General features: G+C 73.2%; 55 protein-coding genes (2 of these 55 only partly in view). 18 read left to right on the forward strand and 37 right to left on the reverse strand.

Annotated features, from left to right (window positions below; translation table 11 throughout):
* From ACI1MP_RS11055 to ACI1MP_RS11070, 4 genes are all read right to left on the reverse strand, one after another.
* On the reverse strand, positions 1-557 hold the 5' portion of the coding sequence (locus tag ACI1MP_RS11055; protein ID WP_043910212.1) for a sulfite exporter TauE/SafE family protein. It extends 208 nt beyond the left edge of the window; the window shows 557 of its 765 coding nt (coding positions 1-557); the start codon lies at positions 555-557; its stop codon lies beyond the left edge, outside the window.
* A 151-nt stretch (positions 558-708) separates the two neighbouring features.
* Positions 709-1,713, reverse strand: a complete 1,005-nt coding sequence (locus ACI1MP_RS11060) for an SPFH domain-containing protein (RefSeq protein ID WP_373295483.1) — start codon at positions 1,711-1,713, stop codon at positions 709-711.
* A 25-nt stretch (positions 1,714-1,738) separates the two neighbouring features.
* Positions 1,739-2,152, reverse strand: a complete 414-nt coding sequence (locus ACI1MP_RS11065) for an NfeD family protein (protein WP_380342548.1) — start codon at positions 2,150-2,152, stop codon at positions 1,739-1,741.
* Between the two features lie 121 nt (positions 2,153-2,273).
* Complete coding sequence (locus ACI1MP_RS11070; protein ID WP_100589506.1) at positions 2,274-3,065, reverse strand: ABC transporter ATP-binding protein; 792 nt, start codon at positions 3,063-3,065, stop codon at positions 2,274-2,276.
* A 132-nt stretch (positions 3,066-3,197) separates the two neighbouring features.
* On the opposite strand from ACI1MP_RS11070, the gene ACI1MP_RS11075 reads away from it, so the two are divergent.
* Positions 3,198-3,995, forward strand: coding sequence for a hypothetical protein (locus ACI1MP_RS11075; protein WP_404868564.1), 798 nt, complete (start codon positions 3,198-3,200; stop codon positions 3,993-3,995).
* Positions 3,996-4,002: 7 nt separating this feature from the next.
* Here the strand turns inward: ACI1MP_RS11075 and ACI1MP_RS11080 are convergent, their stop codons facing one another.
* From ACI1MP_RS11080 to ACI1MP_RS11090, 3 genes are all read right to left on the reverse strand, one after another.
* A complete protein-coding gene (locus ACI1MP_RS11080; RefSeq protein ID WP_043910205.1) occupies positions 4,003-4,647 on the reverse strand; it encodes a response regulator transcription factor in 645 nt (214 codons plus the stop codon).
* Entirely contained in the window at positions 4,640-5,779 is a 1,140-nt protein-coding gene (locus tag ACI1MP_RS11085; protein WP_100589504.1) for a GAF domain-containing sensor histidine kinase, read from the reverse strand. Before ACI1MP_RS11085 ends, ACI1MP_RS11080 begins: the two co-directional genes overlap by 8 nt.
* A 107-nt stretch (positions 5,780-5,886) precedes the next feature.
* On the reverse strand, positions 5,887-8,664 hold the full coding sequence (locus ACI1MP_RS11090) for an FHA domain-containing protein (RefSeq protein WP_404868565.1): 2,778 nt from the start codon (positions 8,662-8,664) through the stop codon (positions 5,887-5,889).
* Positions 8,665-8,831: 167 nt separating this feature from the next.
* Between ACI1MP_RS11090 and serB the strand changes: the two genes are divergently transcribed.
* Positions 8,832-10,094, forward strand: a complete 1,263-nt coding sequence (serB, locus tag ACI1MP_RS11095; protein WP_043910202.1) for a phosphoserine phosphatase SerB — start codon at positions 8,832-8,834, stop codon at positions 10,092-10,094.
* Between the two features lie 72 nt (positions 10,095-10,166).
* Here serB and ACI1MP_RS11100 read toward each other — a convergent pair whose 3' ends face one another.
* The 3 genes from ACI1MP_RS11100 to ACI1MP_RS11110 all read right to left on the reverse strand — a co-directional run bounded on the left by ACI1MP_RS11100 (position 10,167) and on the right by ACI1MP_RS11110 (position 12,227).
* Positions 10,167-10,694 carry a histidine phosphatase family protein gene (locus ACI1MP_RS11100; RefSeq protein ID WP_100589501.1) on the reverse strand — a complete coding sequence of 176 codons (528 nt, stop codon included), beginning with the start codon at positions 10,692-10,694 and terminating at the stop codon, positions 10,167-10,169.
* A gap of 110 nt (positions 10,695-10,804) precedes the next feature.
* Entirely contained in the window at positions 10,805-10,927 is a 123-nt protein-coding gene (locus ACI1MP_RS11105; protein WP_255419049.1) for an SGM_5486 family transporter-associated protein, read from the reverse strand.
* 10 nt (positions 10,928-10,937) lie between these two features.
* Positions 10,938-12,227 (reverse strand): MFS transporter, encoded by a 1,290-nt coding sequence (locus ACI1MP_RS11110; RefSeq protein WP_404868566.1) that lies wholly within the window; start codon positions 12,225-12,227, stop codon positions 10,938-10,940.
* Between the two features lie 77 nt (positions 12,228-12,304).
* On the opposite strand from ACI1MP_RS11110, the gene ACI1MP_RS11115 reads away from it, so the two are divergent.
* The gene (locus ACI1MP_RS11115; RefSeq protein ID WP_380342526.1) at positions 12,305-13,003 is read left to right on the forward strand and encodes a FadR/GntR family transcriptional regulator; all 699 of its coding nucleotides are present in this window, start codon (positions 12,305-12,307) and stop codon (positions 13,001-13,003) included.
* A gap of 127 nt (positions 13,004-13,130) precedes the next feature.
* Here ACI1MP_RS11115 and fabI read toward each other — a convergent pair whose 3' ends face one another.
* On the reverse strand, positions 13,131-13,898 hold the full coding sequence (gene fabI, locus ACI1MP_RS11120) for an enoyl-ACP reductase FabI (RefSeq protein WP_100589498.1): 768 nt from the start codon (positions 13,896-13,898) through the stop codon (positions 13,131-13,133).
* Positions 13,899-13,900: 2 nt separating this feature from the next.
* Entirely contained in the window at positions 13,901-14,620 is a 720-nt protein-coding gene (gene fabG / locus ACI1MP_RS11125; protein WP_043910190.1) for a 3-oxoacyl-[acyl-carrier-protein] reductase, read from the reverse strand.
* A gap of 303 nt (positions 14,621-14,923) precedes the next feature.
* On the opposite strand from fabG, the gene ACI1MP_RS11130 reads away from it, so the two are divergent.
* From ACI1MP_RS11130 to ACI1MP_RS11160, 7 genes are all read left to right on the forward strand, one after another.
* Positions 14,924-16,054, forward strand: a complete 1,131-nt coding sequence (locus ACI1MP_RS11130) for an MBL fold metallo-hydrolase (RefSeq protein WP_404868567.1) — start codon at positions 14,924-14,926, stop codon at positions 16,052-16,054.
* A gap of 137 nt (positions 16,055-16,191) precedes the next feature.
* Positions 16,192-17,718, forward strand: a complete 1,527-nt coding sequence (locus ACI1MP_RS11135) for a TldD/PmbA family protein (RefSeq protein ID WP_404868568.1) — start codon at positions 16,192-16,194, stop codon at positions 17,716-17,718.
* Positions 17,718-19,112: a metallopeptidase TldD-related protein gene (locus tag ACI1MP_RS11140; protein WP_198520671.1), complete on the forward strand. Its 1,395-nt coding sequence runs from the start codon at positions 17,718-17,720 to the stop codon at positions 19,110-19,112. The genes ACI1MP_RS11135 and ACI1MP_RS11140 overlap by 1 nt, the downstream gene beginning before the upstream one ends.
* Positions 19,113-19,141: 29 nt before the next feature.
* Entirely contained in the window at positions 19,142-19,690 is a 549-nt protein-coding gene (locus ACI1MP_RS11145) for an RNA 2'-phosphotransferase (RefSeq protein WP_189272612.1), read from the forward strand.
* Between the two features lie 96 nt (positions 19,691-19,786).
* Positions 19,787-20,152: a DUF3099 domain-containing protein gene (locus ACI1MP_RS11150; protein ID WP_043910181.1), complete on the forward strand. Its 366-nt coding sequence runs from the start codon at positions 19,787-19,789 to the stop codon at positions 20,150-20,152.
* Between the two features lie 225 nt (positions 20,153-20,377).
* The gene (locus tag ACI1MP_RS11155; RefSeq protein ID WP_100589492.1) at positions 20,378-20,620 is read left to right on the forward strand and encodes a hypothetical protein; all 243 of its coding nucleotides are present in this window, start codon (positions 20,378-20,380) and stop codon (positions 20,618-20,620) included.
* Positions 20,621-20,757: 137 nt separating this feature from the next.
* On the forward strand, positions 20,758-21,573 hold the full coding sequence (locus ACI1MP_RS11160) for a hypothetical protein (RefSeq protein WP_404868569.1): 816 nt from the start codon (positions 20,758-20,760) through the stop codon (positions 21,571-21,573).
* A 26-nt stretch (positions 21,574-21,599) separates the two neighbouring features.
* Here the strand turns inward: ACI1MP_RS11160 and ACI1MP_RS11165 are convergent, their stop codons facing one another.
* Positions 21,600-22,406 carry an aminotransferase class IV gene (locus tag ACI1MP_RS11165; protein WP_404868570.1) on the reverse strand — a complete coding sequence of 269 codons (807 nt, stop codon included), beginning with the start codon at positions 22,404-22,406 and terminating at the stop codon, positions 21,600-21,602.
* A gap of 131 nt (positions 22,407-22,537) precedes the next feature.
* Between ACI1MP_RS11165 and ACI1MP_RS11170 the strand changes: the two genes are divergently transcribed.
* Together ACI1MP_RS11170 and ACI1MP_RS11175 are read left to right on the forward strand one after the other, a co-directional pair.
* The gene (locus ACI1MP_RS11170) at positions 22,538-22,984 is read left to right on the forward strand and encodes a nuclear transport factor 2 family protein (protein ID WP_404868571.1); all 447 of its coding nucleotides are present in this window, start codon (positions 22,538-22,540) and stop codon (positions 22,982-22,984) included.
* Between the two features lie 63 nt (positions 22,985-23,047).
* Positions 23,048-23,962 carry an IS982 family transposase gene (locus ACI1MP_RS11175; RefSeq protein ID WP_404867869.1) on the forward strand — a complete coding sequence of 305 codons (915 nt, stop codon included), beginning with the start codon at positions 23,048-23,050 and terminating at the stop codon, positions 23,960-23,962.
* 17 nt (positions 23,963-23,979) lie between these two features.
* Here the strand turns inward: ACI1MP_RS11175 and moaA are convergent, their stop codons facing one another.
* The 4 genes from moaA to ACI1MP_RS11195 all read right to left on the reverse strand — a co-directional run bounded on the left by moaA (position 23,980) and on the right by ACI1MP_RS11195 (position 28,256).
* Positions 23,980-24,969, reverse strand: a complete 990-nt coding sequence (moaA, locus tag ACI1MP_RS11180) for a GTP 3',8-cyclase MoaA (protein ID WP_380342505.1) — start codon at positions 24,967-24,969, stop codon at positions 23,980-23,982.
* Between the two features lie 83 nt (positions 24,970-25,052).
* Entirely contained in the window at positions 25,053-26,666 is a 1,614-nt protein-coding gene (locus tag ACI1MP_RS11185; RefSeq protein WP_404868572.1) for a cation acetate symporter, read from the reverse strand.
* Complete coding sequence (locus ACI1MP_RS11190; protein WP_380342500.1) at positions 26,663-27,013, reverse strand: DUF485 domain-containing protein; 351 nt, start codon at positions 27,011-27,013, stop codon at positions 26,663-26,665. Before ACI1MP_RS11190 ends, ACI1MP_RS11185 begins: the two co-directional genes overlap by 4 nt.
* Before the next feature lie 199 nt (positions 27,014-27,212).
* Positions 27,213-28,256, reverse strand: coding sequence for a zinc-dependent alcohol dehydrogenase family protein (locus ACI1MP_RS11195; protein ID WP_043910158.1), 1,044 nt, complete (start codon positions 28,254-28,256; stop codon positions 27,213-27,215).
* Positions 28,257-28,379: 123 nt separating this feature from the next.
* On the opposite strand from ACI1MP_RS11195, the gene ACI1MP_RS11200 reads away from it, so the two are divergent.
* Both ACI1MP_RS11200 and ACI1MP_RS11205 read left to right on the forward strand, forming a co-directional pair.
* On the forward strand, positions 28,380-29,360 hold the full coding sequence (locus ACI1MP_RS11200; RefSeq protein WP_380342496.1) for a DEDDh family exonuclease: 981 nt from the start codon (positions 28,380-28,382) through the stop codon (positions 29,358-29,360).
* Between the two features lie 22 nt (positions 29,361-29,382).
* Positions 29,383-30,189: an SURF1 family protein gene (locus ACI1MP_RS11205; protein WP_404868573.1), complete on the forward strand. Its 807-nt coding sequence runs from the start codon at positions 29,383-29,385 to the stop codon at positions 30,187-30,189.
* Here ACI1MP_RS11205 and ACI1MP_RS11210 read toward each other — a convergent pair.
* A complete protein-coding gene (locus ACI1MP_RS11210; RefSeq protein ID WP_380342490.1) occupies positions 30,179-32,467 on the reverse strand; it encodes a SpoIIE family protein phosphatase in 2,289 nt (762 codons plus the stop codon). The genes ACI1MP_RS11205 and ACI1MP_RS11210 overlap by 11 nt on opposite strands.
* Before the next feature lie 167 nt (positions 32,468-32,634).
* Between ACI1MP_RS11210 and ACI1MP_RS11215 the strand changes: the two genes are divergently transcribed.
* On the forward strand, positions 32,635-33,390 hold the full coding sequence (locus ACI1MP_RS11215) for an SDR family oxidoreductase (protein WP_100589522.1): 756 nt from the start codon (positions 32,635-32,637) through the stop codon (positions 33,388-33,390).
* Positions 33,391-33,469: 79 nt separating this feature from the next.
* On the opposite strand, the gene ACI1MP_RS11220 is transcribed toward ACI1MP_RS11215, so the two are convergent.
* The 9 genes from ACI1MP_RS11220 to ACI1MP_RS11260 form a co-directional block, all read right to left on the reverse strand.
* Positions 33,470-34,099, reverse strand: a complete 630-nt coding sequence (locus tag ACI1MP_RS11220) for an alkaline shock response membrane anchor protein AmaP (protein WP_380342484.1) — start codon at positions 34,097-34,099, stop codon at positions 33,470-33,472.
* Positions 34,096-34,683: a DUF6286 domain-containing protein gene (locus ACI1MP_RS11225; RefSeq protein WP_380342481.1), complete on the reverse strand. Its 588-nt coding sequence runs from the start codon at positions 34,681-34,683 to the stop codon at positions 34,096-34,098. The genes ACI1MP_RS11220 and ACI1MP_RS11225 overlap by 4 nt, the downstream gene beginning before the upstream one ends.
* Positions 34,680-35,024, reverse strand: coding sequence for a hypothetical protein (locus ACI1MP_RS11230; RefSeq protein ID WP_380342478.1), 345 nt, complete (start codon positions 35,022-35,024; stop codon positions 34,680-34,682). The genes ACI1MP_RS11225 and ACI1MP_RS11230 overlap by 4 nt, the downstream gene beginning before the upstream one ends.
* Positions 35,024-35,215 (reverse strand): hypothetical protein, encoded by a 192-nt coding sequence (locus ACI1MP_RS11235; RefSeq protein ID WP_100589480.1) that lies wholly within the window; start codon positions 35,213-35,215, stop codon positions 35,024-35,026. The genes ACI1MP_RS11230 and ACI1MP_RS11235 overlap by 1 nt, the downstream gene beginning before the upstream one ends.
* Before the next feature lie 53 nt (positions 35,216-35,268).
* Positions 35,269-35,745: an Asp23/Gls24 family envelope stress response protein gene (locus ACI1MP_RS11240; RefSeq protein ID WP_380342475.1), complete on the reverse strand. Its 477-nt coding sequence runs from the start codon at positions 35,743-35,745 to the stop codon at positions 35,269-35,271.
* A gap of 282 nt (positions 35,746-36,027) precedes the next feature.
* Positions 36,028-36,828 carry an enoyl-CoA hydratase/isomerase family protein gene (locus tag ACI1MP_RS11245; protein ID WP_380342473.1) on the reverse strand — a complete coding sequence of 267 codons (801 nt, stop codon included), beginning with the start codon at positions 36,826-36,828 and terminating at the stop codon, positions 36,028-36,030.
* Between the two features lie 264 nt (positions 36,829-37,092).
* Positions 37,093-37,326, reverse strand: coding sequence for a helix-turn-helix domain-containing protein (locus tag ACI1MP_RS11250; RefSeq protein WP_043912348.1), 234 nt, complete (start codon positions 37,324-37,326; stop codon positions 37,093-37,095).
* A 320-nt stretch (positions 37,327-37,646) separates the two neighbouring features.
* Complete coding sequence (abc-f, locus tag ACI1MP_RS11255; RefSeq protein ID WP_043910143.1) at positions 37,647-39,245, reverse strand: ribosomal protection-like ABC-F family protein; 1,599 nt, start codon at positions 39,243-39,245, stop codon at positions 37,647-37,649.
* A 164-nt stretch (positions 39,246-39,409) separates the two neighbouring features.
* Positions 39,410-40,321: a hypothetical protein gene (locus ACI1MP_RS11260; RefSeq protein ID WP_380342469.1), complete on the reverse strand. Its 912-nt coding sequence runs from the start codon at positions 40,319-40,321 to the stop codon at positions 39,410-39,412.
* Between the two features lie 188 nt (positions 40,322-40,509).
* Here ACI1MP_RS11260 and ACI1MP_RS11265 point away from each other — a divergent pair, with 188 nt between their 5' ends.
* Together ACI1MP_RS11265 and ACI1MP_RS11270 are read left to right on the forward strand one after the other, a co-directional pair.
* Complete coding sequence (locus ACI1MP_RS11265) at positions 40,510-41,406, forward strand: neutral zinc metallopeptidase (protein ID WP_380342466.1); 897 nt, start codon at positions 40,510-40,512, stop codon at positions 41,404-41,406.
* 98 nt (positions 41,407-41,504) lie between these two features.
* Positions 41,505-42,554 carry a glycoside hydrolase family 26 protein gene (locus ACI1MP_RS11270; protein ID WP_380342464.1) on the forward strand — a complete coding sequence of 350 codons (1,050 nt, stop codon included), beginning with the start codon at positions 41,505-41,507 and terminating at the stop codon, positions 42,552-42,554.
* Positions 42,555-42,563: 9 nt separating this feature from the next.
* On the opposite strand, the gene ACI1MP_RS11275 is transcribed toward ACI1MP_RS11270, so the two are convergent.
* The 9 genes from ACI1MP_RS11275 to ACI1MP_RS11315 form a co-directional block, all read right to left on the reverse strand.
* A complete protein-coding gene (locus ACI1MP_RS11275) occupies positions 42,564-43,745 on the reverse strand; it encodes a GNAT family N-acetyltransferase (protein ID WP_404868574.1) in 1,182 nt (393 codons plus the stop codon).
* A complete protein-coding gene (locus ACI1MP_RS11280) occupies positions 43,742-44,365 on the reverse strand; it encodes a Wzz/FepE/Etk N-terminal domain-containing protein (protein ID WP_404868575.1) in 624 nt (207 codons plus the stop codon). Before ACI1MP_RS11280 ends, ACI1MP_RS11275 begins: the two co-directional genes overlap by 4 nt.
* A gap of 396 nt (positions 44,366-44,761) precedes the next feature.
* Positions 44,762-45,913 carry a glycosyltransferase gene (locus ACI1MP_RS11285; protein WP_404868576.1) on the reverse strand — a complete coding sequence of 384 codons (1,152 nt, stop codon included), beginning with the start codon at positions 45,911-45,913 and terminating at the stop codon, positions 44,762-44,764.
* On the reverse strand, positions 45,910-46,698 hold the full coding sequence (locus ACI1MP_RS11290; RefSeq protein WP_404868577.1) for a polysaccharide deacetylase family protein: 789 nt from the start codon (positions 46,696-46,698) through the stop codon (positions 45,910-45,912). Before ACI1MP_RS11290 ends, ACI1MP_RS11285 begins: the two co-directional genes overlap by 4 nt.
* A complete protein-coding gene (locus tag ACI1MP_RS11295; RefSeq protein WP_404868578.1) occupies positions 46,688-48,406 on the reverse strand; it encodes a lipid II flippase MurJ in 1,719 nt (572 codons plus the stop codon). The genes ACI1MP_RS11290 and ACI1MP_RS11295 overlap by 11 nt, the downstream gene beginning before the upstream one ends.
* Positions 48,403-49,749, reverse strand: coding sequence for an O-antigen ligase family protein (locus ACI1MP_RS11300; RefSeq protein WP_404868579.1), 1,347 nt, complete (start codon positions 49,747-49,749; stop codon positions 48,403-48,405). The genes ACI1MP_RS11295 and ACI1MP_RS11300 overlap by 4 nt, the downstream gene beginning before the upstream one ends.
* An 8-nt stretch (positions 49,750-49,757) precedes the next feature.
* Positions 49,758-51,269, reverse strand: coding sequence for a sugar transferase (locus ACI1MP_RS11305; protein ID WP_404868580.1), 1,512 nt, complete (start codon positions 51,267-51,269; stop codon positions 49,758-49,760).
* 235 nt (positions 51,270-51,504) lie between these two features.
* Complete coding sequence (locus ACI1MP_RS11310; protein WP_404870796.1) at positions 51,505-52,668, reverse strand: glycosyltransferase; 1,164 nt, start codon at positions 52,666-52,668, stop codon at positions 51,505-51,507.
* A 120-nt stretch (positions 52,669-52,788) separates the two neighbouring features.
* The gene (locus ACI1MP_RS11315; RefSeq protein ID WP_363480862.1) at positions 52,789-53,229 is read right to left on the reverse strand and encodes an SRPBCC family protein; all 441 of its coding nucleotides are present in this window, start codon (positions 53,227-53,229) and stop codon (positions 52,789-52,791) included.
* A gap of 129 nt (positions 53,230-53,358) precedes the next feature.
* On the opposite strand from ACI1MP_RS11315, the gene ACI1MP_RS11320 reads away from it, so the two are divergent.
* A complete protein-coding gene (locus ACI1MP_RS11320; RefSeq protein WP_404868581.1) occupies positions 53,359-54,261 on the forward strand; it encodes a HipA family kinase in 903 nt (300 codons plus the stop codon).
* Between the two features lie 797 nt (positions 54,262-55,058).
* Here ACI1MP_RS11320 and ACI1MP_RS11325 read toward each other — a convergent pair.
* Positions 55,059-55,691, reverse strand: partial view of a S8 family serine peptidase gene (locus ACI1MP_RS11325; RefSeq protein WP_380342438.1) — the end only. The gene runs 855 nt beyond the window's last position; 633 of the gene's 1,488 nt are visible here — the last part of the coding sequence; its start codon lies off the right edge, out of view — the gene reads right to left on this strand; the stop codon is at positions 55,059-55,061.

Consider the following 55,691-nt stretch of genomic DNA (forward strand, 5'->3'; position numbering starts at 1 on the left):
ACGTTCTTGATGCCGTTGATCGTCTGCAGGCTGTCGGGGAGCAGCATGCCCATCAGGGCGAGCAGCAGGACGCCCTGGGCGGCGCCGAAGTAGCCGCCGTAGACGCCGGTGAGGGCGATCAGCAGGAGCAGCAGCGGGCCGCCGTCGGTGGCGGGCGGCAGGGTGCCGGCGGCGCGGCGGGCGGCCATCGCGCGGGCGACCCGGGGTTGCAGGACGACCAGGACCAGCGCGGTGAGGATGAGGACGGGGACCACAGCGTCGAACGCGCCGGGGAGCACGATCAGCAGGGCGGCGCCGACGAGTCCGCCGGTCAGTGAGGCGGCGCCGTAGCGGAGCAGTCGGCGGCTCTGGCCGGCGAGTTCGGCGCGGTAGCCGATCGCGCCGGCGAGTGAGCCGGGGGCCAGGCCGAGGGTGTTGGAGACGTTGGCGGTGACGGGGGGCAGGCCGATGGCGAGCAGCACGGGGAAGGTGATCAGGGTGCCGGAGCCGACGATGGCGTTGATGGTGCCGGCGGCGGTTCCGGCGAGCAGGACGGCGAGTGCCTCCCACATCGTCATCTGCGTTCCCCTCGTTGGCTGCTGTCGGGCCGATCGATCATGCCGGAGGGCGCGGCGTTTGGCCAGGGGCGGTCCGCGATGCGATCGGGCCCTCAACATGCCCGCAGGCCCCGTCCGTTGGTTCGGGCGGGGCCTGCGGGGGTGGGGCCGGCTACTCGTCGATCTTCGGGTACTCGCGGGTGGGCTCGACCCGGGGGCGGAGGGTCTTGTCGGTGTCCACCGGGCGCGGGGCGTTGGCGGGGTCGACCGGGACGCGGGCGGCGGTCGGCGGGACGACCGGGGCCGCGCCGTTGCCGCCGCCGGTCGCGCCCTGGAACGCGCCGCCGAGGCCCTTGAGCGCGTCGCCGACCTCGCTGGGGATGATCCACAGCTTGTTGGCGTCGCCCTTGGCGAGCTCCGGCAGGGTCTGCAGGTACTGGTAGGCGAGCAGCTTCTGGTCGGCGTCGCCCTCGTGGATGGCCTCGAAGACGGTGCGGATCGCGGCGGCCTCACCGTCGGCCTTCAGCACCGCGGCCTGGGCCTCACCCTCGGCCTGGAGGACGGCGGCCTGCTTCTCACCCTCGGCGCGCAGGATCTGGGCCTGCCGGGCGCCTTCGGCGGTGAGGATGGCGGCGCGCTTGTCACGGTCGGCGCGCATCTGCTTCTCCATCGAGTCCTGGATGGAGGTCGGCGGCTCGATCGCCTTGAGCTCGACCCGGTTGACCCGGATGCCCCAGCGGCCGGTGGCCTCGTCGAGGACGCCGCGCAGGCCGGCGTTGATGACCTCGCGGGAGGTCAGGGTGGACTCCAGGTCCATGGAGCCGATGATGTTGCGCAGCGTGGTGACGGTGAGCTGCTCGATGGCCTGGATGTAGCTGGCCACCTCGTAGGTCGCGGCCCGCGGGTCGGTCACCTGGTAGTAGATGACGGTGTCGATGTTGACGACCAGGTTGTCCGAGGTGATGACCGGCTGCGGCGGGAACGGGACGACCTGCTCGCGCAGGTCGATCCGGTTGCGGATGGTGTCGATGAACGGCACCACGATGTTCAGGCCGGCGCTGAGAGTGCGGGTGTAGCGGCCGAAGCGCTCCACGATCGCGGCGCTGGCCTGCGGAATCACCTGGATCGTCTTGATCAGGGCGATGAAGGCCACCACGACCAGGACGATCAGCACGATGAGGACGGGTTCCAACGCTTCTCCCCTAGACGACCAGGGCGGTCGCGCCCTGGATTTCGACGACGTCGACCTGCTGGCCGGGCTCGAAGACCGAGCCCGGGTGGAGCGCCCGGGCGGACCAGATCTCGCCGTTGAGCTTGATCCGGCCGCCCTCCCCTCCGTCGACGGTTTCCTGTACCACTGCGGTGGCGCCGGTCAGCGCCTCCACGCCCGTGCGGTACCCCGGGCCCTGCTTCAACTGGCGGTAGGCGATCGGCCGGACGAACACCAGGAGTGCCGCCGACACTCCGACGAACACCAGGAACTGCGGAACCACGCCGCCGCCCAGGCCCGCCGTCAGGGCGGCCGCGCCGGCGCCGACCGCGAACATCGCGAATTCGGGCATCGCGGTCGCCACCAGCGGAATGCCCAGGCCGACTGCGAGCAGCAGCCACCAGATCCAGCCGTCCACGCGTCCATCCTAGGGAAGTCTGAGCTCTTCAGGCGTAGCTTCCCGCAGCTGGGGGTGCGGAAACCGGCCAGGTGTGCGACCGGTCCCGTCTGCGTATCGGATCCGGCCGTCAGCCGAGCGGCAGGCCGTGCGCGGTCCAGCGGTCGCCGCGCTGTTCGAGGGTCAGCGGCAGGCCGAAGCAGTGCGAGAGGTTGCGGGCGGTGAGGGTGCTCTCGATCGGCCCGGCGGTCATGACCTTGCCCTGGCGGATCATCAGGACGTGGGTCATGCCGGGGACGATCTCCTCCACGTGGTGGGTGACCATCACCATGGACGGCGCGTACTCGTCCTGGGCGAGCGCGGCGAGGCGGCGCACCAGGTCCTCGCGGCCGCCGAGGTCGAGGCCGGCGGCGGGCTCGTCCAGCAGCAGCAGTTCGGGGTCGGTCATCAGGGCGCGGGCGATCAGGGTGCGCTTGCGCTCGCCCTCGGAGAGGGTGCCGAACTTGCGCGTGGTGAAGGCGGCCATGCCGAGCCGGTCGAGCAGCGCCAGGGCGCGGGCCTCGTCGGGCTTCTCGTAGGTCTCCTTGCCGTGCACGGTCAGGCCCCAGGCGGCGGTCAGCACCGTCTCCAGCACGGTCTGGTTGCCCGGCAGCTTGTCGAACATGGCGGCGCTGGCGAGGCCGATCCGGGCCCGCTGCTCGAACACGTCGATCTCGTCGAGCTTCTCGCCGAGCACGACGGCCTGGCCCGAGCTCGGGAACAGGTACGCGCCGGCGATCTGGAGCAGCGTCGTCTTGCCCGCGCCGTTCGGTCCGAGCACCACCCAGCGCTCGCCCTCCTTGACCGTCCAGGACACGTGATCGACGAGCGCGCGTCCCTCCCGGACCACGGAAACGTCCACCAGCTCCAGAACGTCGCTCATGCCTACGCCTTCCCCAAATGCAAGAATCCGGCCGTCCGTGGAACCTGCGCGAAGGTCCTCGGGGTGCGGTCCAACCTGTGTCAGGCCAAACCTACGCCACCCGCCCCGCCCGGTTGTCCGTAGGCTGGTCCGATGCTCGCGACTCCTGCCGACAATCCGTACCAAGAGCCCCGTTCGGGGCGGCTCACCGCGTGGGGCAACGCGCTGCTGGCCGGCGCCTGCTCCCCCGACGACGCGGCGACGGCCGTCCAGGGCACGGACGACGCCCACCGGGTGACCGAGCTGCCCGGCGACGAGCCGGACGCGCTGCACGGCCTCACCTGGGCGCTGGGCAGGCTCCGCGTGCTGGGCGCGAAGGGCCTGCGGCTGGCGCTGCCGGTGGCCGGGCACCCGCTGGGGCTGACCGGGCCGCCGGCCTTCAACGCGCTGGCGCTGGGCGCCGGGGAGGCGGTCCTCGCGGTGGGCGTCCCGTACGGGCTGGTGCCGGAGGTCGAGGTGTACGGCCCGGAGGGCGACCAGGGCGTGCGGGTGCTGTGGCAGTGCCTGCCGGTCAACGACGCGCTGCCCGCGGACGTGCCCTCGCTGTACGAGGCGGAGCGCGAACTCGCGGACGGGCTGCGGCAGGCCACCGTCCTGCTGACCCGGCTGGACGTGGCCGGCGCCGGGCCGGAGACGCTGCGCGCCCTGGAGGGCTTCCGCCGCCGCGGCCACCGCGAGCTGCTCGCCCCGGGCTACCCGCCGCGCGCGGTGCGGGTGCTGGAGTCGGCCCGGCAGGTGTCGGCGCTGCTCGGGATCGCGGCGGGCGGCCACGGCGCGGCGGTCTCCGCGTCCGAGATGGCGACCCGGCGGGAGATCCTCGCCCCGCTGGACCGCACTGCCCGCCGGGCCCAGGTGGCGGCGTACAACGCGATCGTGGACGAGCGCGACTGAAGGACCGTCAGGACTGGTTGCGGACCGCCCACAGCGCTGCCTGGGTGCGGTCCGCGACGTCCAGCTTCATCAGGATGTTCGACACGTGAGTTTTGACTGTCTTCTCACTCAGGTGCAGCGCACGGGCGATCTCCCGGTTGGAGCGGCCGTCGGCGAGGTGCGAGAGGACCTCGCGCTCGCGGTCGGTGAGGCTGCCGCCGCGGCCCTGCGAGGGGGCGGGGACGTCCTCGGCGAGGAGTGCGGCGGCCAGTTCGGGCTGCAGCAGGACGTGACCGGCGTGCACCGAGCGGATCGCCCCGGCCAGCGCCTCCGGGTCGACGTCCTTGTACACGTAGCCGGCCGCGCCGGCCCGCAGGGCGGGGACCATGGTGCGGTGCTCGGTGAAGCTGGTGACGATCAGCACCTTGGCCGGATTGGCCTGTTCGCGCAGCAGGCGCAGGGCCTCGATGCCGTCCACCCGGGGCATCTTGAGGTCCATCAGCACCACGTCGGGGGCGAGCTCGCCGGCCCGTTCGACGGCTTCCGCGCCGTCGGCGGCCTCGCCGACCACCTCGATGTCGTCCTGCACCTCCAGGAAGGTGCGCAGGCCGCGCCGGACCACCTGGTGGTCGTCCACCAGCAGCACGCGGATCGGTGACGCGGTGTCAGGCACCGGGGACCTCCAGTTCGACCAGGGTGCCCCGGCCCGGGGCGGACTCCAGGGACAGTCGGCCGCCGACCGCGGCGGCCCGGTCGCGCATCGACACCAGGCCCAGGTGGCGGCCGGCCCGGCGGACCGATTCGGGGTCGAAGCCGCGGCCGTCGTCGGCGACGGTCAGCCGGACGCCGCGGCCGGGCGTGCCGGTGAGGGTGACGGTGACGGACGTCGCCCCGGCGTGCCGCAGCGCGTTGTGCAGGGCCTCCTGGGCGACCCGCAGCACCGCCGCCTCCTGGCCGGCGGGCAGCGCGCGCACGCCGGTCGCGGTGAACCGCACGGCGGCGCTGTGCGCCCGGTCGAGGACCTGGGTCTGCGAGGCGAGGGTGGCGACCAGACCGTCCTCCTCCAGCGCGGCGGGGCGCAGCTCGACCACCACGGCGCGCAGCTCGTCGGCGGCCTCGGCGGCCAGCCGGGCGACCTCGGCGAGGTTGTCGCGGGCCCGTGCGGGGTCGCGTTCGACCAGGGTGGCGGCGGCCCGGGCGGTGAGGCGCAGCGAGAAGAGCTTCTGCGAGACCGCGTCGTGCAGGTCGTGGGCGATCCGGGCGCGTTCGCCGGACAGCGTGAGTTCGCGGCTGCGTTCGTAGAGCCGGGCGTTGCCGAGGGCGAGCGCCGCGTGGGCGACCAGGATCCGCAGCAGGGCCTCGTCGTGCTCGGTGAAGCCGCCGGGCTTGTTGGCCAGGAACAGGGCGCCGGCGATCTCGTCCTCGTCCATGATCGGCATGCCGAGGAAGTCGGTCATGTCGGGGTGGGCCTCCGGCCAGCCGCCGAAGTCGGGCGCGGTGTGGACGTCCTTGAGCCGGGTGGGTTCGCGGTCGTGCAGCATCGAGGCGAGCACGCCGTGCTGGCGGGGCAGCGGGCCGATCGCCCGCCACTGCTCGTCGCTGACGCCGTCCACCACGAACTGCGCGAACCCGCCGTGGTCGTCGGGCAGGCCGAGGGCGGCGTACTCGGCGCCGAGCAGCGTGCGTGCGGAGGCGGTGATCCGGCGCAGCACCTCGCGCACTTCGAGCGGTCTGCTCATCGCCAGTACGGCCGCGCTGACCGCCTCGATCCCCTTCAGTGAGGGATCGCACCCGGGACTGTCCATGCGGCCACGCTACCGCCGCGATCATGGCGGGCGCCTCGGGCGGCAGACCTACGTCGAAGGGCCGGGGAAGCGTGTGCTCCCCCGGCCCCGTCCGACCCTCGCGGGCGTCAGCCCTTCTGCATGACCTCGGGCTCGTGGCGCTTCTGGAAGCGCTGGATGGCGAACGCCAGGCCGACCGAGATGGCGATCATCATGGTCCAGTTGAGGAACATGATCCCGGCGGAGTGGTTCCACAGGGTGTCGTACGGGCCGGTCTCCGGGGGCTTGACCACCACGACCGGGGAGATGTGCGCCAGGTCGAGGGTGTTGCCGCTGGCGGCGACGCCCCAGCGGGCGGGCATCAGCCAGGCGAACTGCTCCAGGCCGGGCTTGTCGAAGAGCTGGAAGATCGCGCCGGTGAACACCATCTGCACGATGGCGAACATCACCAGCAGCGGCATGGTCTTCTCGGCGGTCTTCACCAGCGAGGAGATCGCCAGGCCGACCATCATCGAGGTGAAGCTGAGCAGGATCACGCCGATCGCCATCTCCGCGGCCGGCAGGTGCTTGAGCAGCAGGCCCTCGGCGGGCAGCGTGCGGACCTTGAACGCGATGGCGGAGATGATGCCGCCCTGCAGGAAGCTGATCGCGCCCAGCACGATGATCTTCGACATCAGGTACGCCGTCCGGGACAGGCCGGTGGCGCGTTCCCGTTCGTAGATCGCCCGTTCCTTGATCAGCTCGCGGACGGAGTTCGCCGAGCCGGACAGGCACGCGGAGAACGCGACCACCATCAGGATCAGCCGGGCCACGTCGTTGCGGCCGTTGCTGGCGCAGGGCGCCAGGCCGCACTTGTCGGGGATCACCGCGGAGACCGCGCCGAGCACCAGTGGCAGCAGCAGGGACAGCAGGATGAAGCCCCGGTCGGAGGCGATCACCGCCAGGTAGCGGCGGATCAGCGTCCACAGCTGGGAGCCCCAGCTCTGCGGCTTCGGCGGGCGCAGCTGGGTGAGCGCGTTGGGCTGGACGTGAGTGACGGCGGCGTCCACGTTCGCCGAGTACTGCTGGTGGTGCACCGAGTTGCGGTAGCGGCCGGCCCAGTCGTGGTCGGGGTAGTTCTCGAAGGCCTGGAAGACGTCCGCCCAGGTCTCGTAGCCGAAGAAGTGCAGGGCCTCCGCGGGCGGGCCGAAGTAGGCCACCGAGCCGCCCGGGGCCATCACCAACAGCCGGTCGCAGAGCGCGAGTTCGGCCACCGAGTGGGTGACCACCAGGACGGTGCGGCCGTCGTCGGCGAGTCCGCGCAGGGTCTGCATGACCTCGCGGTCCATGCCCGGGTCGAGGCCCGAGGTCGGCTCGTCCAGGAAGATCAGCGACGGCTTGGTGAGCAGCTCCAGCGCCACCGAGACGCGCTTCTGCTGACCGCCGGAGAGCGCGGTGATCCGGTTGTCGGCGCGCTTGTCCAGGCGCAGCTCGTACAGCACCTCGTCGATCCGGCGCTGGCGCTCGGCGGCCTCGGTGTCGCCGGGGAAGCGCAGCCGGGCGGCGTACTTGAGGGCGGTGCGGACGGTGAGTTCCTTGTGCAGGATCTCGGACTGCGGCACCAGGCCGATCCGGGAGCGCAGTTCGGCGAACTGCCGGTACAGGTTGCGGCCGTCGTACAGCACGTCGCCGCGGTCGGCGGGCCGGTAGCCGGTGAGGGCGCGCAGCAGGGTGGACTTGCCGGAGCCGGACGGGCCGATCACGGCGACCAGCGACTTCTCCGGGACGGCGAACGAGACGTCGTCGAGCAGCGTCTTCTTGCCGCCCTTGAAGTCGACCTCGACGGTCAGGTGGTGGGCGGAGAAGGTGACGGCGCCGTTGTCGACGAACTCCTGCAGCTGGTCGCCGACCAGCACGAAGGAGGAGTGGCCGACGGTCAGCCGGTCCTGCGGGCCCATCAGCTGGCGGCGCGTCGGCTGGCCGTTCAGGAAGATCCCGTTGTGGCTGCCGAGGTCGACAATCTCCCACTGGTTGCCCGGCAGTTGGCGCAGTTCGGCGTGGTGCCGGGAGACCTGGAGGTCGGACACCACGATGTCGTTGTCCAGCGCGCGGCCGATCCGGATGGTCCGCCCGCCGCTCAGGCTGCGGATCATGGTCGGGCTGCCGAGCCCGCCGGCCGGCCCGGGCTGCTGCGGCGGCGCCGGGTGGTGCTGCTGCACGGGCGCTGACGGCTGCTGGAACTGCTGCTGCACGGGCGGCTGCTGCTGGAACTGCGGCGGGACGGGCGCGCCGCCGCCCTGGGCGGGGAAGCCCTGCTGCTGTTGCTGCGGGAAACCCTGCTGCGGCGGCGGGAAGCTCTGCTGCTGCGGGAAGCCGGGCCGCGGGGTGGGCGCGTCCCAGCTCTGCGGGATCGGCTGCTCGACCGGCGGCGGCCGGTGGCCGGGCCGGGCGGCCGGGCCGGGGCCGAACGACGGCTGCTGGAGCGGCGGCTGTTGGAGCGGCGGCTGCTGCTGGAACGGCGGTTGGGCCTGCGGGCCGGGGGCTCGGCCGGTGACGGCCTCGTGCAGCGGGCCGGGCTGCACGGGCGCGGCGGCGGGCGCGGTGAAGGCCAGCCGGGGGCCGTTCTGGCCGTTGCCGAGGTGCACCACGGTGCCGGGGTGCAGGGCGGTCCGCTCGACCCGGGCGCCGGCCACGAAGGTGCCGTTGGTGGAGCCGTGGTCGGTGAACAGCCACGCCGTGCCCTCGAAGCCGATGGTGGCGTGCCGCCAGGAGACCCTGGCGTCGTCGAACGGGAAGTCCGACGCCGGGTCACGGCCGATGGTGTAGGCGCGGCCGGGTTCCAGTACCCGCTGCCGGCCGTCGATTTCAAGTACGAGTTGCGGCAACTCTCCGCCCGCCCCGCTCTCCGGTCCCCCAGGATGTTGCATCTGACGGGGGGAATCATTCCAGCCGGGGCAGTGGGCCCGGAAGCCGGGACACGGTTCTGTGACCGCCCGGCTACCGCTCGCGGACCTGGCGAGGTGTCCGCCGGGCGTCCCACGAGCCGGACGCGGGCGGCTCGCGCGGGGAGGCTCCGGGTAGCGTGGGGGGCACCATGAACGCAACAGATCCGGCCGCTCAGGCCCTTTCCGCCGCGCCGCCCGTGAGCACCGACACCGAGCGAACGCTGCTGGTCAAGGTGTTCGGCAAGGACCGCCCCGGCATCACCGCGGGCCTGTTCACCCAGCTCGCCGGTTTCGGGGTCGAGGTGATCGACATCGAGCAGGTCGTCACCCGTGGCCGGATAACGCTGTGCGCACTGGTCACTCCCCCGCCCGCGCCGGGTGCCGAGGGCGCCCTGCGGGTGACGGTGCACCGCTGGGCCGAGGAGCACCGGCTGCAGGCCGAGATCATCTCCGGCACCGGCGACAACCGCCCGCGCCGGGAGGGCCGTTCGCACGTCACGGTGCTCGGCCACCCGCTGACCGCGTCCGCGGTGGCGGCGCTGTCCGCCCGGGTCTCGGAGGCCGGCGGCAACATCGACCGGGTGTTCCGCCTGGCCAAGTACCCCGTGACGGCGGTGGAGCTGACCATCTCCGGTGTGCCGACCGAGGAACTGCGCGCGGTGCTGGCGGCGGAGGCCGCCGTGCAGCGGGTGGACATCGCGGTGGTCCGTTCGGGGCTGCACCGGCGGGCCAAGCGCCTGGTGGTGATGGACGTCGACTCCACGCTGATCCAGGACGAGGTGATCGAGCTGTTCGCCGCCCACGCGGGCTGCGAGGCGGAGGTCGCCGAGGTGACGGCGCAGGCGATGCGCGGCGAGCTGGACTTCGCCGAGTCGCTGCGCGCCCGGGTGGCACTGCTGGCGGGCCTGGACGCGACGGTCACCGAGAAGGTCCGCTCGGAGGTCCGGCTCACCCCCGGCGCCCGGACCCTGATCCGCACCCTGAAGCGGCTCGGCTACCAGGTGGCGATCGTCTCCGGCGGTTTCACCCAGGTCACCGAGCACCTGGTGGAGCGCCTGGGCCTGGACTTCGCGGCCGCCAACACCCTGGAGGTGGTGGACGGGAAGTTCACCGGCCGGGTCACCGGCGAGATCGTCGACCGGGCCGGCAAGGCCCGCTGGCTGGCCCGGTTCGCCGAGCAGGCCGGGGTGCCGCTGGAGCAGACGGTGGCGATCGGCGACGGCGCCAACGACCTGGACATGCTGAACGCGGCAGGACTGGGCGTGGCGTTCAACGCCAAGCCGGTGGTCCGCGAGCAGGCCGACACCGCGGTGAACGTCCCATTCCTGGACACCGTGCTGTACCTGCTGGGCGTCACCCGCGAGGAGGTCGAGGCGGCCGACGAGGTGGACGGCGCGCCCACCGGGGACTGATCCGGCACGCACGTCGAAGGCACGCACGTCGAAGGGGCGGGGTCCGGCCGGACCCCGCCCCTTCTGCTGCCGTCAGTCCTGCGGCATGAAGTACGACTCCAGCCGGGCCACGCCGGGCTCGACCAGCTTCCACGGGCCGTTCAGACTGAGCACCGCCACCGCGGCCGGCGGGAAGCCGTTCAGCCGCATCCGGTTGAGCTCCTCGGCGTCGCCCTCGTCGCCGGCCAGCACCTGGGTCAGGCCCAGCACGCCGGGGTTGTGGCCGACCAGCAGGAGGTCGGCGTGCTCCTCGGGGGTCTCCTGGATCACCTCGATCAGCCGGCCGGGCTGGGCCTCGTACACCCGGTCCTCGTAGACCGTCTTCCGGGGCCGCTTGGGCAGCTCGTGGGCGACCAGCTTCCAGGTCTCCCGGGTGCGCAACGCGGTGGAGCAGAGCACGTGGTCGGGGTTGACGCCGGAGTCGGCGAGCCAGCGGCCCGCCTCGGTGGCCTGGCCGCGCCCGCGGTCCGCCAGCGGGCGGTCGTGGTCGTCGACCTGGTCGGGCCAGTCGGCCCGGGCATGGCGAAGAACGATGATCCTACGAGGAGTGTCGGCGCTCATACCCCTAGAGCTTCGCAGAAAACCGCCGCCCGGTCGCGTGGTCGGCGAAGCTGCCACCCCTGCGGGTGGCCGCTCCCCCGCTCGGCGCGGGCGGCGGCCGCGAGGCCGGATCAGCCCATGTTCTGGGCGACGGTCGCGACGATCGCGATCAGCACCACGATCCCGGCGATCACGCCGAGCATCTGCAGCAGCTTCTTCTGGCCGCCCTGGGGATTCGGTTCGAGAACTGGCATGTCGCCGAGCCTAACCGACGACCTCGTCCTCGATGTGCCGGGCCCGGGCGGCGCGCATGCCGACCAGGATCTGCGGCACCAGCAGCAGCGCCAGCAGGCCCAACGGCAGGTACCACTCGCCGGTGTTCTCGTAGAGCGCGCCCATCACGATCGGGCCCGGGATGCAGATCAGGTAGCCCAGGCTCTGCGCGAACGCCGACAGCTGGGCCACCCCGCCCGGGGTGCGGGCGCGCAGGCCGAGCATGGTCAGCGCCAGCGGGAACGCGCACATCGACAGGCCGACCAGGATCGCCCACAGCCACGGCACCGTCCCGGCGGCCAGCATCAGCCCGAGGTAGCCGGCGATGCCGCACAGGCCCAGCACCACCACGTACAGCCGCTGGTCGCCGCCCCGGGCGGCCAGGTTGGGCAGCGCGAACGAGACCGGCACGCTGATCGCCATCACCAGGGCCAGCAGCACGCCGGACGCGGACTCCGAGACACCGGCGTCGTGGTAGATCTTCGGCAGGAAGCCCATCGCGCTGTACGCGCTGGTGGACTGCAGGCCGAAGAACGCGCCCAGCGCCCACGCGGTGCGGCTGCGCAGGATCGGCAGCCGGACGTGGACCGGCGCGGGCTCGGCCGAGGCGCTGCCGCCCTTCTCGCGGCGGACGAACAGCACCGCCAGCCACAGCACCAGCGCGAGCACGGCGGGCAGCGCCCAGACGCCGAGGCCCAACCGCCAGGAGCCGCCGAGCGCGTCGGCCAGCGGGACGGTGGTGGCGGCGGCCAGCGAGGTGCCGACCGACAGCGCCATCGAGTACAGGCCGATCATCGGACCGACCCGGTCCGGGAAGTACCGCTTGATCACCACCGGCAGCAGCACGTTGGCCAGCGCCACTCCGGCCAGCGCCAGCGCGGTGAGCAGCAGGAACACCGCGGTGGAACCGGTGAAGGAGCGGGCCAGCACGCCCGCCGTGATGGCGCCCATCGCGGCCGCCACCACGGTGATCGGACCCAGCCGGCGGGCCAGGCCCGGGGCGGCGACGCCCAGCGCCGCGAAACACAGCGGCGGCACCGCGGCGAGCAGGCCGGCCACCGTGGCGCTCATCCCGAGGTCCTTCTGGACCGGGTCGAGCAGCGCGCCGAGGCTGGTCACCACGGGACGCAGGTTGACCGCGGCGGCGGCCACGCCGACGGCCAGCAGGACGGCGCCGGCATTGCGAACCGCCGGCGACGGGCCGGCGGCGGTGGTGCTGGACGAGGGGGATGGTCGAAGGCTCTCGGTCTCGGTTGCTGAGGGGTCTGCTGCGGTAGACATGGCGCAATCATAGAATCATGGGATGACTTAAGTCGCCCCGGTATCCTGATGACGTAAACCACAGAAGGAGCCCGACCTTGGCGCTGTCGACCACTCGCCGCACCCCGCTCTCCGACCAGGTGATCGCCCAACTCCGGGCCCAGATCACCTCGGGCGAGTGGCCGGTGGGATCACGCATCCCGACCGAGGCGGAGCTGGTCGACCAGCTCGGCGTCGCCCGCAACACCATCCGCGAAGCCGTCCGCGCCCTCGCCCACAACGGGCTGGTCGACATCCGCCAGGGCTCCGGCACCTACGTCCTGGCCACCAGCGAACTCGCCGGCGTCATGCACCGCCGGTTCGCCGACGCCGACCAGAGCCAGGTCGCCGAACTCCGCGCCACCCTGGAGACCTCCGCCGCCGGCTTCGCCGCGACCCGCCGCACCGCGCGCGACCTCGAACTCCTCGACGCCGCGCTGGCCCGCCGCGACGCCGCCTGGCACGCCGGCGTCCCCGAGGACTTCATCCAGGCCGACGCCGCCTTCCACCACGCGGTGGTGGCCGCCGCCCACAACGACGTCCTCGCCGCGATCTACGCCGACCTCGGCGAGGTCCTCCTCGCCCACCTGCGCCACGACGTCGGCCCCGACCTCCTCCCCCACCGCTGGGTCTCGCACTCGGACATCCTCGACGCGATCAGGTCGGGCGACGCGGAGAAGGCCGCGAAGGCCGCCGGCCAGGCGATCGGGGGGAACAGCGAGGGGCCCGGGGAACGGCGGGGCCAAGGCTGCTGGTGATCGACGGGGCGCGGACAGGACCCGTTGTTCCGGGTCCCGTCCGTCACCGACAGCGGCCATGACCGACCGCCGTCCTCGACCACCAGCAGCTCGACCTCGCAGTTCTCCGAGCCCCTGGAAAAACTCGTTACGCGCCGATCGCGTGCAGACCGCCGTCGACGTGGATGATCTCGCCGGTGGTCTTCGGGAACCAGTCGCTGAGCAGCGCGACGACGCCGCGGCCGGCCGGCTCCGGGTCGGAGAGGTCCCACTTGAGCGGGGAGCGGGTGTCCCAGGTGGCGGCGAGGTCGGGGAAGCCGGGGATGGACTTCGCGGCCATCGAGCCGATCGGGCCCGCCGAGATCAGGTTGCAGCGGATGTCGCGCTCGCCGAGGTAACGGGCGAGGTAGCGGTTGGTGGACTCGAGGGCGGCCTTCGCCGGGCCCATCCAGTCGTACTGCGGCCAGGCGAACTGCGCGTCGAAGGTCAGGCCGACCACCGAGCCGCCGTCCTGCATGAGCGGGAGCAGCGCGGTGGTGAGGGACTTCAGCGAGTACGCGGAGACCTGCATGGCGGTGGCGACGGACTCCCACGGGGTGTCCAGGAAGTTGCCGCCGAGCGCGTCCTGCGGGGCGAAGCCGATGGAGTGGACGATGCCGTCCAGGGTCGGCAGGTGCTCGCGGACCTGGTCGGCGATGCCGGCCAGCTGCTCGGCGCTGGAGACGTCGAGCTCCAGGACCTTGACCGGCTTGGGCAGCTTCTTGGCGATGCGCTCGGTGAGGCTGGGCCGGGGGAAGGCGGTGAGGATGATCTCGGCGCCCTGCTCCTGGGCGAGCTTCGCGGTGTGGAAGGCGATGGAGGACTCCATCAGCACGCCGGTGATCAGGATGCGCTTGCCTTCGAGAATTCCAGTCATGGTCAGTGACCCATGCCCAATCCGCCGTCCACGGGAATGACGGCTCCGGTGATGTACGCGGCCTCGTCGGAGGCCAGGAACCGCGCGGCCGAGGCGATCTCGGCGGGGGCGGCGTAGCGGCCCAGGGGGACGCCGGAGACGATCTCCTTGCGGCGCTCCTCGCTGAGCACGGCGGTCATGTCGGTGTCGACGAAGCCGGGCGCGATCACGTTGACGGTGATGTTGCGGGAGCCGAGTTCGCGGGCCAGCGAGCGGGCGAAGCCGACCAGGCCGGCCTTGGAGGCGGCGTAGTTGGCCTGGCCGGCGGAGCCGCTGAGGCCCACCACGGAGGAGATCAGCACCACGCGGCCCTTGCGGGCGCGCAGCATCTTGGCGGCGGCGCGCTTCACGACCCGGAAGGTGCCGGTGAGGTTGGTCTCCAGGACGGACGTGAAGTCGTCCTCGGACATGCGCAGCAGCAGGGTGTCCTTGGTGATGCCGGCGTTGGCGACCAGGACCTCGACCGGGCCGTGGGCGGCCTCGATCTCGGTGAAGGCGGCGTCGACCTGCTCGGTGTCGGTGATGTCGGCGCGCACCGCGAGGACGTCGTACTTGGCGAGTTCCGCCGGAACCTCGCCGTTGCGGCTGGTGATGGCGACCTTGTCGCCCGCCTCGGCGAAGCTCTGGGCGATGGCGAGGCCGATGCCCCGGTTACCTCCGGTGACCAGTACCGAGCGGCTCAACGGTCCACCTCTTCCCTACTCGATGTGCGCGTGCCGACCGCACGCGTAGCCACCTGTGACGCTATCGGTAGGGTGCGAGCTCGGGCGAAGCTGCCTTCGACAGGCCTTGCCGGGTGAGTTCTGTTGCATCCCGACAATCCCGGTACCGGTCCCGTCCGGGTCCCTTCCGGGTCTCGTTCGGCTCCTGTCCGGGTCCTGTCCGGGTCCGGTGCGGGGAACGCCGGGCCGGTGGCGGCCGTTGCCCCGGGGGTGCTCCGGAGAGTCCGGGCACCGGTTTCGAGCGAGCCGATCGGAGCGGACGCGATGAGTGGTGCACTCCCTGGCCGGGCAGGCCGCCGGGCGCTGGCGGCGGTGGCGGCCCTGACGGTGGTGGGTGCGGCGGCGTGGGCGCTGCGGGAGCTGCCGGCCCAGTTCGGGCGACGGCCGGACCCGCTGGATCCGCGGGTGCGGGTGTCTCCCCAGTACCGGGACGGGGTGTTCCACAACGCGCCCTCGCAGGTGTCGGCCGGTGCGCCGGGCAGCCCGGACGCGGCGACGCTGCGCCGGATGCTGTTCGAGAAGGAGGGCCGGGTGCCGGCCGGTGCGGTGCCGCTGGCGGTGCCGGAGCCGTCGGCCGCGGCGTCCGAGGGCGTGGCGGTGACCTGGTACGGGCACGCGTCGGCGCTGCTGGAGCTGGACGGCTGCCGGGTGCTGGTGGATCCGATGTGGTCGGACCGCTGTTCGCCGTCCCACCTGGCGGGCCCGAAGCGGCTGCACCCGGTGCCGGTGGACCTGGCGTCGCTGCCGCAGGTGGACGCGGTGCTGATCTCGCACGACCACTACGACCACCTGGACATGGCGACGGTGCGCCGCCTGGTGGAGCTCCAGTCGGCGCCGTTCGCGGTACCGCTGGGCATCGGCGGGCACCTGCGGCGCTGGGGCGTGCCGGAGCACCGGATCATCGAGCTGGACTGGGACGAGACGTGCACGCTCGGCGAGTTGACGCTGACGCTGACCGCCGCGCACCACTTCTCCGGCCGGGGTTTCACCCGCAACACCACGCTGTGGGGCTCGTGGGTGGTGGCGGGGCCGGAGCGCCGGGTGTTCTTCACCGGCGACTCGGGCTACTTCGAGGGTTTCGCCCGGATCGGCGAGCAGCACGGCCCGTTCGACGCCGCGCTGATGGCGATCGGCGCGTACGACGCCGCGTGGGCGGACATCCACCTGACTCCGGAGGATGCGGTCCGGGCGCATCTGGAGCTGCGCGGCGGCCTGCTGCTGCCGGTGCACTGGTGCACGTTCAACCTGGCGCCGCACCGCTGGGCGGAGCCGGTGGAGCGGCTGCTGGCGGAGGCGAAGGCGCAGGGTGTCGCGCTGGCGGTGCCGCGTCCGGGGCAGCGGGTGGAGGTGTCCGATCCGCCGGAGCTGGACGGCTGGTGGGAGGCGCTGGCGTGACGTCGAACTGACGGGTCGTCAGGGCGGCTCGGCCAATATTTGCTGGCCGAACGCCCTGCGGCCGGGGATGATGCGAGCGGGTGTGCCCTCGACCCGGGGGCGGCCCGCCGCACCCGATCCTCGACCCAGGGAGCCCGATGCCCCCCTCCGCGCTGGACCCTCAGTTCCTCTCGTACCCGTTGCGCCCGTTGGCGGACGCGGCCCTGTCCCGGGCTCGGCAGTTGGGCGTCTCGCACGCCGACTTCCGGCTGGAGCGGGTGCGGTCGGCGTCCTGGCGGCTGCGTGACGCCCGCCCGGCCGGCTCGTCGGACTCCGTGCAGTTGGGCTTCGCCGTCCGGGTGCTGCTGGACGGCGCCTGGGGCTTCGCGGCAGGCGTGGACCTGACGCCCGCCGCCGCTGCGGCCGTCGCCGAGCAGGCCGTGGCGGTGGCCCGGCTGGCCGGCGGGATCAGCCGCGCGGCCGGGTCCGGCGAGCGGGTGGAGCTGGCCCCGGAGCCGGTGTACCCGGAGGCCGAGTGGGTCTCCGCGTACGAGCTGAACCCGTTCGACGTGCCGGACGCGGAGAAGACCGGCCTGCTGGCCGAGTGGTCCTCCCGGCTGCTGGCCGCCGACGGCGTCTCGCACGTGACGGCGGCGGTGCTGACGGTGCAGGAGAACAAGTTCTACGCGGACACCGCGGGCACCGTGACGACCCAGCAGCGGGTGCGCCTGCACCCGTGGCTGGAGGCCACCAGCGTGGACGAGCGGACGGGCGCGTTCGACTCGATGCGCACCATCGCGCCGCCGGCCGGCCGCGGCTGGGAGTACCTCCGCGGCACGGGCTGGGACTGGGACGCCGAACTGGCCGAGCTGCCCGAGCTGTTGGCGCAGAAGATGGCCGCGCCGAGCGTCACCCCGGGCCGCTACGACCTGGTGATCGACCCGTCCAACCTGTGGCTGACCATCCATGAGTCGATCGGCCACGCCACCGAGCTGGACCGCGCGCTGGGCTACGAGGCCGCCTACGCGGGCACCTCGTTCGCCACCTTCGACCAGCTCGGCAGCCTGAAGTACGGCTCCGAGCTGATGCACGTCACGGGCGACCGGACGGCCGAGCACGGCCTGGCCAGCATCGGGTACGACGACGAGGGCGTCGCCACCCAGTCCTGGGACCTGATCCGCGACGGCGTCCTGGTCGGCTACCAACTCGACCGTCCGATGGCCGGGTTGAAGGGCTTCGAGCGCTCCAACGGCTGTGCCTACGCGGATTCCCCGGCGCATGTGCCGGTGCAGCGGATGGCCAACGTCTCGCTCCAGCCGGCCGCCGACGGCCCGGACACCTCCGGCCTGGTCTCCCAGGTGGAGAACGGGCTGTACATCGTCGGCGACCGCTCCTGGTCGATCGACATGCAGCGGTACAACTTCCAGTTCACCGGCCAGCGCGCCTACGCCATTCGCGACGGCGAACTGGCGGGCCAGGTCAAGGACTTCGCCTACCAGGCCACCACCACCGACTTCTGGGGCTCGATGAGCGCCGTCGGCGGCCCGCAGACGTACGTGCTCGGCGGGGCCTTCAACTGCGGCAAGGCCCAGCCGGGCCAGGTCGCCGCGGTCAGCCACGGCTGCCCGTCCGCGCTGTTCCGTCAGGTCAACGTGCTCAACACCCAGCAGGAGGCGGGTCACTGATGTCCCTCACGCACCCCCACGAGCTGGTGGAACGCGCCCTCGAACTGTCCCGCGCCGACGGCTGCGTGGTGATCGTCGACGAGGAGTCCACCGCCAACCTGCGCTGGGCCGGCAACGCGCTGACCACCAACGGCGTCACCCGCGGCCGCCGGCTGACGGTGATCTCCACCGTGAACGGCACGCAGGGCACCGCCGCCGGCGTCGTCGCCCAGGAGGCCGTCACGCTCGACGACATCGAGCAGCTGGTGCGCGCCGCCGAGGCCGCCGCCCGGGCCGCCGAACCCGCCGAGGACGCCCAGCCGCTGATCACCGGTCGGCCCGCCGACCCGCGCTTCACCGAGGCCCCGCTGGTCACCGACATCGGCGTGTTCGACGCGTTCGCGCCCGCGCTCGGCGAGGCCTTCGCCCGCGCCCGGGCGGGCGGCGAGCTGCTGTACGGCTTCGCCCGGCACGAGATGACGTCCTCGTACCTGGGCAGCTCCACCGGCCTGCGGCTGCGCCACGACCAGCCCACCGGCGCCGTCGAGCTGAACCTCAAGACCGCCGACCTGTCCGGCTCCGCCTGGGTCGGCGCCGGCACCCGGGACTTCGCGGACGTCGACGTCACCGCCCTGCACGCCGACCTGACGCGCCGGCTCGGCTGGGGCCGCAAGCGGATCGACCTCCCGGCCGGCCGCTACGAGACCATCCTGTCGCCGTCCGCCGTCGCCGACCTGCTGGTCTACCTGAGCTGGTCGTCCGGCGCGCGGGACGCGGTCGAGGGCCGCTCGGTGTTCTCCAAGCCCGGCGGGGGCACGCGGATCGGCGAGCAGCTCAGCCCGCTGCCGCTGACGCTGCGCTCCGACCCGGCCGAGCCCGGCATCCAGGCCGCCCCGTTCGTGCTCACCCACGCCTCCGGCGAGAACGACTCGGTGTTCGACAACGGCGCGCCGCTGACCGCCACCGACTGGCTGCGCGACGGCCGGCTCACCCACCTGCTGACCACCCGCCACTCCGCGGGCCTGGCCGGGCTGCCGCTCAACCCGCCGATCGACAACCTGGTGCTGGAGACCTCCGCGCCCGACGCGCCGACGCTGGAGGAGATGGTCGCCCGCACCGAGCGCGGCCTGCTGCTCACCTGCCTCTGGTACATCCGCGAGGTCGACCCGGCCACCCTGCTGCTCACCGGCCTCACCCGGGACGGCGTCTACCTGGTCGAGAACGGCGAAGTGGTCGGCGCGGTCAACAACTTCCGCTTCAACGAATCCCCGGTCGACCTGCTCGGCCGGATCACCGAGGCGGGCCGCACCGAACGCTGCCTGCCCCGCGAGTGGGGCGACTGGTTCACCCGGGCCGCGATGCCGCCGGTGCGCGTGCCCGACTTCAACATGAGCTCGGTCAGTCAGGCCTCCTGACCGGCCGACCGAACCCCTGGGGGACTCCGATGGACGAGAAGCACACCGTCAAGACGTCGAAGATGCTCAGCCGCATCCTGCGACACGACCCGGGCTCCGTCGGGGTCTCCCTGGACGCGGCGGGCTGGGTGGCGGTCGACACCCTGCTCGCCGCGCTGGCCCGGCACCGCCGGCCGCTCAGCCGCGCCCAGCTGGACCACGTGGTCGCCACCAACAACAAGCGCCGCTTCGCCTACTCCGAGGACGGCAGGTCCATCCGGGCCAGTCAGGGCCACACCGTCGAGGTCGACCTGGGCCTGCCCGCCACCACCCCGCCCGACGTGCTGTTCCACGGCACCGCCGAGCGCACCCTGCCGTACATCCTGGCCGAGGGCCTGCGCCCGATGACCAGGCAGGACGTCCACCTCTCGGCCGACACCGAAACGGCGGTCAAGGTCGGCTCCCGGCACGGCCGGCCGGTGGTGCTGGAGGTCGACGCGGCCGCGATGGCCGCCGACGGCCACGAATTCCGAGTGTCTGCGAACGGTGTCTGGCTCACCGACGCCGTGCCCGTCCAGTACCTCCGCCGCGCCGCCTGACCTCCGGACCGACCCCAGGTGGGTCGGTCCGGCGTCAGCGGGGTTACCGTGGTCGGTCGTAGGGAGCCGGAAAAGCCGACCGAGGATGGATGGACCATGCGCAAGAGCGCGGACGACGACCAGGTCTTCCGGATCACCGGTGCCCGCAGCAGCCTCAGCGAGGACGTCCGGGGCCGGCAGCGGCGGTACGTGATCTCCATGCTGATCCGCACGGTGTGCGTGCTGCTCGCCGTCATCCTGTGGGACGTCCAGCGCTGGCTCGCCTTCGCCGCGCTGGCCGGCGGCGTCCTGCTGCCCTACTTCGCGGTACTGATCGCCAACGCGGGCCGCGAGCGCGCACCCGGCCTGCCCTCGACCTTCGCCTTCTCCCCCGACACCCCGCTGATGCTCGGCCCCGGCGGGACGGGCGGCGGCGGGGCGGCGGCCGCCGCCGCGGCCGCCGAGAACCGGCCACAGGATTGAGAATCCCTCAATTCCCTTGTCCGATATGACCATTCATCGGCCGGTATGACCGCCGGAAAGCTCAGACGATCCTCAAATTAGTCACCGGACGGACGAGCTTCCGAGCCCTTGGCCGTGCCATACTTCCTTAGCGCTCCGCATCCCCCGTCGGAGCGACAGACCGACGCCGGGCAGCTCCCCCCGTGGCTGCCCGGCGTCGTCATGCCCGGGCATAGGATCGGATCCATGGACACCGCGCACCCCCTCTTCGGCACCCCCACCGGCCCCGACGGCCCGGCGGGCCCTCCGAAGTGCTCCGCCAAGGGCTGCCGCGAGCTCGCCACCTGGACCCTGCTGTGGAACAACCCCAAGCTCCACACCCCCGACCGCCGCAAGACCTGGCTGGCCTGCGACGAACACCGCGACTCCCTGGGCCAGTTCCTCGCCGTCCGCGGCTTCCTCAAGGACACCGAGCCCTTCTCGGCGTAGCGCGGCGCCCGGAGCACCGACCGGCTGATCGCCTCCCCCGTCGCCGGCCGCGCCGCCATCGCGCTCGACCTGCTCGGGCAGCGGCGGCTGCGCGAATTCCGTGGCATCCGCCGTCGGGCGGCCGCCATGCTCTCCGCATGGGTGATCGAGCGAATTTCGTCGTGGTCCGCGAGAGCGGCGAGCACGAGCTGTACCTGTCCCGCTTCGGCGCCGTCGGCATCGACCTCGACCTGTTGGCCGGGCCGACCGCCGCGCTCGCGATGGTCGAGGCGCTGCCCGCGACCGAGTGGTGGCTGGACGACGTGCACTGCCAGGGCGCAGCGCTGATCGATCTCGGCCGGAAGGTGCTGCTGCTGTTCGCCTGGGAGGGATCGAGCACCGAACTCCGCCACCGCGCCGCCACGTTGGAGCTGCTGCGGGAGGCGTGGCCGGGCTGGGAGGTGCGCTGGCTGTACGACGGCAACGCGGAGGTACGGGCCTATCTGGGGCTGGACCCGGCATTCGTCCGGGACCGCGACGCTGCGACCTGCCACGTCATGCTGCTGGAGCCGGACGACGAGGAACTCGCGGAGCCGGAGCCGATGATCGCGGTGCTGACGGTCGGATCGGACCAGTGCTTCGTGGCCTCCAACGCCAACGACCACCCCGTCCAGGAAGGGCCCGCCCTGCTCGACCGACTGGCGGACGCCCCGGAGCACGAAGTCTGCCGGGCTGCGGCCCAGGCCGGAGTGCACGTCGATCCGGAGCGGCGCCGGGTGGGCTGGTGGACGCTGGGGGCGACGGCGGAGGCGTACGAGATGGCGGAGCGGTGGCCGGGGTGGACGGTCGAGTTCTGGCAGGACCGCTGGGAGGAGCACGTCCGGGTGGCTGCCGGCAAATTCCAACCACCCACCGTTGAGGTCGAGTTGGCGCGTGAGGAAGTCCGCGTGGCTGCCGAGCGCCACCGCCGCTGACAACCGTCACCACGCACGGGACCGGCTCACGCCTGCTGCCAGGGGTTGCTCCGGTAGCAGTCCAGCAGGAGGGCGGTGACCTCCGGATCGACGGTCAGCGCCTGTTCGTCGATGCCCGCGACCGGCACGACCGGCGCGATCGAGTTCGACAGGAACGCTCCGAGGGCCGGGGAGTCCGCCGCCCACCGTCCGAGGTCGCGGAGCCGGATCTCCCGCCGCTCGGACGGGATGCCCGCAGCCGCCAGACCCCGTTCCAGCAGTTGCCTCGTGATGCCGGGCAGCACGGCCGCCTCCGGCCAGACCACCCGCTCGCCGTCGAAGAACCCGATGTTCGCGATCGCCGCCTCGGCGATCCGGCCGTCGCGGTCGGTGAACAGCGTGTCGTCGTACCCGGCGAGCGCCGCCTGCCGACCGGCGAGCACCAGCCCGAACGTCCCGGCGTGCTTGACGTGCGGAAGATCCCGCTCGTACTCGATCGCTCGCAGGCGCACCGACGCGGCCCCGGCCTCGACCGGCGCGCTCGTCATCACCGCCACGTCCGGCTCGACGTCCTCGCCGCGCAGCACCACGTCCACCCGGCGGCTGAAGACCGTCACCCGGGCCGAGACCGCGTCGGGCGCGGCGCGCAGGGCCTGCCGGATCCAGCCCCGCACCCGGTCGGTGTCCAGGGCGGTCCCGAACAGCTCACGCGTGCCGGCGTCCAGCCGCGCGAGGTGCAGGTCGAGCCCGCGGACCGCGCCGTCCCGTGCCTGCATCGAGGTGAAGTGCGCGTAGGTCGCCCGCGCGAGCACCATCAGGTCCTCGCGCGCGGCCTCGCTGCCGTTGACGTCCACCCGGTCGATGACGACCCCTCCCTCGCCCTGGCCACAACCGGCCCAACCACGAAGGCCGTTCGGCCATTCCCGGCCGCCGGGCAGTGACACCGCCCGACCGCCCGTCAGGTCGCCCGCCTACAGTGAGGTCCGTGAACGATCTCCCCGCGCCCGGTCGGCACGCCGTCGAGAACCTGATCGCCCGGTACGCCGAGCTGGTGGACGACGGGGACTTCGCCGGCCTCGGCGCGCTGCTCGCGGACGCCGCCTTCACCGGCAGCGGCGAGCCGGTGAGCGGACGGGGGGCGATCGAACGGATGTTCCGGGACCTGCTGATCGTGTACGCCGACGGCACCCCGCGGACCCAGCACATGACCACCAACCTCGCCGTCGAGGTCGACGAGGAGGCGGGCACGGCGGCCGCCCGCTCGTACGTCACGGTGTTCCAGTCGCTCCCGGGGCTGCCGCTGCAGCCCGTCGTCTGCGGGCGCTACCACGACCGCTTCGAACGGCGCGACGGACAGTGGCGTTTCACGGAACGACGCTTCCACGCCACGCTGGTCGGCGATGTGAGCCGCCACCTGCGGAGCCGCAGCTAGATGATTGATGCCAAGGGCTCGCTGGCGTGCATGAAATGACGCGAGGGAGTCCAAAGGTCGGTTGTGACGCCTGACCTGGACTCCCTCGCGACCGCACTCTACGTGAAGACCGACGACCTGCTGAAGGAATCGCCCCATCTGGCGCCGTGGCGACCCGAGATCGGGATCGCGCCCCGGCTCAGCGATGCCGAACTGGTCACCCTGGCGGTGATGCAGGCCCTGCTCGGCTTCACCTCCGAGCGCCGCTGGATCCGTTACGCCACCGCCCGCCTGCGGCACCTGTTCCCGTACCTGCCCGGGCAGTCCGGCTACAACCGGCGCCTGCGCAAGGCCGCCGGCCTGATCGCCCGCGTCAACCGCCTGGTCGCGATCGACACCTCGCTGTGGACCGACAGCGTGTGGGTCGTCGACTCCACCCCGGTGGAATGTGGGCGCTCACGCGAGACCGCCAAGCGCTCCGACCTGGCCGGATGGGCCGAGTACGGCTACTGCGCCAGCCACTCCCGCTACTTCTGGGGTCTGCGCCTGCATCTGGTGTGCACCCTGCACGGCCTGCCCGTCGCGTTCGCGCTGACCGGCGCGAAGGCCGACGAGCGCCAGACCCTGCTCGGCATCCTCCACGCCGAACCCGACCTGGCCGGTTCCCGACCGGGCCAGACCCTGATCGGCGACCGGCACTACTACGGCCGCGCCTTCGAACACGAACTCGCCGAGTGGGGCGTCCACCTGCTCCGCCCGGCCCGCAAGGGCGAACCCGAGCGGGCCGGAGCCAGGCTGTTCAAGCCGCTGCGGCAGATCATCGAGTCGGTCAACCAGACGTTCAAGGCCCAACTCGACCTCGAACGCCACCAGGGCCGCACGCCGGCCGGGGTGATGGTCCGTGTCCTGCAACGCATCCTCGCACTGACCTCGGCGATCTGGCACAACGACCGGACCGGTCAGCCCGTCATGCGCTCGCTGACCGCCTACGACCACTAACCCTTCGCATCATTCATCTAGCCGCCGATCGCCGACATCGGGCGCGCGGGCTGGAGGAACTCCGGGTCGTCGATGCCCGCGCCGGCCTTCTTGCCCCACATCGCCGCGCGCCACAGCTCCGCCAGCTCCGCGTCGCTCGCGCCCGAGCGCAGCGCGCCGCGCAGGTCCGTCTCGCCGGTCGCGAAGAGGCAGTTGCGGATCTGTCCGTCGGCGGTGAGGCGGGTGCGGTCGCAGGCGCGGCAGAACGGGCGGGTGACGGAGGCGATGACGCCGACCGTCGCGGGTCCGCCGTCGACCAGCCAGCGTTCGGCGGGGGCGGCGCCGCGCACCGAGGACGGTTCGGGGGTGAGGGTGAAGCGGGTGCGCAGCAGCGCGAGGATCTCCTCGGCGGTGACCATCTGCGAGCGGTCCCAGCCGTGTTGGGCGTCCAGCGGCATCTGCTCGATGAACCGGAGCTGGTACCGGTGCTCGATCGCCCAGGCGAGCAGGTCGGCGGCCTCGTGGTCGTTGACGCCGCGCATCAGCACGGCGTTGAGCTTGACCGGTCGCAGCCCGGCGGCCTCGGCCGCCGCCAGGCCGTCCAGCACGTCCTGGTGCCGGCGGCGGCGCGTCAGGCGGGCGAAGGTGTCGGGGTTCAGGGTGTCGATCGAGACGTTGACCCGGTCGACTCCGGCGTCCCGCAGGGAGGTCGCCACCCGGGCCAGGCCGATGCCGTTGGTGGTGAGGGAGATCTCGGGGCGCGGGTCGAGGGCCGCGCAGGCGGCGATGATCGGGACGAGCCCCGGGCGCAGCAGCGGTTCGCCGCCGGTGAAGCGGACTTCGCGGACGCCGAGGTCGCGGACGGCCAGTCCGACCAGGCGGACGATCTCCTCGTCGGTGAGCAGGTCGTCCCGGCCGAGCCAGTTCAGGCCTTCCTCGGGCATGCAGTAGGTGCAGCGCAGGTTGCACCGGTCGGTGAGGGAGACCCGCAGGTCGACGGCCTGTCGTCCGTAGGTGTCGAGGAGCATCCCGGTCCCGCCCTTCCTCGGGGGCCGCGCCGGCCCGGCCGCCGGGTGGCGGCCGGGCCAGCTTAACCGGGCCGGGTACGGGGTCAGTCCGCGCCGAGGCCGGTGAGCGAACGGACTTCCAGTTCGGCGTACTTCGCGGGGTCGGCCTGCTCGCGGGCCAGCCAGGTGCCGATCGCGCCGGCCAGGAAGCCGACCGGGATGGAGATCAGGCCGGGGTTCTCCAGCGGGAACCAGTGGAAGTCGCTGTGCGGGAGGAGCGAGGTCCTGGGGTTGCCGGAGACCACCGGGGAGAAGATCACCAGGGTGACGGAGGTGATCAGGCCCGCGTAGGTGGCCGAGACCGCGCCGACGGTGTTGAACCGCTTCCAGAACAGCGAGTACAGCAGGGTGGGCAGGTTGGCGGAGGCGGCGACCGCGAAGGCCAGCGCGACCAGCGCCGCGGCGTTCAGCTTGTCGGCGAAGATCGACAGCACGATGGCGACGGCGCCGATCGCGACGGCGGCGAGCTTGGCACTGGCCACCTCCTCCTTCTCGCTCGCCTTCCCCCGCCGGATCACGTTGGCCCAGAGGTCGTGGGCGAAGGACGAGGAGGAGGCCAGGGTGAGCCCGGCGACCACGGCGAGGATGGTGGCGAAGGCGACGGCGGAGATCACCGCGAGCAGCACCGCGCCGCCGGTGGAGCCGGCCCCGCCGCCGAGTTGTTCGGCGAGCAGCGGGGCGGCGGTGTTGCCGGCCGCGTTGGAGGCCTTGATGGTCCTGGGGCCGACCAGGGCGGCGGCGCCGAAGCCGAGGGCGAGCGTCATCAGGTAGAAGACGCCGATGATGCCGATCGCCCAGAGCACCGACTTCCGGGCGGCCCTGGCGGTGGGGACGGTGTAGAAGCGGACCAGGATGTGCGGCAGTCCGGCGGTGCCGAGGACGAGCGCGAGGCCGAGGCTGAGGAAGTCGAGCTTGGTGGTGCCGGTGAGGCCGTACTTGAGCCCGGGTTCGAGGAAGGCGTGACCCTTGCCGCTGGCGTCGGAGGCGGCGCCGAGCAGGCTGGACAGGTTGAAGTGGTACTTGGCCAGCACCATGACGGTCATCAGCGCGGCGCCGGCGATCAGCAGCACCGCCTTGACGATCTGCACCCAGGTGGTGCCCTTCATGCCGCCGACGGTCACGTAGATCACCATCAGCGCCCCGACCGTCACGATAGTCCAGCGCTTGGCGCCGTCGCCGCTGACGCCGAGCAGCAGGGCGACCAGCGAGCCGGCGCCGACCATCTGGGCGAGCAGGTAGAAGATCGACACCACGATGGTGGAGATGCCGGCGGCGGTCCGCACGGGGCGCTGGCGCATCCGGAAGGCCAGCGCGTCGGCCATGGTGTAGCGGCCGGAGTTGCGCAGCGGTTCGGCGACCAGCAGCAGGGCGACCAGCCAGGCGACCAGGAAGCCGATGGAGTAGAGGAAGCCGTCGTAGCCGAACAGCGCGATGAGTCCGGCGATGCCGAGGAAGGACGCGGCGGACATGTAGTCGCCGGAGATCGCCAGGCCGTTCTGGAAGCCGGTGAAGGCGCGGCCGCCGGCGTAGAAGTCGGCGGCGTCCTTGGTCTGCCGGCCGGCCCACAGGGTGATGCCGAGGGTGGCGATCACGAAGACCCCGAACAGCGACATGATCAGGGTCCGGTGCTCGCTCGCGGAGGTGGCCAGCTGGATCATTCGGCACTCCCCTCCACGGCCGGGACGGCGGCGGCGCGCCCCCGGATGACGGCGGCGCGCGGGTCGAGCCGGCGGCCGGCGTGACGGGCGTACCAGGCGGCGATGGCGAAGGTGCTGGCGAACTGGAGCAGGCCGAGCACCAGGGCCAGGTTGATGTTGCCGACCACCTTGGTGCTCATCAGGTCCGGCGCGTAGCAGGACAGCAGGACGTACAGCAGGTACCAGAGGACGAACCCGGCCGTGACCGGGAAGGCGAAGTTCCGGAAGGAGCTGCGCAGTTGGCGGAACTCCGGTGATTCCTCGATGCGGGCGAACTGTTCCGGGGCGGGCTCGGGCGGGGGTGTCACGCGGTGCCTCCTGACGTCTTCGGTGCGACGGACGATCGGATGGGCGTGAGCGGCGTCACATTGAGTGCCGAGCATGGTAGATCGGGGGCGGAGCCGCGAGAAGGTTCCTGGCATGATCCGGCCGAAAACCGCCGGGAACGCGAGACCGGGGCGGCCCGTCCCGGCCGCCCCGGTATGACACTCCGTCAATTCCCGTTCGTCACAGGGCGATGCGCACCTTCAGCGCCGTCCGCTCGTCCATCGCCCGGTAGCCCTCGGGCACCCCGTCCAGGTCCACGGTGCGGTCGAACACGATGCCCGGGTCGATCGCCCCGGACAGCACGTCGGGCAGCAGTTCGGGGATGTACGCCCGGGCCGGGGCGACGCCACCGCGCACCGAGACGTTCCGGTCGAACATCTGGCGGATGTCCACGCCCGCGCTGCCGCCGTGCGGCACGCCGACGTAGCCGACCGCGCCGCCGTCGCGGGCGATGGAGATCGCGGTGCGCATCGACTCCTCGGTGCCGACGGCCTCCAGCACGGCGTGCGCGCCCCGGCCGCCGGTCAGCTCGCGCACCGCCTCGATCGCGGCCTCGCCGCGCTCGGGCACCACGTCGGTGGCGCCGAAGGTGCGGGCGATCGCGGTGCGACCCTCGTGCCGGCCGAGCGCGATGATCCGGCCGGCGCCCAGCCGGTGCGCGGCCAGCACGCCGCACAGGCCGACCGCGCCGTCGCCGACCACCGCGACGGTCGCGCCGGGCCGCACGCCGGCCGACACCGCCGCGTGGTGCCCGGTCGCCATCACGTCGGACAGCGCCAGCAGCGCGGGCAGCAGCTTCGCGTCGCCGGCCGCCTCCTTGGGCAGCTTCACCAGCGTGCCGTCCGCGAACGGCACCCGGACCGCCTCGCCCTGGCCGCCGTCCGAGCCGGGTATGCCCCAGAACCCGCCGTGCGGGCAGGAGGTCTGCAGGCCTTCGCGGCAGAACTCGCACACGCCGTCCGACCAGACGAACGGGGCCACCACCAGGTCGCCGACTGTGAGATCGCGCACCTCGGGGCCGACCTCCTCGACGAAGCCGAGGAACTCGTGGCCGATCCGCTGCCCGGCCTGCCGCTTGGCGATGCCGCGGTACGCCCACAGGTCGCTGCCGCAGATGCAGGCGTTCAGCACCCGCACCACGGCGTCGGTGGGCCGCTGGATCCGCGGGTCGGGCACCTCCTCGATCCGGATGTCCTGGGGGCCGTGGATCACTGTGGCACGCATGAGGGTTGCCCTTCGTTGCAGAGGTCGGATGCCGGGTTCGCACCCTCTTGTCACTCTAAAACGGCTGCCCGAGCAACCCGTTCCGGCCGGAGCCGTCCTCCGTTCCCCGTAAAGTGGTGCGCTATGTACGCGCCATTCCCCACCTCGCCGCTCCCGGCACAGCGCACCGGCCCCGGCGGGGGCACCGGGCGCGGCTTCGCGGTGGTCGACGTGGAGACCACCGGACTCGGACGCACTGACCGGGTGATCTCGGCGGGCGTCTACCAGCTCGACCCGGACGGCGAGGTCACCGACCACTGGTACACCCTGGTCAACCCCGAGCGGGACCCGGGACCGATCTGGATCCACGGCCTGACCAGCGAGGTCCTGGAGGGCGCGCCGACCTTCCCGGAGGTCGCCGCCGAGTTCGCCGAGCGGCTGCGCGACCGGGTGATGGTCGCGCACAACGCGCTGTTCGACTGGAACATGATCTCCCGCGAGTTCTCCCGGGCCGGCCTGCGCGCCCCGGTCGAGCAGCGACTGTGCACCATGGTGCTGGCCCGCGACCTGCGGCTGCCGCTGCCGAACGGCAAGCTCTCCTCGCTGGCCGCCCACTTCGGGGTGAGCCAGCGGCAGGCGCACCACGCGCTGGACGACGCCCGGGTGCTCGCCGAGGTGTTCCGGCCGTCCCTGGCGCTGGCCCGCAACGGCGGGGTGCCGCTGCCGCTGACCACCTGCGTGGCCGTCACCGACCTCGGCGAGAGCGCCCCGGCCGGCCCGTCCCGCGGTTCCTGGAGCAGCTCGTACCGGCCCGCCCGCAAGCGCCCGGCCTGCCCGTACCCGAACCCGGGTCGCTGGGTGGACGGCTCGCCGCTGATGCAGGGCATGCGGGTGGCGATCACCGGCGACACCGCCACCGACCGCGAGCTGCTGGAGGACCGGATGATCGAGGCGGGCCTGCACATCGCCTCCTCGGTGAGCCGGCTCACCAGCCTGCTGGTCACCAACGAGCCCACCTCGTGGAGCGGCAAGGCCCGCAAGGCCCGGGAGTACGGCACTCCGGTGGTCGGCGAGGACGCGTTCCTGCAGCTGCTGCGGGAGGTCGCGCCGCACCCCGGTGCGTGACGCGGCGGTAAGGAGGATTAGCGTGCCGGGTGTGTACCGATTCCTGCTGTCCGCGCGCTGGGCGGTCATCGTCCTGCTGGCGCTGGTGCTGATCCCGACCATGATCCGGTTGGGGTTCTGGCAGTACCACCGTCACGAGGCGCGGGTGGCCCGCAACGACCTGGTGGCCCGGAACCTGGGCAGCCCGCCCGTCGCCTTCGACTCGCTCTCCTCCCCCGGCTGGTCGGTCCCCGGCGGCGAGGTGTGGCGCACCGTCACCGCGCAGGGGCACTACGACACCGCGCACGAGGTGGTCATCCGCGGCCGCACCGAGCCCGGCGGCAGCTCCATCGGCTACTTCGTGATCACCCCGCTGGTGCTGTCCGACGGCAAGGGCTCGGTCCTGGTCAACCGCGGCTGGGTGGACTCCGGCGCGGGCGCCGCCGACTTCCCCGCCGTGCCCGCCCCGCCGGCCGGCGAGGTGACGGTGACCGGGCGGCTGCGCGCCGACGAGACGTACGCCAAGGTCGGCGTGAAGAACCGCGGCGGCCTGCCGGACCGGATGTACAAGGTGATCAACACCGAGGAGCAGGCCAAGTTCTCCGGCGCCACCGTGCTCGGCGGCTACCTGGAGCTCGCCTCCTCCCAGCCCGCCGCCGGCGCCGCCCCCGTCCTGCTCGCCGAGCCCGGCCACTCCGACATCGGCCCGCACATGGCGTACGCCATCCAGTGGTGGCTGTTCACCACGCTGATCCCGGTCGGCGTCGTGGTGCTGGCCCGCCGCGAGGCCAAGCAGCACGCGGCGAAGCCGGTGGCGGCGGACGGGGAACTGGTCGGCGCTACCAGCTGAGCGGCGGCGGTTCGAGCAACTGCTCGGCCCAGATGGTCTTGCCGGTGCGGGTGTAGCGGCTGCCCCAGCGTTCGGTGAGCTGGGCGACCAGGTACAGGCCGCGGCCGCCCTCGTCGGTGAGCCGGGCCCGGCGCATCCGCGGCTGGGTGGCGCTCGGGTCGGACACCTCGCAGGTCAGCACCGAGGAGCGGATCAGGCGCACCACCACCGGCCCGCCCGCGTACCGGATCGCGTTGGTGACCAGCTCGCTGAGCACCAGCTCGGTGGTGAACACCAGCTCGCCCAGCCCCCACTGCTCCAGCGTCCGGCTGGCCGACTCCCGCACCCCGGCGACCGCCGCCGGGTCGGCCTCGATGGTCCAGGCGGCGGTGTCCTCCGGCAGGACGTGATGCAGCCGGGCCAGCAGCAGCGTCACGTCGTCGCTCTGGGCGGCGGTGGACATCTCCGCGACGATCGCCCGCCCGGCGGCAGCCAGGTCGCCGCGCAGATCGACTTCGCCGAGCTGCACGGCCAGCTGCGCCATGCCCTCGTCGACGTCGCCGCCGCCCCCGATCAGCCCGTCGGTGTACAGCGCCAGCACGCTGCCGGCCCGCGGCGCGCACTCGGCGGCCTCGAACGGCAGCCCGCCGATGCCCAGCGGCGGCCCCGGGTTGACCGCCAGGTACTCGACCCGCCCGTCGGGGTGCACCAGCGCGGGCGGCGGGTGCCCGGCGCTGGCGGTCTGGCAGATCCCGGTCACCGGGTCGTAGACGGCGTACACGCAGGTCGCCCCGGACGGGTCGGCGACGCCGCGTTCGCGTTCCTCCTCGCTGCCCTCGACCACCAGCTGCGAGACCAGGTCGTCCAGGTGCACCAGCAGCTCGTCGGGTTCCAGGTCCAGGTCCGCGAGGGTGCGCACGGCGGTGCGCAGCCGGCCCATGGTGGCGCTGGCCTGGAGCCCGTGGCCGACCACGTCGCCGGCCACCAGCGCGACCCGGGCCGAGGAGAGCGGGATGACGTCGAACCAGTCACCGCCGACGCCGGTCGCGGTGTCGGTGGGCCGGTAGATGCTCGCGGTGGTCGCGGCGGGCACCGCCGTCTCGGCGGGCGGCAGCAGGCTGCGCTGGAGGCCGACGGCGGCCCGGTGCTCGCGGGTGTAGCGGCGGGCGTTGTCCAGCGCGAGCGAGGCCCGGGCGGCGATCTCCCGGAGCAGGTCGAGATCCTCGTGCCGGTACGGGCCCTCCGCCGGGTCCCGGCGCACGGTCACCCGGCCCAGCGGGCCACTGCGCGCCTTCAACGGGGCGCTCATCGACGGCGGATCCTCCGTCGAACCGGCCGACGTCCCGAGCACCTCCCGCCCCAACGGACCGAGCGGGCGCCCGTCGGCCCGCGGCGGCCCCGCCGTCGCGGTACGGCGCACGGCGAGCCGACCGTCGGCGTCGGGCTGCGGATCGTCGCCGCTGAACACGGCCTCCGCGATGTCCACCTCGACGCGGTCCCCGAGCCCGGGGACCAGCACCCCGGCCAGGTCCTCGGCGTTGCCCGCCACCGACAGCGAACCGCCGACGGCGGCGGTGGCCCGGTGCAGCACATCGGCCCGCCGCCGGTACCGGTGCAACTCGGTGACGTCGCCGAACAGCGCGGTCACGCCGATCACCGCGCCGTCCAGCGCCTGCAGCCGGAACGCCTGGATCTCCATCACCGCCCCGCCCCGGGGGTCGTCCAGCGGACGGATCCGCAGGGCGGTGCGCACCACCGGCTCCCCCGTGGTGATCACGTGCCGCAGGATCGCCTCCACGGCGTCGGCGTCCTCGGGCTGCAGGTAGTCGTGCAGCTTGGACCCGGCCAGGCCGTCGGGCAGGCCGGTGTACGGCAGCAGATGGGAGTTGGTGCGCAGCAGCCGCAGGTCGGAGTCGAACACGGCGAGGCCGAGCTGGTCCTGCAGGAACAGCTCCCGGGTGAACGCCTCGTCCTGCCGCCGCCGGGCCACCCTGTCGGCGGGAGTGGCCAGCACCAGCGCCCGCACCCCGCCGCCCTCCCCGGTCAGCGGCAGCACCTGGTACGCGACCTCCAGCGGAACCCCGCTGCCCGTCCGCAGCCGGACCTCGCCCGATCGACGGCCCAGCAGGTGCTCCTCGCCGTCGTCCGCCAGCAGCTCACTGGCAGGGCGGCCGGTGACCTGGGCGGCGTCCAGCGCGAGCAACTGCTCCGCGGCGGCGGTCCAGCCGACGACGAGGCCGTCGCGGTCGACCAACGCGGCCGCGACGCCGTCGATGTTCGGCAACCGCCTGCGTTCCATGGGCTGCACCTCGGGTGGGTGGTCCGGTCCCCCCATCTTCGAACGGTTCCCGGCCGCGCGCCATTGACACCCGGCCCGGCGCTCACCGTCGGTGACGAACCCCGGCGGCCCCGCATCCCGGTGGGCCTACCGTCACCCGGCGACACCGACCGGCGAGAATGACCCGCATGGATCTCGGACTCAAGGACAAGGTGTACGTGGTCACCGGCTCGACCCGGGGACTCGGCCACGCCACCGCCGAACAACTGGTCGCCGAGGGCGCCCGCGTCGTCATCACCGGCCGCACCGAAACCTCGGTCGCCGCCGCGGCCCGCGCCCTCGGCCCCCACGCGTACGGCGTGGCCGCCGACAACGCCGACCCGGCCACCCCGCAACGCCTGATCGACGCCGCGACCAGCCGCTTCGGCGGCTTCGACGGCATGCTGATCAGCGTCGGCGGCCCCGCCGCCGGCCCGGTCGCCACCGCCAGTGACGAAGCCTGGGGCGCGGCCTTCGACTCCGTCTTCCTCGGCGCCGTCCGGCTGGCCCGCGCCGCCGCCGAGCGCCTCCCCTCCGGAGGCGTCATCGCCTTCGTCCTCTCCACCTCCGTCCGCCAGCCGATCCCCGGCCTCGGCATCTCCAACGGCCTGCGCCCCGGCCTCGCCATGGCCGCCAAGACCCTCGCCGACGAGCTCGGCCCGCGCGGCATCCGCGTCCTCGGCCTGCTCCCCGGCCGCATCGACACCGACCGCGTCCGTGAACTCGACGCCCTCGCCCCCGACCCCGCCGCCGCCCGCGAAGCCGCGACCGCCGGCATCCCCCTCCGCCGCTACGGCACCCCCGCCGAGTTCGGCCGCACTGCGGCCTTCCTGCTGTCCCCGGCCGCGTCGTACCTGACGGGAGTGATGGTGCCGGTCGACGGCGGGGCGACGCGAGGTCTGTAAGGGGAGGTGCACCACCGGGGGCTGCACCACCGGGGGCGCCGGGGGTACCCCCGGCCCCCTGAACTCGCGCCCGCCCGCTTCAGTGCACCCGCGGCGCCTTGTTCCGCTCCTTGCGCGGCCGCGCCACCCGGAGGCGGAGCTCGGCGGGAAGGGCCGCCAGGCCCAGGGAGTGGCGGGCGTGTTCCACCGGGCCGGTGTGGAAGGCGTCGATCAGGGCCGCGGTGTCCGCGCCGGGGGTGAGTCGCAGGACGGTGTGCACCTGGGGCCGGCGGGCCGCGCCGGTGACCCGGACGGTGACCCGGTCGACCTCCGGGAGGGCGATGGTCTCCGTCTCGATCGCGTCCTCGACGGCCCGGCTGCGCACGTGCAGGGCGAAGTGCTGCTGCCCCGGCGCGGCGGGCGACGGCAGGTCGACCCCGGCCGGGCCGCCGCGCCGCAGTTGCGAGAACAGCCACCACAGCCCGCCGAGCACCACCAGCACGGGCACCGCGATCGCCACCGGCCACCACCAGTCGTGCTCGGTCAAGCGGGTACGACTCGCGGTGCTGAGCACCGGCTGGTCCGGCGACGTGAGCGGCCACCAGTGCGGCGGGGTGATCCCCAGGTGCCGGTAGACGTCCAGTCCGCCGAGCAGCACCAGCGCCCCGCCGACCAGCAGCAGGAGCCCGACCACGGCCAGGACGGTGCGGTTGACGGCGCGTCGGCTCATCGGGGCGGCTCCAGCTCGGCGAGTTCGCGGCGGTGGTGACGCTCCCGCACCGGCCGGGTGCGGACGTCCAGCCGGTGCGGGCCGGCCAGCGGGATCCGCTCCAGCTCGGCCCGCAGGTGGCGTTCCACCCCGGCCGGGTCGGTGGCGCCGGTGACCGTCACCCGGGTGCGCCACCGTCTCACCTTCACGTGCCAGGAGTGCAGGTCGGCGTGCTGCTGGGCCCGGCGGGAGAGCAGCGCGGCGACGGCGCTGCGGTGGATCGCCGTGCCGCGCGGCTCCAGCGCGAGCCAGCCGCGCAGCCCGCGCCGGAACGCCAGCGTCAGCAGCACCATCCCGAGCAGCACCGCACCGGCGGCGAAGCCCAGCACCCACGGGTCGTCGAGGTGACGGGTCGCCAACTGGTGCGCCAGGTCCCGTCGCCACGGCCGGGCCCGGCCGCCGGAGCGCACCGCGATCAGGTCGTACAGCAGCGTCCCGGCGGCCACCACCAGGACGGCCACCACCAGCGCCGTCACCACCCCGCGCTCGGACTGCAGCCAGCGGCCGGCCCGGCGCTTGCGCGGCTCCTCCACCATCGTGCTCATCGCAGCCCCGCCGGGTGCAGGCGGTCCACGATCACCTCGGCCGAGGCGACGGGAGTGCCGGTCAGCTCGGCGACCTGCGCGCACGCGGCGTCCCGCACCGTCCGGGCCAGCATCGCGATGTCGCACGGGAACGGCAGCTCGACGTGCAGGGTGAGCCGGACCCGGCCGTGCGTGTACAGCGCCGAGGCCTTCGGCTGCGGCACGGGCTCCGGGCGGGGGCGCCAGGCCGGGGCGAGCGCGTCGGCGGCGGCGCGGGCCGCGATCCGGCGGTACACCCGGTCGGCGATCTGCTCACTGCCGCGCTGCGCGGGCGGGGCCGCCACCACCCCCGGAACCGCCATCAGCGCCGCCGGTCCCGGCCGCGCAGCAGGTCACCGAGCTCGCCGAGCTCCAGGTCCCCCTCGATCACCCGGCCCACCACGAAGCCCACCGCGCCGAGCGCCGCGACCAGCAGGAACGCGGCGAACCCGCCGAAGTAGCCGGCGAAGCCGAGGGCCATGCCCGCGAGCAGGCCCACCAACGCCAGGTTCATCCGCCGCTCCTTCGCGGTCCGTCTCGAAAGGGTCCGTCCCCGTCAGGGCCGGCTCACTGCACCCGCGGTCGCCGCCCGGAGGACGAGGGCTCCTCTTCCTCCTCCTCGTCGGGCTCGTCCGGGAGGTGGACGTCGTTCACGGCGATGTTCACCTCGACCACCTCCAGGCCGGTCATCCGCTCGACCGCCTCGATGATGTTCGCCCGCACCTCCGAGGCCAGCCGCGGGATCACCACCCCGTACTCCACCACCAGCGCGATGTCGATGGCGGTCTGCTTCTCGCCGACCTCCGCCTTGATCCCGCGCCCGACACTCGACTTCGACCCGGGCACCCGGTCCCGCATTGCACCGAACGTCCGCGAGAACCCCGACCCCAACGCATGGATCCCGGACACCTCGCGGGCCGCCATCCCGGCGATCTTCTCCACCACCCCCACCGCGAGCGCCGTCCGCCCACGCTCACCGCTCGGCTGCACCTCCGTCACGCTCTTCTGCAGATCCGCGGGCGTGGGGGTGTGGGGCTGCGCCATGTCGGGCCTCCTGACGTTCGAGTCCAGCTATATCGCAAATCACCCCAACTCTGACATTTCGCCACGCAACACGCTCGCGCTGTGCGCAGGGGGAGCACAGACAGGGGCGCGGCGAACTGCGCGAAGGGGGACGCACTCGACCGCGAGATCGCGACGCAGGACGATGACCTGCACTTGATCGCGACCTTGCGGACGTGCGCTCCCCTTCCCGCGCAGTTCTCCCCCAGCCCTGGCGGGCCGGGAGGTGCCCCCACGCGCCCCCGGCGACGCTCTTCGCGCCCGCTACATGCCCGCCAGGTCCCGGAGGCGGCGCGCCTGCGCCTCGCGTTCCGCCGCCCGCTGCTGGTCGTACGTCCGGTCGCCGGCGCCCTGGAGCAGGGCCTTGGTCTCGATGACGGCGTTGCGCGGCGCGGCCAACAGCGCGGCGGCGAGGTCGTTCGCGGCGGCCGCGAGATCCGTCACCGGGACGGCGACGTTGGCGAGGCCGGTGGCGACGGCCTCCTCGGCGCCCACGCGGCGACCGGTGGCGCAGATCTCCAGGGCGCGGGCGTAGCCGACCAGGTCGGTGAGGGGCTTGGTGCCGGTGAGGTCGGGGACCAGGCCGAGGGAGGTCTCCTTCATGGCGAACTGGACGTCGTCGGCGACCACGCGGAGGTCGCAGGCGAGGGCGAGCTGGAAGCCGGCGCCGACGGCGTGGCCCTGGACGGCGGCGACGGAGATCAGGTCGGTGCGGCGCCACCAGGTGAAGGCCTCCTGGTAGAAGGCGATGGTGGCGTCGAGTTCGGCGTCGGCGGAGGCGGCGAGTTGGAGGAAGCCGGTCTCGCCGGGGATGCCCTCGGGGGTGAACATGGCGCGGTCGAGGCCGGCCGAGAAGGAGGAGCCCTCGGCCTGGAGGAGGGCGACCCGGACGGTGCCGGGCAGGGCGCGGCCGATCGCGGCGAGGGCGCGCCACATGGCGGGGGTCTGGGCGTTGCGGCGCTTGGCGTCGCAGAGCGTGACGGTGGCGAGTTCGCCGTTCAGGTCGACGCGGACGCCGGCCTGCTCCCACGCGGTGCGGTCGGTGTCGGGAATGTGGGTGGTCATGGCGGGGCTACCTCCAGCGACATGGCGGGGACGCCCGCCGACCCCGACGGGCTACTGGAGAGTAACAAAGCACCGGATCGGCGTACAGGAATGCCGGCGGAATGCTCGCGAAATGGCCCGCGCAAGAGCCCGGAAACGGCGGTCGGCGGCTCGGGAGAACCCGGCCGCCGATCCGTGTGGAACGTCTTGCATTGGCGAACAGCGTACTGGTGCAGCATGGGCAGTCGGGCTGCTCTGGCACCGCCCGCCGGAACTGATGGATCGTCAGGAACCGGCGGCCGCAGCGGTTTTGCCCTTGCCACGAGTGGCGCCGCCACGACCGCGGAGGTTGACCCCGGACTCACTGAGCATCCGGTGGACGAAGCCGTAGGAGCGGCCCGTCTCCTCCGCGAGGGCGCGAATGCTCGCGCCGGAGTCGTACTTCTTCTTGAGATCGGCCGCGAGCTTCTCACGCGCGGCACCTGTCACCCGGCTGCCCTTTTTCAGAGTCTCGGCCACCCGTGCCTCCTCGTAGAGGTGATCAGTCAGATTCCCATGATCACCCATTGCAAGGCTCCTGGCCACCCATTCGACAAGGTCCGTCGCCGGAAAGCGGGCTCGTCCGGTGGTGTTCGCTCCGCACCACGGCGCTCACGGAGGGTGTGCGCGCCCCTCCGCGATTCGCTCCGCCGAGCGAATCCGCTGCTCAGCCCGGCCGGGGCCGGGCCCCGGCGGCCCGGGCGTACAGAGTCAACGGGCGCGCCGGTCCGGGTGTTCCCGGGTTGGACGGATGACCAGTTCTTCTCGTACCGGTGGCCGACCCGGCGTCTACTCGCGGTTCAGGCGAGCGACACCAGGTCGTGATAGGCCGGGCTCCACAGGTCCTCGACGCCGTCGGGGAGCAGGATGATCCGCTCGGGCTGGAGCGCGTCCACCGCGCCCTCGTCGTGGGTGACCAGGACGACCGCGCCGGTGAAGGTGCGCAGCGCGCCGAGGATCTCCTCGCGGCTGGCCGGGTCCAGGTTGTTGGTGGGCTCGTCGAGCAGCAGCACGTTGGCGCTGGAGACCACCAGCGACGCCAGCGCGAGCCGGGTCTTCTCGCCACCGGAGAGCACGCCGGCCGGCTTGTCGACGTCGTCGCCGGAGAACAGGAACGAGCCGAGGATCTTCCGGATCTGCACCAGGTCGGTGTCGGGCGCGGCGGACCGCATGTTCTCCAGCACGGTGCGCTCGGGGTCGAGCGTCTCGTGCTCCTGGGCGTAGTAGCCGATCTTCAGGCCGTGGCCCGGGATCACCTCGCCGGTGTCCGGCTTCTCGACGCCGGCCAGCATCCGCAGCAGGGTGGTCTTGCCCGCGCCGTTGAGGCCGAGGATGACGACCCGGGAGCCCCGGTCGATCGCCAGGCCCACGTCGGTGAAGATCTCCAGCGAGCCGTACGACTTCGACAGGCCCTCGGCCGTGAGCGGGGTCTTGCCGCACGGGGCCGGGTCCGGGAAGCGCAGCTTGGCGACCTTGTCGGACTGGCGGACCTGCTCCAGCCCGGAGAGCAGCTTCTCGGCGCGGCGGGCCATGTTCTGCGCGGCGACGGTCTTGGTGGCCTTGGCCCGCATCTTGTCGGCCTGCGAGTTGAGCGTCGCGGCCTTCTTCTCGGCGTTGGCGCGCTCGCGCTTGCGGCGCTTCTCGTCGTCCTCGCGCTGCTGCTGGTACTGCTTCCAGCCCATGTTGTAGACGTCGATCGCGGAGCGGTTGGCGTCCAGGTAGAAGACCTTGTTGACGACCGTCTCGACCAGCTCGACGTCGTGCGAGATGACGATGAAGCCGCCCTTGTAGGTCTTCAGGAAGTCCCGCAGCCAGGCGATCGAGTCCGCGTCGAGGTGGTTGGTGGGCTCGTCCAGCAGCAGGATGTCGGCGTCCGAGAACAGGATCCGGGCCAGCTCGACCCGGCGGCGCTGACCACCGGAGAGGGTGTGCAGCGGCTGGCCGAGGATGCGGTCGGGCAGACCGAGCGCGGCGGCGATGGTGGCGGCCTCGGCCTCGGCTGCGTAACCGCCCTTGGTGAGGAACTCGGTCTCCAGCCGGGCGTACTTCTTCATCGCGTTGTCGCGGGTGGCGCCCTTGCCGTTGGCCATCCGCTCCTCGTTCTCGCGCATCTTCTTGAGCACGGTGTCGAGGCCACGGGCGGACAGGATGCGGTCCCGGGCGAGCACGTCCAGGTCACCGGTGCGCGGGTCCTGCGGGAGGTAGCCGACCTCACCGGAACTGGTGACGGTGCCACCGGCCGGCAGGCCCTCGCCCGCGAGCACCTTGGTGAGCGTGGTCTTGCCCGCGCCGTTGCGGCCGACCAGACCGATCCGGTCGCCCGGGGCGATCCGGAAGCTGGCCGACTCGATCAGGATGCGGGCACCGGCACGAAGCTCCAGGGCGTTCGCGGAAATCATGGCTGGGGTCACTCCTAGACGTGGGTATGGCACTCAGCCATGCGCTCCAGTCTACGGGAGGGCGCGATCCGTTTTCCGGGCCGGTCGATCCGAGGGGTGCGAAGCCGGGGGGAGCGCGACCGGGGAGCGCGCCGCCGGGTGCAGCCCGCTGCGCTCGCCCCGCGCTACTTCTCGCAGGTGGGCGTCGTCGCCGCGAACGGCACCGAAGCCCCGCAGTTGCTCTCCCTCGCACCGCGGGTGGTGTCGTACACCCAGGTGCCGATGACCGGGCCGTCGTCGATCGCGATCCGGTGGCTGTCCAGCGGGCGCATCAGGACGTCGGGGCCGGTGTTGAGGAAGTTGCCGGGTGCGGTGAGGGAGAAGACCATGACGCCGCCGGGCAGTTGGCGGGCGCCGGGGCCGGTGGTGGGCGGGCAGACCCGGGGGATCAGGACCGCGTCGTCGCTCTGTGCGGTGCGGGCCGGGTCGAAGGTGCAGCCCGCCGGGGGGCGGGAGTTGAAGCGGAGGTCGCCGTCGCGGTCGCGGAAGCCCATCAGCAGGCCGGGGGTGACCACGGTGATGAACGCGTCGGCCTTCGGGTCCGCGGAGGGGTGCAGTGCGGCGGCAGCCCGCTTCGTCGCGAGCTGCTTGCGCTGTTCCTCGGTGCGGTCGGCCGCGCCGGGTTCGCCGTCGGCGCTCAGCCAGTCGGCCAGGCCGGGGACGCTGCGGTGCCAGCGCACCGAGTGGTCGGCCGGGTTGACGGACGTCACCATGCCGTCGTCCCAGACCACCGCGGCGTCCTCGCCGAGCATGGTGAGGTGGAGGGCGGTGCTGCCGTCCCGGCGGTAGGACCAGAGGTGCTCGCCGGTGGCGCGGGAGAAGGCCTCCACGCCGGGGCCGACCTTCAGTTCCAGGTCTCCGGCGCCGGTCGACTGGGCGCCGACCGGGCTGGCGTTCGCCGCGCCGGGCAGGACCTGGTCTCCGAACGGCTGCGGGCGGTTGGCGTGCGCCGCTGCACCGGCCGCGAGGACCAGCAGTGCGGCGGCGGCGGGCAGGACCGATCGGGGCGACAGACTGCGCAGCGGATTGAAGGACACGGCCGGAGCGTACCGTCCGGCCCCGACGGAAAGCAGCTGGATTCGAACGCGCCACGCCGTTGCCGCATGCCTTATTCGGTTCCGACACAACCGGCTCCGACCTGCGTCGGCCAAGCCCTTCCCGCTCCGTGCGGCCCGCTAGGGTACGGCTTCGACCGGCCGACGGACTGTTACAGAGGTGAGACAGGATGCAATTCGACGACGACGCCCAGCTCGACGACTCGCAGGTGCAGGACCGCCGGGGCATTCCCGGCGGCGGGCTGGCGATCGGCGGTGGCGCGGTCGGCATCCTCGGCCTGGTGCTGGCACTGGTGTTCGGGTTCGACCCGGGTCTGCTGAACTCGGTGACCGGCTCCGGCGGCGGCAAGCCCGCGACGGGGCAGGCCGCCGGTTCCACGGACCAGCAGACCTCGACCTGCAAGACCGGCGCGGACGCCAACAAGCGGCAGGACTGCCGGATCCTGGCGGTGGTGAACAGCGTGCAGAACTACTGGCAGGGCGACTTCGCGAGCCGCGGCAGGCAGTACTCGCTCGCGCCGACCGTACTGTTCACCGACCGGGTCCAGACCGCCTGCGGCGCGGCGACCTCGGCGGTCGGGCCGTTCTACTGCCCGGGCGACCACAAGGCCTACTTCGATCTCGGCTTCTTCAACGACATGACCCGCCAACTGGGCGCCCAGGGCGGCCCGTTCGCGGAGGCGTACGTGGTGGCCCACGAGTACGGGCACCACGTGCAGACGCTGCTCGGCACCATGGCGAAGGTCGGCAACGACCGGCAGGGCGCGGACAGCGCCTCGGTGAAGCTGGAGCTCCAGGCGGACTGCTACGCGGGCGTGTGGACGCACCACGCCACCACCACCCCGCAGGCCTCCACCGGCCGTCCGCTGATCACCAAGCTGACCGACGAGGACATCGCCCGGGCGCTGGACGCCGCCGAGTCGGTCGGCGACGACCGGATCCAGCAGCGCGCCACCGGAAAGACCAACCCGGAGACCTGGACGCACGGCTCCTCGGCGCAGCGCACCCAGTGGTTCACCACCGGCTACCGGACCGGCGACCTGACGAAGTGCAACACCTTCGGCTGACCGGCGGACTCGACGGGGTGATATGCAGCCTTTCTGACGGTCTGTCAGGTTAGGCTCCAGGGGCCGACGTTGTCCCCGATCTCGTTCGGAGTGAGCCCATGCGCCTCGGCCGACTGACCCTGGCCGCCGCCGCTCTGCTGCTGATGACGACCGCGAGCGTGCCCTCGGGCACGCCGCTCAGCCAGACCGAGCGGCACACGGCCCTCTCCTCGGACGCCGTCCGGCCCCGCGGCACGGCGCCCCGCCCCGCGGTGCAACGGGCCCTGCACGAGGTGCCGTTCGGCGCCTTCGTCGGCTCCTGGAACGACTACATCCCGAACATCGCCCGGATGGCGTCCTGGCTGAACAACGCCAACATGCAGGTCGGCCACACCTACCTGGCCGGCAACGGCTGGCAGGACGTCGAGGGCGAGCCGGTGGTGCTCGGCCTGTGGTCGCAGTGGCGGCAGGCCGACCCGGCCCGACGGCTGGTGCTGGGCGTGCCGATGCTGGTCCCCAACGAGGCCGACGTGCCGGACGCCGAGGTGGCCGGCCTGCTGGCCCGCGGCAACAAGGGCGAGTTCGACCAGCACTTCCTGCGGCTGGCCCGCAAGTTGGTGGCGCTGGGGGGCGGTGACACCGTCCTCACCCTGGGCTGGGAGATGAACGGCACCACCTACACCTCGCGCTGCCGGCCCGACCCGAGCGCCTGGAAGACCTACTGGCGGCGGATCGTCGGCGTGATGCGCTCGGTGCCCGGGCAGCACTTCACCTTCGACTTCACCCCCACCCGCGGGCTGGACGCGATCCCCTGGACGCGCTGCTACCCGGGCGACGACGTGGTCGACATCCTCGGGATGGACAGCTACGACATGCCCGCGGGCGCCACCTTCGACGACTACGTCAGGGAGCCCTACGGGCTGCAGGACCAGGTGGAGTTCGCGGCCAAGCGCGGCAAGCCGGTCTCCTACCCGGAGTGGGGGCTGTTCCACAACGGCGACAACCCGGAGTACGTGCGACGGATGGTGGAGTGGATGCGCACCCACGACACCGCCTACCAGACCGTCACCGACTACTGCCCGCACGGCTTCTGGCAGTGCAAGGACAACCCGAAGTCGGCGGAGGTCTACCGGCAGTTGATGTCCGGCTCGACCGGGGCGGCGGGGTAGGCCGAGCCGTCACCGGAGCCGGGCCCGCACCAGCGCCTCCTTCAGCTTCGGCAGCCTGGTCCGCAGCAGCTGCACCGCGGCGATCCGGGCCCGCACCCGCAGGGCCCGGGCCGCGGCGGACGGGGCGAGTCGGCCGGGGCCGAACACCAGTCGCTGGTTGGGGAGTTGATCCGGCCGCCAGCGCTGCTTGTACGGCTCCTGGCCGCGCAGCAGGCTCAACTGCGGGATCCCGGCGGCGCGCACCTCGTCCAGCGCGGCGCCGAACAGCAGGCCGGCGATGTCCAGCCGCTCGCGCAGTGCCGGGTGGGCGCCGTACATGTACAGGCCGCCGAACGGGGCGCAGAGCAGCACCAGGTCGACCGCCAGCACCTCCCCGTCGAGCTCGAAGCGCTGTATGGCCGCCCGGCGGGTGGCCACCAGTCCGGCGGTGGACTCGGCGAGGTGGTGTGCGAAACGCTCGCTGCGGTGCTCCGGGGTGACTCCGCGAGCCTGCCACTGGAGACGGTGCAGACGAAGCAACTCGCGGACGGTGTCCGGGACTTCGTCGGCCGTGGCGGAGTGCACCCGGATCCCGGCTTCGGCGATCCTGCGCAGCTTGACCCGGCTGCGCTGCGCGGTCTTGCCGGGCAGCCGCTTGAGCAGCTCGTCCATCGGGACGGCGGGCAGGTACTGGCACATCGAATCGGCGAACCGGTGCCGGCGGCCCCGCCAGTGCGCGAACACCCGCTGCACGGCCGCCTCGGGGCGCACCTCGCGCAGCTCCAGGCTGTGCCAGGGGCGGCGCAGCGGCAGTGCGGCGGCGAGTTCGGCCGCGGCCCGGTCGGCGCACTCGTCGTCCAGCAGGACGTCGGTGAAGTCGACCAGGCCCGCGCCCAGGTTGGTCAGGCCGCCGAACGGGCCGCGACGGCGCAGCGCGGCGGCGGCGACCAGCCGCCCGTCGCGGCGGACCAGCACCACGACCAGCCCGCCGGGCCGACCGTAGCCGCGCCACCAGGACCGCAGCCACGGCGCGGCCTGGAACGCGGTGGCGGTGGAGCAGCGCCGGTACAGGTCGTCCCACTCGTCGGCGACCAGGTCCAACGCGTCGTCGGTGCGCAGCACTTCGGCGGCCCACCGGTCGCGCTCGGCGGCGGAACGGTCGCCCTGGACGGGCACCCGGGCATCGGCGGAACGCTGTTGACGGAGCTTCACCGGTACACCCCCTCGGACCGCGAGGTCTCGGCCTGGCCGGGCAGCACGGCCCCGACCGCCGGGACGGTCCTGCGGCGGGTGAGCATCGCCAGCGTGCCGAGCAGGACGCCGGCGGCGCCGCCGACCGCGGTGTCCAGCGTGGCGGACGGCGAGGTCGGTGCGTCGGGTTCGGCGGCGGCGGCCAGTTGGACCAGCTTGACGCCGGTCTCCCTGCTGCCCGCATTGCCGAACGCGATCAGCGACCTGGCGACCGCGCCGGCGTTCTGCACCGCGTCCTCGGGCCGAGGACCGGTGCCGGTGATCTCGATCACCGGCGCGTCCGGGGAGGTGGTGCCGCGCACCAGGGCGGCCAGCGCGGCCACCGAGTGGTGCGTCTCGGCGGCGGCGCCGAGCAGCACCTGCGGCTGGCCGGTGAGCCGGCCGTAAGCCTGCGCGAAATTGACGGCATTGGCGTTCTCGCCCTGAGCCTGCGGCACCACCACCACGTACGCGGACGAGGCGTAGGAGGGGTGCGCGACGACGGCATAACCGGCACCGACCGCCGCACCGAGCGGAACGGCAACGGCCATCGGCCACCAATGGCGGGCCAACGCGCGAGCGCGGAGGCGTAGTTCGGGCATCGGGGTGACTCCAGAGGAACGAGAGGGGACGAGGTCAGTGGACGCGAGCCGCCGCACCCGGCGCGACGGCGACGGCCGCCGACCACCGGCGGCGCGCCAGCGCACGGACGCGGCGGCCGGGTTCGAGCGACAGCGGTCGGGCGGGCCGGCGTCCCGGCGCGTCGGCACGGCGGGGATCGGGCATCGGGAGGACTCCAGGAAAAGAGAGCGAGCGAGGTCAGTGCGCGACGGCGCGCGGCACCGGGCCGGGAGCGGGCAGCGAGGCGGAAACGGCCGTCAACTCACGGACGCAGCAGCCCGGCTCGGGCGACGGCGGTCGGGCGGGCCGGCGCCCCGGCGCGTCGGCACGGCGGGGATCGGGCATCGGGAGGACTCCAGGGAACAGCGGGGACGGGGTCAGTGCGCGCCGGCGCGGCGCCGGGCAGGGTGGCGGGGGCCCGGTAGGGTGCCGGCCGACTCGCGGTAGAGGGTGGCCAGTTCGGCTGCGATGCGGGTGATGTCGTAGTGGGCGACGGCGGGCGGCACCGGGACGGGGCCGGGTGGTGCGGCCGCAGCTGCCGTCAGTTCGCGGGCGTAGCGGGCGGGTTCGGACGGCAGCAGTCGGGCGTGCGGGGCGGCGGCGGGCGGCAGTTCGGCCAGGGCCGGGCAGGCGGAGTGGAGGACCGGCAGACCGGCGGCCAGGGCCTCCAGTGCGGCGAGCCCGAAGGTCTCCGCGCGGGACGGCGAGACCAGGATGTCCATCGCGGTGAGCAGTTCGGGCACGTCGTCGCGTTCGCCGGTGAGCACCAGTCGGTCGCGGACGCCCAGTTGCTCGGCCCGGGCGGTGAGTTCGGCCCGTTCGGGGCCCTCGCCGACCAGCAGCAGCCGGGTGCCCGCCGGGAGCCCGGTGAGCGCCTCCAGCGGGACGTGGAAGCGCTTGCCGGGCACCAGCCGGCCGAGCCCGCCGACCACGAATGCGTCGGCGGGCAGGCCGAGTTCGGCGCGCAGGCGGGTGCGGTGGGCGGCTCGTTCGGCGGGTGGGAAGCGGTAGCGGGCGGCGTCGATGCCGTTGGGCAGCCGCCGCACCCGGTGGGCGGGCACGCCCCAGGCGTCGAGCACGGCGGCGACCTGGCCGGAGACCGCCAGGGTGGTGCTGCCGAGCCGTTCGGCGGCCAGGTACAGCGCCTTGACGCCGCGCGAGGTGGGCCGGCCCTCGATCACCCCGGCCTGCAGCGAGTGCTCGGTGGCGAGCACGCCCTGCACCCCGGCCAGCCGGGCGGCGAGGCGGCCGTACAGCATGGCCCGGTACAGGTGGGTGTGGACCAGGTCGTACCGGCCGGTGCGGATCAGCCGGGTGAGCCGGGGCAGTACGCCGAGGTCGCGGTTGCCGCGCATGGCGAGGTGGTGGACGGTGAAGCCGTCGGCGCGCAGTTCGCGGGCCACCGTGCCGGGGTCGGTGAGGGTGGCCACCTCGTGTCGCTGGTCGGTCGGCAGGTGCCGGAGCAGCAGCGCGAGTTGGCGTTCCGCGCCGCCCGCGTGCAGGCCGGTGACCACGTGCAGGACTTTCACCGCCACTCCCCCGCGGCGGCCTTCGGCGGGGCCCAGCGCAGCCCGGTGACGGCCTCGCGCCAGCGGTGCCGGCCGTGCTTGGCGCGCAGCCGCCAGGCGCCGTCGCGGTCGCCGACGTAGCAGCGCGGCAGGGCGTGCCGGCCGGTCAGCGAGCAGTGGTCGATGGCGCAGGCGTAGTCGTAGCCGGCGTCCCGGACGGCCCGGGTGGCGGGCAGGTCGACGGAGCCGTACGGGTAGCAGAAGCCGGTGACGGGTCCACGGACCAGGTCCTCCAGCTTGTGCCGGCTCTCCTTGGTCTGGCGTTCCAGCGCGGCGGGCGACAGCCCGGACAGCGCCTGGTGGCCGAGGCCGTGCGAGCCGATCTCCCAGCCGGACGCGGCCAGTTCGGTGACCTGTTCGACCGTCAGCAGCTTCTTCCGCGGCCCTTCGGCGTCCCAGTGGTTGGCGGCGCCCAGCAGGTCGGGCATCACGTACGCGGTGGCGGTGAAGCCGTATTCGCGCAGCACCGGAACGGCGTGCCGGGCGAAGTCGGCGTAGCCGTCGTCGAAGGTCAGGCCGACCAGCCGGGACTCCCGGCCGAGGGCCTGTGCGGCCAGCAGTTCGCGGACGCTGACGCCGCGTCGGCCGGAGCGGTGCAGCCAGTCCATCTGCTCGGCGAACCGTTCGGGGCTGACGGTGAGCTGGTAGGGATCCTCGTCATCCTCGGCGACCGAGTGGTACATCAGGATCCAGGGTGCGAGCCGGGGCGCGAGCGACTGCGTCGGCAGACAGGTTTCAACGGCCATGCGGCTTCCCTTCGGCGGGTGCGGGGGCGTGCGGTCGGCGGGCCCGGGCCAGGAGTGCCAGGACCGGCCCGCGGACCTCGGGCACGCCGAACAGCGTGCCGAGGAGCGCGAAGACCAGCAGGACGGTGACGCCGCCGAGCAGGGCGGCGGACAGCGGCGTGGTGACCGCGCGGATGGCGAGCGAGCCGATCCCGGCGGCGGCGATCGCCGCGGCCAGCAGCCGGGCCTGCCCGCCGAGCACCAGCCCGAGCCGCAGCGCGACGCCGCGCAGCATCAGGCCGCGCATCAGCAGGGCCGCGGTGAAGGTGATCCCGACCGCGTTGCCGGCGGCCAGGCCGGGCGCCCCGAACCGCGGGGTCAGGGTGACGCCCAGGGTGAACGTCACGACCAGCCCGAGCATCATCGCGCCGACCGGGTACCAGTCCAGCCAGGTGGTCCGGTCGCCCTCGGCGCGCGGGGCGTCGGCCCGCCGCACCACCGGCCGGACGCAGAAGTACGGCCGCACCATCACGCCGATCATCGCCTGGGCGGGCAGGCCGAAGCTGTACACCCGGATGACGGCCGCGGTGGCCTCGGTGTCGGCGGGCCCGAACGCGCCGCGCTGGAACAGCAGCGCGGCCACGGCGGGGGCGCAGGCCAGCAGGAAGGCGGTGCCGAGCAGCACCAGCGCGGCGGCCTGGCCGAGGTCCTTCTCGACCCGGTCGCGGGCGGCGGTGAGGTCGCCGGCGGCCATCGCCCGGGCCACCACCGGGAACGTCACGGTGACGATCAGGATCGCCGAGGTCATCGCCAACTGGCTGACTTTCGCGGCGTAGTTGAGGTGCGAGATGGTGCCGGGCGGCAGCGCCGAGCCGAGGTAGCGCTCGATGAACACCTGGGACTGCCGGGTCAGCGAGAACGCGGCCACCGGCAGCAGCGCCAGCGGGATCAGCACCAGTCCGCGGCCGGCCCCGCGCCGCCGGGTCCGCCGCCGCTGCCGGGCGTGCAGCCGGCGGACGAACGGCACCACCAGCACGCCCGCCATCAGCAGGCTGCCGAGCGCCACACCGAGCGCGGCGGAGCGCACCCCGAGCAGCCGGTGGCCGCTGAGCAGCAGCGCCAGGATGCCCAGGTTGTACATCACGTAGATGACGGCGGGCGCGGTGAAGGCGTGCAGCGCGCGCAGCGCGGAGGCCAGGTAGCCGGCCACCCCGAACGGCACCACGGTGACCGCGGTGATCCGGGTGCAGGTGACGGCGAGCCGCGGGTCGGCCAGGCCGGGGGCGAGCAGGTCGACCAGCTGCGGGGCGAACAGTGCGACCGTGCCGGACAGCGCGCACAGCGCGAGCAGCAGCCAGGGCAGCGTGGAGCGGGTCAACTGCCGTACCGGGTCCGGGCCCTGTCCGCGTTCCTCGCGCAGCACCAGGGCCAGGCTGAAGGCCGGGACCATCAGGAAGGCCATCGCGTCCTCGATCAGCAGTGGCGCGGCGGTCTCCGGCACCGTCCAGGCGACCAGGAACGCGTCGGTGCCCTGGTTGGCGCCGAAGTAGCGGGCCAGCAGCAGGTCCCGGAGCAGGCCGAGGCCGGAACCGGCCGCGCTGAGCAGGGCCGTCACGCCGAAGGCCTTGGCCAGGAAGCCGCCCCGGGGCCCGGTGTCGTCGCCGTCGGTGCGCGGGCCCGGTACGGGGACGGTCGTGGTGACCGCGGCCACCGGCTGGTCGGTCGTCATGCGCCGTTCGCTCCACGGGAGTCGGGACCGGTGGCTGCCCGGGCGTCGGGACCCGGCAGCGCGGTGCGGGCGGCGAGCCCGAGCACCACGGAGGTCAGCACGGTGGTGGTGCCGCCGATGTCGGCGTACAGGAAGTCCCAGAGCACCCAGCAGAGCAGTGCGAGGGCGGCCAGGCCGGGGCCGGCGGCGCGGCGCAGGGAGCCCAGCAGCAGGGTCAGGAACAGCGCCAGGTAGGCGAGGACGCCGAGCAGGCCCTGTTCGCTGAGCACCAGGAAGTACATGTTGTGCGGGGAGAGCAGCGGTTCGCGCTGGAAGCCGATGGTGGAGTCGGCGGCGTCGCTGCCGGAGGAGAGCCGGAGCGGGGCGTGGCTGTCGCGCAGTTGCTGGAACGCCTTGGGTCCGGCGCCGGCCACCGGGTGGTCCTGCCAGATCCGGCCGGCGGTGGCCCACAGGTCGTAGCGGTCGGAGACGGACTGGTCGGGGGCGGCGGAGACCGAGCCGATCGAGCTGAGCCGCTCGGTGACGCCGGACGCGCCGAGGCCGAGCCCGCCGACCAGCACCACCGCGGCGGCCCCGCCGACCAGCACGCCCCGGACGGCCAGCCGGGCGTCGGCGCGCAGCAGCAGCACGGTGGCGGCGACCGCGGTGGCGATCCAGCTGCCCCGGCTGAACGACACCGCCAGCGGAAAGGCCAGGAACGCCGCGCTCGCCCACATCGCGCGGCGCAGCGGGCGGCTGCCGCCCGGCCCGCGCTCGGCCAGGCCCAGCCCGAGGGCGGCCAGCAGCCCGAACGAGACCACGCCGGACATCGCCATGATGTCGAGCGCGCCGAAGGTGCCGACGGCGCGGATCGGCTGCCCGGTGTAGGAGGCGCCGGTCCGGGTCAGGTACTGGAACGCGCCGACCGCGCCCTCGATCAGCGCGGCCAGCACGAAGGAGCCGAGCACCAGCCGCTGGTCGGCCCGGTCGCGGACGGCGAGCACCACGGCGGCGGGCACCAGCACGAAGATCTGCACCAGCCGGACGAAGCCGGTGAGGCTGGCGGACGGGTCGACGGAGTGCACGGTGGCGACGGCGGCGGCCAGCACCACGGCGCCGAACAGCGCGCCGGCGGCCGGGTCGAGCCGGGGCAGCCGGCCGCGCAGCAGGCCGACCGCGATCAGGGCGACCAGGGCCAGCGAGGCCAGGTCGGCCGGGGTGACGTGGACGGCGGCGGTGACGTCCTTCTCCCCGGTCGGGACGCAGACCAGCAGCACGGTGGCGGCCGCGAGCCGGCTCGGCCGGGGAGCGGCTATGCCGGTGAACCGGCCGGCGGAGAGCGGGAGTCGGAGGGTGACGGCCACGGTGCGGTTCAGCTCCCGTCCGGGCGGACCACCAGGGCGGCGGTGCGCAGCAGGATCTTGGCGTCCTGCCACAGCGTCCAGCCCTCGATGTAGCGGTTGTCGAAGCGGGCCCGGTCCTCGATGGAGGTGTCCCCGCGCAGGCCGTTGACCTGGGCCAGGCCGGTGAGCCCGACCGGGACGCGGTGCCGGTCGGCGTACTCGGGGTAGGCCTGGCCGAACCGCAGGACGAAGTAGGGGCGTTCGGGGCGCGGGCCGACCAGGCTCATGTCGCCGCGGAGCACGTTCCACAGCTGCGGGAGCTCGTCCAGCGAGGCCTTGCGCAGGAACTTGCCGACGACGCCCATCCGGTGGTCCTGCGCGATGTTCCAGCGGGTGGCCGACTCGCGCTCGTTGCTGGGGCGCAGGGTGCGGAACTTGAGGAGGGTGAACACCCGGCCGTCGAGCCCCGTGCGCTGCTGGCGGAACAGCACGCCCGGGCCGGTCTCCCAGCGCACCGCGAGGGCGCAGGCGGCCAGCACCGGGGAGAGCAGCAGCAGGCCGAGGCCGGCCGCCGCGATGTCGAAGCCGCGCTTGACGACCCAGCCGTGCCGGCGCATCGCGGGGGCGCCGAGCCGCAGGCAGGGGAAGCCCCACAGGTGGTCGCCGGCGCCCTGCACGGAGTCGAACTCGCGCAGGCCGGGCAGCAGCCAGACCTGGCAGCCGAGCCGGGCGGCCTGCCGCAGCGCGGCCAGCGTGTCCGCGTCGTCGGCGGAGCCGCCGGTGGCCAGCACGTGGTGGACGCGGTAGCGGCGCAGCACCCGGCCGAGCACCTCGCGGCCGCCGAGCACCGGCAGCGGGCTGCCGGGGGGCAGCAGCAGCGGGTCGGCGTCGAGGTAGCCGACCGGCCGCAGGCCGTACTCGGGGCGGGCGGCGAGCACCTCGGCGATCCGCTGGCCGAGTTCGCCGGCACCGAGGATCAGCACCGGGCTGGGGCGGCGGCGGCGGGCCCGGCGGGTGCGGTGGTGGACGTAGGCGCGGCCGAGGGCGGCGAGCGGGAGCATCAGCAGCAGCAGGGCGAGCAGCCGCAGCGGGCCGGTCGCGCCGTGGTCGTTCCAGTGGCCGGTCAGGCAGGCGTCGGCAGTGACGGCGAAGGCGGTGGCGACGGCGGCGCGGGCGGCCAGGGCGGGGAACTCGTCGAGGACGGAGAGGCTGAGCCGGCTGCGGTAGAGGCCGCCGGCCAGGTTGAGCGGGAGCAGGGCGGGCAGCAGCAGGAGCGCGGTGACGGTGGGCCGGGCGGTGGCCGGGGCGGTGGCGGCGGCCGCCAGCGCGACGGCCAGGGTGTCGGCGCCGGCGAGCGCGAGCGGCAGGGCGACCCGAGAGTGCAGCCGGCCGCGGTGGCGGCCGACCGCGGTCGAGGTCCGGGGTGGCAGCGCCCGCGTGCTCGGCCGGTCGAGCAGTCCCGCGCCGTGGCGGTTGCCGTGGCGGCCGGAGGCCTCCAGCACGGAGGCCGGTCGCGACACACTCTCGTGGTCAATGCTCATCAGCGCACGAACTCCCCTGCTGTGAAGCCGTTCCAGGCAAGCACCTGCGGCCGAGAAGCACGGTCGACCAATTCCCTGGAGAAAAATGGGACGAAGCAGGCAGAATCAGACATTACCGAACGCCTTTACCAGAACAGGCAGCTGACATGCCATTTCATTCCACCCGCCTAATAATCCGACCCTCAGGAGAGAAGGTCGCCCCGATCCGGGCGGCCGTTCACGGCCTGACAAACGATCAGAACCGCTGCGGGACACGGGATGTGCGGCCCACCGGGACTACCCGGCTCCGAACAATAGTCCGGTAAATTGCCGCCACCTGCGAGATTACTTGCCGGATATCGTGATGATCTGCCACGTGCGCCCGGGCCAGAACACCGCGCCGTTCGCATTCGATCCGATCCGAGAGGAATTCGACCAGCCGTTCGCCCATCGCACGGGGATTCTCCGGCGGCACCACCGAACGGCCCCGCTCGCCGGGCGGCAGGCACTCCCGCGCCCCCGCCACATCGGTCAGCAGCACCGGCCGCCCGCAGGCCATCGCCTCCAGCGGCGCCAACGCCATTCCCTCCCAGCGCGAGGGCAGCACCGCCAGGTCGGCGGCCGCCAGCCACAGCCGCGGATCCGCCACGTCGCCCTCCAGTCGCACCCCGGACGGCACGGGCAGCGCCCGCACCCGGCGGGCCAGCGCCTCCGCGTCCGGGCCGCCGCCGACCAGCACCAGCCGGGCCGCCGGCAGCCGCCGCTGCACCTGCTCCCAGGCGTCCAGCAGCACGTCCTGGCCCTTCTGCCGGCACAGCCGGCCGACGCACACCGCCAGCGGGGCGGACTGCTCCAGGCCCAGGGCCATCCGGGCGGACCGCCGGGACGCCGGGTCGGCGGGCGTGAAGTGCGCCAGGTCCACGCCGTTGGGCACCACCCGCCAGTCCGCGACCAGCCCGGCCGCCACGCCGTCCGCCCGCTCCTGCTCGCTGACGCACAGCAGGGTGCGGGACCACCGGGTGGCGTACTGCTCCCAGCGCAGACCGACCGTGGCGAGGACGCCCTCGACGGCGGCGAACGACCAGGCGTGCGGCTGGAACACGGTGGGCACGGCGCCGCGGGCGGCCAGCCGGCCGGCCAGCCCGGCCTTCGCGCTGTGCAGGTGCAGCACGTCCGGGCGGGCGGAGCGGAGGATCCGACGCAGCCGCCAGGCCTCGCCGACGGCGCCCGGTCCGGGTGGGCGTTCGGCGGGCCAGTCCAGCACCCGGGCACCGACGGCGGCGGCCTCGTGGGCGAGCCGACCGCCGGGCGGGCAGGCCACCAGGACCCGGCAGCCGGCCGCGCGCTGACCGCGCACCAGGTCGACCACCACCCGGGCCACGCCGCCGTCGACCGGTTGGGAGACATGAAGGATCGTCATCTGCACGGCCCGGAGCCTAAGTTGGCGGCCGCGGGCGGCCGGGGTCGCTTCACCCTTCCCGGGGACGCAGAACACCCGCACGGCTGATCAGCCGTACGGGTGTCCGAATCTCCGGGCGGTTCAGCCGAGTTCGGCCGCCAGGTTGGCCAGCACCTGGTCGTGGATCCGGTTCAGGCCCTTGGGGGCGAAGGTGCGCTCGAAGAAGCCGCCGATGCCGGTCGCGCCGGTCCAGGTCGCCTCCACGGTGACCTTGCTGCCGCTCTGGCCGTTGGCCGCGACCGTCCAGGTGATCACCATCGAGGAGTTGGCGTCGGTCTCCACCAGGGTGTCCGGGCTCGGCGCGGTCACCGTGAACAGGCAGTCCCGGACCCGCTTCTCGGTGGCCTGGAGCTTCCAGTGAACCTGGGTGCCCGCGCCGGTGCCGCCGGCCCGCACCTCGTACTCGCTGTACTGCGCGGGCAGCAGCTTCGGCCGGGTCACCGTGTAGTCGGCCAGCGCCTCGTACACCCGGGCCGGGTCGGCCCCGTACGTCCGCTCGGTGGTGGCGTGCACCTTGCCCATCTGTTCACTTCTCCTCGGTCCGGTCATCTGCGCATCTGCACTCGACGTCGCGGCCAAGCCAACCATCGCCGTCGGCCCCCGCCAAACCGGGAAACGGGCGGGTCTCCGGCCAGGCGTTAGGGTGGGCGGATGCTCGATGAGGTGACGGCGCTGCGGTACGTCGATCCGCTGCGCGCGGGCGGCTCGGTGCCCGGGGTGGTGGAGACCGACGACCTGGGCACGTACGTGGTGAAGTTCACCGGTGCGGCGCAGGGCGTCAAGGCGCTGGTGGCCGAGGTGATCGTCGGCGAGCTGGCCCGGCGGCTCGGGCTGCGGGTGCCGCCGCTGGTGCTGGTGGACTTCGACCCGGCCGTGGCGGCGGACGAGCCCGACCAGGAGATCCAGGACCTGCTGAAGGCCAGCGCGGGCCGCAACCTGGGCATGGACCTGCTGCCGGGCGCCCGGGACTTCAAGCCCGGGATGATCGAGGTCTCCCCCGCCGAGGCCGGCCGGGTGGTCTGGCTGGACGCACTGACCGGCAACGTCGACCGCAGCGTGCACAACCCGAACCTGATGGTCTGGCACGGCAGGCTCTGGCTGATCGACAACGGCGCCGGGCTGATCTTCCACCACCGCTGGTCCTCGGCGCACGCCTCGGTGCACAAGCGCTACGACCTCAGCGGCCACGCACTGGGCGGCTACGGCCCCGACCTGGCCGCCGCGGACGCCGAGCTGGCGCCCCTGGTGACGCCCGAACTGCTCGCCGAGGTCGCCGCGTTGGTGCCGGACGCCTGGCTGGCCGACGAGCCGGGCTTCGACTCCCCGGCCGCCGTCCGGGCCGCGTACGTGCAGCACCTGGCCGCCCGGGTCACGAACTCCGCGGCCTGGCTGCCGGAGGGGTTCGCCACCCCAGAGCAGATCCGGGCCGCCGAGGAGCGGGCCGCGGCGGCCCGCACGGCGGCCCGTCCGGCCTGGTTGAAGCAGGTGCCGAACCGGGCCGGCCTGGCCTCCGTGGAGTCCGACTGGTCCCGGCACGTCGGCAGCGAGGACTGACCTGCGGTCGGCAGCGCGACACCGCCGGGCACCGACAGCCAGAACCCGCCGACGCCCGGCCGATCGAGCACGCGACAACGACCAATGGCCGCTGCCACGTTGAACCGATCCCGGAACACCGACGAAACCTGACCCACGACCGACTGCACCACAATCCACACCACCGGCCCGCGGGCCCACCGAACTGACCTACGGCCGACTGCACGACACTGCCGGGCACCGACAGCCCGGAACCGCCGACGCCCGGCCGATCGAGCACGTGACAACGACCAATGGCCGCTGCGATGTTCAGCCGATCCCGGAACACCGACGAAACCTGACCCGCGACCGGCTGCACCACGATCCACACCACCGGCCCGCGGGCCCACCGAACTGACCTACGGCCGACTGCACGACACCGCCGGGCACCGACAGCCAGAACCCGCCGACGCCCGGCCGATCGAGCACGCGACAACGACCAATGGCCGCTGCCACGTTGAACCGATCCCGGAACACCGACGAAACCTGACCCGCGACCGGCTGCACCACAATCCACACCACCGGCCCGCGGCCCGCCGAGCAGCAGCGGTGAGCTTGACGGCCCGCCACCGGCCAGGCAGCGGCGAAACCGTCGGCCCACCAACAGCCGCAACACGTCCGACGACCGCCCGGCCGACCAAGCCGTCCCAACTCCGCCGAACACCCACAGCCTTGGCGACGATGAGGCCAACGGCCCGCCACCGGCCAGGCAGCGGCGAAACCGTCGGCCCACCAACAGCCGCAACACGTCCGACGACCGCCGGGCCGATCAGGTCGGGTCAGTTCCGCCAGGCGTCCGCGGCCTTGGCGGCGTTGACCACGCCCGCCCCGTAGAAGCCGTTGTTGGCCAGGGTGCCCTCGCAGGTGGCCTGGTAGGCGCCGGTGCCGCCGGGGTTGAACACGCCGGTCGGGCAGGCGTGCGGGTCGGCCTGCTTCACCAGCAGGCTGCGCAGCTGCTCGGCGTTGGCCCCCGGGTGGGTGGAGGCGAGCAGCGCGAGGACGCCGGCCACGTGCGGGGAGGCCATCGAAGTGCCTGACATGTAGCCGTACTTGTTGCCGGGGAGGGTGGAGAGCACTCCGCCACGGCGGTCGGGGGTGTCGGGCGCCTGGAAGGCGGTGGCGTCGCCGCCGGGGGCGGAGACCGCGACCTTGTTCAGGCCGTAGCTGGAGAAGTAGGACTTGTCGCCCTTGGCGCCGATCGCCGAGACCGCGATCACGCCCGGCAGCTCGGCGGGCAGGTCGAGGCAGCTGGCGTCGATCGGCCGGCCGCCGGGGGTGGTGTCGTCGGGGCTGCTGACGTCGACGGTCTTGTGCGCCAGGTCGATGTTCTCGTTGCCCGCGGCGGCGACGTTCAGCACCCCGCCCCGGCGGGAGTAGTCGACGGCCCGGCGGACGGCCTCGCTGACCGCGCC

This window comes from Kitasatospora griseola (assembly GCF_044999035.1).
In the GTDB taxonomy this organism is placed as follows: domain Bacteria; phylum Actinomycetota; class Actinomycetes; order Streptomycetales; family Streptomycetaceae; genus Kitasatospora; species Kitasatospora griseola.

Coding starts and splice junctions, on each gene's coding strand:
- ACI1MP_RS11070 (WP_100589506.1), bottom strand. CDS start 3,065: ATGAGCGACGTTCTGGAGCTGGTGGACGTTTCCGTGGTCCGGGAGGGA.
- ACI1MP_RS11075 (WP_404868564.1), top strand. CDS start 3,198: ATGCTCGCGACTCCTGCCGACAATCCGTACCAAGAGCCCCGTTCGGGG.
- ACI1MP_RS11085 (WP_100589504.1), bottom strand. CDS start 5,779: ATGGACAGTCCCGGGTGCGATCCCTCACTGAAGGGGATCGAGGCGGTC.
- ACI1MP_RS11090 (WP_404868565.1), bottom strand. CDS start 8,664: ATGCAACATCCTGGGGGACCGGAGAGCGGGGCGGGCGGAGAGTTGCCG.
- serB (WP_043910202.1), top strand. CDS start 8,832: ATGAACGCAACAGATCCGGCCGCTCAGGCCCTTTCCGCCGCGCCGCCC.
- ACI1MP_RS11100 (WP_100589501.1), bottom strand. CDS start 10,694: ATGAGCGCCGACACTCCTCGTAGGATCATCGTTCTTCGCCATGCCCGG.
- ACI1MP_RS11105 (WP_255419049.1), bottom strand. CDS start 10,927: ATGCCAGTTCTCGAACCGAATCCCCAGGGCGGCCAGAAGAAGCTGCTG.
- ACI1MP_RS11110 (WP_404868566.1), bottom strand. CDS start 12,227: ATGTCTACCGCAGCAGACCCCTCAGCAACCGAGACCGAGAGCCTTCGA.
- fabI (WP_100589498.1), bottom strand. CDS start 13,898: ATGACTGGAATTCTCGAAGGCAAGCGCATCCTGATCACCGGCGTGCTG.
- ACI1MP_RS11130 (WP_404868567.1), top strand. CDS start 14,924: ATGAGTGGTGCACTCCCTGGCCGGGCAGGCCGCCGGGCGCTGGCGGCG.
- ACI1MP_RS11135 (WP_404868568.1), top strand. CDS start 16,192: ATGCCCCCCTCCGCGCTGGACCCTCAGTTCCTCTCGTACCCGTTGCGC.
- ACI1MP_RS11140 (WP_198520671.1), top strand. CDS start 17,718: ATGTCCCTCACGCACCCCCACGAGCTGGTGGAACGCGCCCTCGAACTG.
- ACI1MP_RS11145 (WP_189272612.1), top strand. CDS start 19,142: ATGGACGAGAAGCACACCGTCAAGACGTCGAAGATGCTCAGCCGCATC.
- ACI1MP_RS11150 (WP_043910181.1), top strand. CDS start 19,787: ATGCGCAAGAGCGCGGACGACGACCAGGTCTTCCGGATCACCGGTGCC.
- ACI1MP_RS11155 (WP_100589492.1), top strand. CDS start 20,378: ATGGACACCGCGCACCCCCTCTTCGGCACCCCCACCGGCCCCGACGGC.
- ACI1MP_RS11160 (WP_404868569.1), top strand. CDS start 20,758: ATGGGTGATCGAGCGAATTTCGTCGTGGTCCGCGAGAGCGGCGAGCAC.
- moaA (WP_380342505.1), bottom strand. CDS start 24,969: ATGCTCCTCGACACCTACGGACGACAGGCCGTCGACCTGCGGGTCTCC.
- ACI1MP_RS11185 (WP_404868572.1), bottom strand. CDS start 26,666: ATGATCCAGCTGGCCACCTCCGCGAGCGAGCACCGGACCCTGATCATG.
- ACI1MP_RS11195 (WP_043910158.1), bottom strand. CDS start 28,256: ATGCGTGCCACAGTGATCCACGGCCCCCAGGACATCCGGATCGAGGAG.
- ACI1MP_RS11200 (WP_380342496.1), top strand. CDS start 28,380: ATGTACGCGCCATTCCCCACCTCGCCGCTCCCGGCACAGCGCACCGGC.
- ACI1MP_RS11210 (WP_380342490.1), bottom strand. CDS start 32,467: ATGGAACGCAGGCGGTTGCCGAACATCGACGGCGTCGCGGCCGCGTTG.
- ACI1MP_RS11215 (WP_100589522.1), top strand. CDS start 32,635: ATGGATCTCGGACTCAAGGACAAGGTGTACGTGGTCACCGGCTCGACC.
- ACI1MP_RS11220 (WP_380342484.1), bottom strand. CDS start 34,099: ATGAGCCGACGCGCCGTCAACCGCACCGTCCTGGCCGTGGTCGGGCTC.
- ACI1MP_RS11225 (WP_380342481.1), bottom strand. CDS start 34,683: ATGAGCACGATGGTGGAGGAGCCGCGCAAGCGCCGGGCCGGCCGCTGG.
- ACI1MP_RS11230 (WP_380342478.1), bottom strand. CDS start 35,024: ATGGCGGTTCCGGGGGTGGTGGCGGCCCCGCCCGCGCAGCGCGGCAGT.
- ACI1MP_RS11235 (WP_100589480.1), bottom strand. CDS start 35,215: ATGAACCTGGCGTTGGTGGGCCTGCTCGCGGGCATGGCCCTCGGCTTC.
- ACI1MP_RS11240 (WP_380342475.1), bottom strand. CDS start 35,745: ATGGCGCAGCCCCACACCCCCACGCCCGCGGATCTGCAGAAGAGCGTG.
- ACI1MP_RS11245 (WP_380342473.1), bottom strand. CDS start 36,828: ATGACCACCCACATTCCCGACACCGACCGCACCGCGTGGGAGCAGGCC.
- abc-f (WP_043910143.1), bottom strand. CDS start 39,245: ATGATTTCCGCGAACGCCCTGGAGCTTCGTGCCGGTGCCCGCATCCTG.
- ACI1MP_RS11265 (WP_380342466.1), top strand. CDS start 40,510: ATGCAATTCGACGACGACGCCCAGCTCGACGACTCGCAGGTGCAGGAC.
- ACI1MP_RS11270 (WP_380342464.1), top strand. CDS start 41,505: ATGCGCCTCGGCCGACTGACCCTGGCCGCCGCCGCTCTGCTGCTGATG.
- ACI1MP_RS11280 (WP_404868575.1), bottom strand. CDS start 44,365: ATGCCCGAACTACGCCTCCGCGCTCGCGCGTTGGCCCGCCATTGGTGG.
- ACI1MP_RS11290 (WP_404868577.1), bottom strand. CDS start 46,698: ATGGCCGTTGAAACCTGTCTGCCGACGCAGTCGCTCGCGCCCCGGCTC.
- ACI1MP_RS11295 (WP_404868578.1), bottom strand. CDS start 48,406: ATGACGACCGACCAGCCGGTGGCCGCGGTCACCACGACCGTCCCCGTA.
- ACI1MP_RS11305 (WP_404868580.1), bottom strand. CDS start 51,269: ATGAGCATTGACCACGAGAGTGTGTCGCGACCGGCCTCCGTGCTGGAG.
- ACI1MP_RS11310 (WP_404870796.1), bottom strand. CDS start 52,668: ATGACGATCCTTCATGTCTCCCAACCGGTCGACGGCGGCGTGGCCCGG.
- ACI1MP_RS11315 (WP_363480862.1), bottom strand. CDS start 53,229: ATGGGCAAGGTGCACGCCACCACCGAGCGGACGTACGGGGCCGACCCG.
- ACI1MP_RS11320 (WP_404868581.1), top strand. CDS start 53,359: ATGCTCGATGAGGTGACGGCGCTGCGGTACGTCGATCCGCTGCGCGCG.